Genomic DNA, 41,183 nt, shown 5'->3' on the forward strand with positions numbered 1-41,183 from the left:
TGCTCCGGCGTGACCGCCACCACAGCAACCGCACCGCTGTGATTAATCACTTCACGTTTGCTGCTCCGCCCGTCCGGAAGCGTTACGTCGTGCACTGATAAATCGACGATTTTCCCTTCAAATATTGTTTTCTTATTCGTTGTTTTTTCTGTAAAATCCATCGTCAACGTCCTTTCTGCATCGAATATGATTCATTCGTTTTAGTTTACCAGTCTTTTACTGTCTGTGAGAATAGTCTTTTGCTTATTTTCACTCTTCCTAATTATCACCAGATTTGCTACACTATCCAAGTAATCTGATGGAGGAGTTGGACCCATGAATATTTTTGAAGCTATTTTTCTAGGAATCGTCCAGGGAATTGCAGAATTCCTGCCGATTTCAAGTACCGCACATATCATCATTGCAGAATTTCTCCTCGGCCATTCGATCCCCGGCCTCTCATTTGAAATTTTCCTGCATTTGGGATCAATCGTAGCCGTCATGTTTTATTTCCGTAAAGACATTATTCATCTGATTCAGGTATTTTTCCGTTACATTGCCAAACGGCGCCGGGAGGACCGCCCTGAATTTTTCCTTTGTTTGTACATAGTACTTGCCACCGTTATTACCGGCATTCTTGGCATTTTTCTTGAGAATTCGCTTGGCAGTGCCCTGAAAACGCCGGTGATGATCGCTGTATCGCTCACCCTTACCGGCATTTTTCTCATCATTATCGAGCGGGCCTATACCATTGGCAGCCGTACAGTTAATGAAATGACGACGCTTGATGCGGTTATTGTCGGCCTCGCACAGACGGTGGCGGTCATTCCAGGAATTTCAAGATCCGGAAGCACGCTGATTGCCGCTTTGTTTTCCGGCCTTGATCGGGAGACATCGGTCCGTTTTTCATTTCTGCTGTCGATTCCTGTCATTTTAGGATCAACCGTGCTCGCACTCGGCGATATAGCAGACGGCAGCCTCGCTTCCATAGGTGCAGTATCACTTATTGCTGCATTCATCGCCTCGCTGATTACTTCGTGGCTCGGCATCGTCTGGCTGATTAACTTTCTGAATAAAGGAAAGCTCACCTACTTTGCGATCTACTGCTTTCTGCTCGCGCTTGTGACTATTTTATTTCTCGACCCGGGAAGCACAGTAGTCGAATAATAGTTTATCACATAAAAATCCAGCCGGAGTCCGGCTGGATTTTGTACTTTATTATTTCTTTACAGTTACAGTCGCTACTACGGTTTCTCCCGCTTTCAGGCGGTTTTCACTGTTCATTTGAATGTTTTCAACCTGATCGCCTTCAGTGAATACGACGGGCGTGATTTTACTGGCAGCTTTTTCACTGATCACATCCATATCAAATTCCATCAGCAGGTCGCCTTCTTCTACGCTGTCCCCTTCGGATACTTTGCATGTAAAGCCTTCTCCGTCCAGAGATACCGTTTCAAGCCCGATATGGATTAAAACATCCAGTCCCTCCTCTGAACGAATGCCAATGGCATGCTTCGTTGGAAAGATCTGTTCCACCTTCCCTTTAACCGGCGAAAGAATAATTCCTTCCGATGGGTCAACAGCGAAGCCTTCCCCCATCATTTTTTCTGAAAATGTCGGATCCGGCACTTCTGTAATATCAACGAATGTCCCGCTGACCGGCGATTTTATGGTGACTTCTACAGGTTTTTGTTCTTTTCCAAATAGTTTTTTTAACATTTTATTCACTTCCTTTTTATATAGTCACAACTGCGTTCAAGCTGTGCATATGCCTTAGTAAGTGTAACGAACTTCAAGCCTGTGCACAAACTTTCGGGAACGTCTTTACCGTTACATTCCAGAGAGTGCCTAATGTAACACTCTTTTCTGCACGTTTATACAACACGTTTTAAATGAGCACGAATAAGGAATAGAACTCTATTCTAATTGTATATACCTTCTTTTTATAATAATTTAAACCTGAATTCTATACATACAGTCCAACACAGGAGGTGCGCAGATGATTACAGAAAATAAACAGCCACTTTTTGAGAAGTTGTTTTATTTGTATGACCGGCGCTTGATCCAAAAGCATTTCTCAGCCGTACATATGCACAACAACAGTATCTACACCGACGATGCTGCGCTTTTTTATGTGAATCACAGCAACTGGTGGGACGGTCTTTTAATCTATTTTTTAAATAAACACTGGTTCCGCCACCCGGGCTACGTCATGATGGACGAAGAAGGGCTGCGCGAATTCCCATTTTTCCGCAGACTCGGGGCCTACTCGGTGGACCGCAGCAGCAGCCGCGATGTTATTAATGCCCTTCGCTACACAGAGGAGAAACTCGTGAACGGTCATCACGTCTGGCTGTTCCCGCAGGGGGCAGAAACCCATGCCGATCAGTTTCCGATCACTCTTCAGCCCGGCATTTCCTATCTGCTTCCTCGGGTGGATGTGCCGTTTGTGCCGGTTACGATGCACTACACATTTTTGCACCACCAAAAGCCTGAAATCTTCATAAACATTGGCCCGCCGCTCCCCCGGACACCGGAAAACCTCGCTTCGAGAGCGTCCGCTCAGGACGCACTGGAGCGTCACCTGCAGCACCAGTGGGACGAGATGCGTGAAGACATCGCTTACGAGCACCTGGAGAACTACACTACCGTTTTGAGAGGTTCACAGACGATGAGCAGCTGGTGGACCTCCCTCCGGCAGAAAAAATAGAAAGGACTCCCGCCATGTTCCTATGGATTCTCATATGTATCCTCAGCGCCTGGACGGTATTTACGATCATTAACGTGTGGACCCTTCCTTCTCTCGCCTCGTTTTCGGTGCCAAAGCGCCCGGGCTTGATCAGCGTGCTTGTACCGCTTCGGAATGAAGAACGGAATGTGCCGGCGCTTGTGCGGAGTCTTCGCCAGGCGGACGATCTAAAAACAGAATTTATCTTTCTCGATGACCATTCGACTGACCGCACAAAAATGCTCCTGCAGGAGGCTGTACGCTATTGGCCTAACGCCCGCTACATTGAGGGGGCCGCGCTGCCGGACGGCTGGAACGGTAAAGTTCATGCTTGCCACCAGTTGTCCAAAGAAGCTGCCGGCCAGTATTTGTGTTTTGTTGATGCTGACGTAAGGCTGCACGAGGACGCCCTCCGCTGGGCAGAGGGGGCTCTTCAGAAGCATGATGCCGGCCTGGTTACCGGGTTTCCTCATTTCAAAACAGAAGGCTTCTGGGGCCGGCTGCTGGTATATATGCAGCATTTTGTCGTGTATGCCCATCTTCCCATCGCAGTCGCCAACCGCACCACCCGGAGGGCCTTTACTGCAGCACACGGGGCTTTTTTATTTTTCAGCCGGCAAGCCTACGACCAGGCCGGGGGTCATGCTGCTGTTAAACAGGCGCTCGTGGATGATATGGCGCTTGCCCAAAACGTAAAATCAAAACACTTAAAAACACTGCTCGTTTCTCCGGGCCCTGCGGTCACCTGTTATATGTATACGTCGAGCCGGGAAGCGTGGCTTGGCTTCAGCAAAAATATTTTCCCGGGGATCGGCCGCTCGGCGGTCATAGCTTCGGCCGTCATCGCTGTTCATACTCTTTTTTTTATCGTACCATCCTTTCTTCTGCTGGCTGCCATTGCCATACCCGGGTGGCAGCTCGTCGTCCCATACGTGCTGACGGCTGTGCTTCGCGCCGGGATTACGATAAAGGCTTCCCATCCGTGGTGGACAATATTTGTTCAGCCTCTCTCTTCGGGGGTCATGATTGCTGTGCTGCTGTATTCGATTTATCTGGACAAAACGAAAAAAGGCTATTCATGGAAAGGGCGGACCTATCAATGACAACTACTGCTGTTATCGGCGCCGGACTCGGAGGCTTAAGCGCTGCCATTATACTCGCTAAAACCGGGGAAAACGTTACTGTATATGAAAAAAACGAACGGGCTGGAGGAAAACTCCGCCCGTTTCAGCTGGGAACCCACGCATTTGATTACGGCCCTAATACTATTACGATGCCGGATATATTTCACCGCGTACTTGCTTTTGCCGGCAAGGATCCCGAGCAGCTTCTTCCGTTCAAAAAGCTGCCGGAGCATACCAGTAATTACTTCCCTGACGGTAACACACTGCACGTCTCCTCAGATGCCGAAGAAACAAGACAGGCCATTGCCCGTCTTTCAGAATCCGATGCCAGCCGCTACGATGACTACCTCCGGGAAGTCAAACGGCTTTACACCCTCGCTACTGAGAATTTTCTGCAGCGCACCTTCGAGTCGCCTCTGGATTACCTTTCACCGGGCCTTGCCCTTGCCCTTCGCAAAGTGCGTCCGGCCACTACCATGCATGCTTTCCACCGGCGGTTTTTCAAGCACCCGGATGTGCAGCAGGCGTTTGACCGCTATGCGACCTATATCGGCTCTTCGCCGTATGATGCTCCGGCAACATTCGCGCTGATTGCCCACCTCGAGCTTGCTGACGGCGTGTACTATACTCCGGGTGGAAACGTAAAGATTGCCGACGTGTTTTATGAAACAGCCAAAGAGCTTGGTGTCACCTTTTCGTTCAATGATCCCGTACACCATGTTTCCAGCCGCAACGGACGTGCTCAAACCGTGCATGCAGCCTCAGGCTCTCTGGAAGTGGACAGTGTATTATTAAATGGGGATCTTCTCAGCCAGTATCCGTTACTTTTCCCGGACTTCAGTGAAAAGAGCCGGACCGTGCCGGCTCATCCCGAGCCGTCTATTTCAGCGTTTGTGATTATGGCCGGACTCAACACCCGTCTTCCTCAGTTAAAGCATCATCAGGTCTACTTTTCTGCCGACTACCCAAAGGAGTTCAGGCAGCTAAAGCAGGGAAGCTTTCCGGAGGACCCTACCGTTTATATCAGCAACTCCTCCTACAGCGACCGCGGCCAGTCCCCCGACGGCGACAACCTGTTTATTCTTATTAACGCACCAGCGCTTCCGGGCGGTGCCATGACAGAAGAGAAAAAACAATCGTACAGAAATGTTGTATACGACAAGCTGGAGGAGTTTGGCCTTTTTCTGCGTCCGCATATTGTGGAGGAGCGAGTACTCGGTCCGTCTTATCTGGAAGAAACGTTCGGTGCTTACCAAGGCTCCATTTACGGCCTCGCATCTAACCGACGGCAGGATGCGTTTCTCCGGCCGTTCAACCGCTCCCAGGATTTGAAGAATGTTTATTTTGCCGGAGGCTCCACCCACCCCGGCGGCGGTTCGCCAATGGTGACCACCAGCGGCGTTCTTGCTGCCTCCTCCCTGCTTAAGGATAACGGCCTTCTGCTTGATTTCTGGGGAAATAAATGACTTTCTGCTTCCCTAATTACAACCGTCGCATACAATCAGTCCCGCCGATGATAAAGGCGGGGCTGTTTCTAATAGAAAGATGATGGTGATTTCTCTTTCTCCTCCACCGGAATCCATATTTCGCTTTTGAAATCAGGCTTATCAAACTGATTCCCCTCCATCCAAAGCATTTCCGGGCCGACTGCCTGCTGATACCCGGAAGAAGGAAACCATTCTGAATATATTTGTCCCCACGTAGTTTGAAGATCTTTCGGAAACGGTCCTTCGGAGGTAAAAACAGCCCAGGCCGAAGCGGGTACTTCCAGCACGTCCCATGTTTCCAGACTTGGTTTATCAGTGACTACACCAATATAATGATCCAGCCCTCCCTGTTCTTCCATGCGTGCTTCAGAAAAATTTGCTGATGCCTGAATTATCCCTGTCGGTTCCCCATTTGAGAGCGCGAGCAATTTATTTATTTTCTCTTCGTTCAATGATTTCCACATGGCATTAATTTCAGGGTTTTCTCCCTCAAAGATGATAGGGACTCTTTTACTTATGCCGGCGATTCGAAAAGCTTCTTTGTTTTCTATATGATAGTTCATTTCGTTTCCTCCCTGGACCGATAGTTGAAAGGTCAGCCTTGGATATGCTTTTAAAGAAATTCCGTGCCGTTTCACTTCTGAAGGAGTTACGCCGTGCAGCTTTTGAAACGCCCTCGTAAATGAATCGGGTGAATCGTAACCATATTTTAATGCTGTATTGATAACACGTACCTCGCGATGCTGAAGATCAAACGCTGCCATCGTTAAACGCCGGCGCCGGATATATTCTGATAACGGGACACCCGCCAAAGAAGAAAACATCCGCTTAAAATGGTACTCCGAGCAGCAGACGATGCGGGCAGCTTCCTGAAAATCGATTGCCTCCGTTAAGTGATTCTCAATATAATGCAGGGCATTATTCATTTCCTGTAAACTATCCATAATGATGACCTCTCTTATATTTAGAGAATATCAATTCCATGACATATATTCCCTGCTTTTCGTGCCTGATAAAGTCGGGTAATAACTATTAACTTTCTAACTAAGAAGCGCAACGGACTATATATATCATAAAAAAAGGAATAGAAGACCCTGTCCGGGATACTTCTATTCCTTTCCATTATTTGTTTTTAAAATCGCCTTTTTTGTCCTGGGCGACGCCTTTAAGCTTGTCTTTCTTTCCTTCGCGCTGCATCTTTGAATTGTTTGTGGCGCTTCCCATCTTGTCTTTTGCTTCCCCTTTAACCTTGTTCGCGTTTCCTTTTAATTTAGCGCCGAAACCTTTTTTACCGCTCATCTGTGATCCCTCCTAGATGTCTGTCTACATCAGCAGTTCCCTTCAGGAGGCAGCGTCAAACAGAATAGTTTCCTCATTCTGACGACGATTTCATTTGTGCAGGTATTAAATGAAATTCATGCAAAGGTTTATTATGAAATATCCGAGTTTTTTGTTGCAAGTCAGATGGGAGACTTTTCACTCACGTTCAATGTCCAGTAAGTATCATTTTCTCCCGAAACCATTGTTTTATTTTTGTATTATGAGCAGCTTCTCACCAGACGGTCCAGCCACCATCGACGACGATCGTCTGCCCGGTAACCATATCGGAGGAAGCCGAGCTGAGAAATGCCACCGCTCCGAATAAGTCCTCAGGGCGGGCCAGTCTCCCAAGCGGAATTCTTGCAAGTACTTCCTCTTTAAATTCTGCATCTTCAAACATTTTTTCTGTCATTGGCGTTTCAATAAAGGTTGGGGCTACAGCATTAACATTGATACCGTCAGAAGCCCACTCAATAGCCAGTGATTTGGTCAGCTGCGTAATTCCTCCCTTGCTTGAGCTGTAGGCTGTGCGGTTGTAATACCCCACAAAAGCCATCTGGGAGGACATATTAATAATCTTTCCATGCCCCGCTTCACGCATCCACTTTCCTGCTGCCTGACAGGCAAAAAAGACGCTTTTTAAATTAATATCATGAATGCGATCCCACTGCTCCTCCGTTACCTCTTCTGCCGGCGCCGGGATATTCGTACCGGCGTTGTTCAGAAGTACGTCGATTCGGCCAAACCGTTTGTAAATACTCCCGAACAGTTCGTCCAGTTTTCCTATTTCGGTTAAATCAAACGGAAATGACTCAGCCGTCCGGCCTTTTTCCTGAATAATCCGGGCTGTTTCCTGTAAAGCCTGCTCATCACGGGCTACCAGAGCCACGCCGGCGCCGGCCTCAGCCAGCATGACCGCTATTTCTTTACCTATGCCTTTATTAGCACCAGTAACAACGATCGTTTTCCCTTCTAAAGAGAATAGATTAGAGCTGATGGCTTTTCCTCCTTTTTTGTGTACGTATTCGAAGATATCAAAAATCTTATAAATACAAAGAAAATAACAAGCAAAATTTTATTTGTAAACGCTCTCTTCATTTTTATTATTTACGTGATCATCCGCTCAATTAAAATTGGCTCAATAACCTCTCACGCATAGGCTTCCTGCTTTTCACCGGACGCCAGTAAATAAATTAATTACCCCACGACCAGCGATGACTACGTTCATGCTGCTGAGAAATAGCCATTAAATTTATCAATGGAGTCTACGGTTGATATTGTCAAAACTAATAACTGCAAAACCAACCGGCATATCCATCCATATACTTCAATTTTCATGCGCATTCAGTCAGTGGTGCTGTATCTCTGGACGCGTAATGAAGCTTGGGCTTTATGGCCTTTGAAGCCTTCAAGCTCGCATAGCCGTTCGGCGTATCTGCCTATTTCCACACTGGCTTCCTTCGTCACACGCTGATAGGTACAGTTTTTCAAAAACTTGCCTACCCATAAGCCGCCCGTATATTTTGCCGCCTGCTTAGTCGGAAGTGTATGGTTGGTTCCAATTACTTTGTCCCCGTAGGCTACATTCGTTTCAGGCCCGAGAAAGAGCGCCCCGTAGTTTGTCATGTTTTCTAGAAAGTAATCCGGATTGCTCGTGAGAACCTCTACGTGTTCATAGGCAAGCTTATCTGCTTCCTGAACCGCTTCCTCCACATCTTCCACTACGATAATTGAACCATTGTCCTGCCACGCCTGCTCTGCTACTTCCGCTGTTGGGAGTGTTTTTAACTGGCGGGCAATCTCCTCCTCCAGCGACTCGGCAAGCGATTGGGAGGTGGTAATAAGAGCTCCTGGAGACGTCGGTCCGTGCTCTGCCTGGCCGAGGATATCAGTGGCCACCATTTCTACATCAGCCGTTTCGTCAGCAATGACAAGCGTTTCGGTCGGACCTGCAAATAAATCAATGCCCACCCTGCCGTACAGCTGCCGCTTTGCTTCCGCTACAAAAGCGTTGCCCGGGCCGACAATCATCTCCACCGGCTGAATGGTTTCCGTGCCGACAGCCATTGCGGTCATTGCCTGAACTCCTCCCAGCAGATAGATTTCGTCCGCCCCGGCCATATGCATAGCTGCCACCGTGGCTGCCGGTATTTCACCATTACTCGGAGGCGTGCAGGCGATCACTCTTTCGACCCCTGCTACCTTCGCTGTCACAATACTCATATGGGAAGAGGCCACCATCGGATAGCGTCCGCCCGGAATATAGCAGCCTACGCTGTTCACCGGGATGTTTTTATGCCCTAAAATAACGCCGGGCCGCGTTTCCACTTCAATATCCTGAATCGACTCCCGCTGGTGCCGGGCGAAATTTTGAATTTGTGCCTGCGCAAAGGTAATATCGTCAATGACCTGCTGGGGCAGCTCATCGATTACCTGCTGAATAGCCTCGGGCGATAGACGGAACGCTTCCGGCGACCATTTGTCGAATTTTTCGGAGAGCTCCCGGACCGCTTCATCCCCCCGATGCTCTACATCCTGAATGATCCCCTGGACTGCCTGCTGTACCTTCGTGTCCGCCTCCTGTTTTTCCTGATCGCTTTTTCCTCTTTTTAAATAAGTGGGCATCAAGCATCCTCCTTTATGTTGAATACGTATTCAACATAAACTAAACCAACTATTTTGTAAACGCTTTATTAGATGACCCAGCTGCTCTTTCATAGAAAATACGGCGCCCGTTTATCATTAACAGGCACCGTACCATTAAAAATTAACCCCATACTTTTATTTCATTTTTACCGGGCTGCAGCTGACCGATCGGCCCCGGGACGTCTGCGGCGTCTTTTTGTTCTCCGAAAAAGTCGGTGTCTATCCGCAGCTTGCTTCCATCCGGATTTTCAAAATCTGCATCCACGATACGTGCTCGCTCCAGGTTGCCCGTATGCTTTATCTCACCGCTCATTTGTTCAAATCCCTCTGGCAGCTCACAGGAGAGATATACCCCGTCCCCTTTTTCGATGATCGTAAGCTGGGGATCAAAAGATTCTTTGGTAAATGCTTCATTTTCTCCTTCAAACGGGACCGCCCCGTTAAAGTAGGCGTTATGATTAATATAGACCGGCTGCTCGATACTGTGGAATGCTTCATGGTCGCCGCCCACCTGGTCAACAGCTTCGATATACTCCTCGAGCGATGCCGTATACCCGTTAAAATGGGAGGTTCCTACATTATCCAGATCCGGTTTTCCTACAAACATGTTATTGTAAAAGCGGTCGTCTCCGCCGTAGGTGGCCGCAAACCCTGCCACCTCCGTGCTGTGGGGCACGTGATACGGCGTTGCCCGGTCCAGCATTTTTTTGTGTACCATTTTGCCCGCGATCAGATTGTTAACATAAGCTCCGCCCTGCGCATGATTATCCAGGGCATAGTCTGCTGTTAAAATATTATGGTCCACCACATACGGTCCGCTGCTCACTTCCACGAAAAGATCGCGGCTGTTTTCGTAAAATAGATTTTTACTTACCCTGGTTCCCTGGGTCTGCCAGTCGAGCCATACCCCAAGCGAGCAGTGATGGATGCGGTTGCTGTGAATCTGGACATCAATTGCTGCGTGCAGTTTAATTCCGGCAATTTCGTGACCGAAAAATTCCCGCTTTAATGCGATATTATAAATGTGATTGTGATAAATTTCGCTGAACACACAGCCCAGATGGCCGACAATTCCGTTCTGGCCGCAATCATAAATGGTATTGTGCCGGATAATATGAGAGCCGATACGCTCTCTGCTCCACCCAATCTGACGGGCAAGAAACACAGATTCCAGCTGGTACTGATAGCCTGGCTTGTCCTTTCTTATCGTCCGGTAGTTATCACCGGTGGACGCTTCCTTTCCAATACTGATCGCACTGCATTTGGAATCGTGAATCACGTTATTTTCAATAATCCATCCTTTGCTCCAGTTCGGCCCGATCAACCCCGGCTGATCCGCTGTCGGAGGTGTCCACGGCGTTGCTGCCTGAGCCATTTCAAACCCCTGCACCGTAATATAGTTGATTCCCGTCACCTCCGGATAAAAGCAGGCCTTCCGCACGTTTATTTCCACCAGCTCTTTATTCGGATCAGCACCCTGAAAATTGGCGAAAATCGTCGTATGGCTGTTGTCTGCTTCCGCATACCAGCGATACGTGGTCTGCTCCGGACGGTGGACAGGGACCACCGTTTTTGTCCAGTGATCCAGAACCTCGGTCTGCTTTTCCGGATTCATTACTTCGGCGAAGGTTTCAGCTTCGTAAAAGGACATTCCGTTTAAATATACATCTCCCAGATGCCTGCCTGGATTGTGTACGATCCAGTCTCCGAATATTTTTTCCGTAAACGGATTGTAGTCTCCGAATAACGTGTTTGGGATAACTACCTTCCAGACCGTTCCTTCCACCTGCTCCCAGTAGTCAATTTGTTCCGAACCTTTAATTACTGCTTTTTCTCCAGGAGCAGCGGTATATGTAATTCTTCGATCCTCACTCCGGCCTCCATTTTTCGGCTTCACCCATTCTCTGTATTCACCTTCATGCACTATTACAGTATCGCCTGCCTCGGCGGTTGAAGCCGCTCTATTAATTGTTAAAAACGGATTTTCCCGTGTACCGTTACTGCTGTCAGAACCGTTTTTTGCTACATGATATTCAAATGCCATGAAGCTTTCCCCCTTTTATCAATCTATTTTTATTATAGGCAGGAAGCTTCCTATGCTTCTATTCAAAAAATAGTATAATATAAGACAATATTAGTGTTTTATGAAAGGAGAGCCGACTGTGGTCTTTTTTGAGCCTCACGGAGTCGAAGAGCAGGAATCATTTCAGAGTGTTACTTTAACCAATTTCAGCTTCCCGCTTCACTTTCACCGTGCCTATGAACTGATCATCGTTCAAGAAGGACAGGTACGGGTCGCCATTGACCAGAAGGAGTATCTTCTGCAGCAAAACGAGGCGGTATTTATTTTCAATAATCAAATGCATGAATTTACAACGGTCGACCATTCCACCATCACCGTCATAATTTTTTCGCCTGAATTAATCGGTCGTTTTTTTATGGATTATAAAGGTTTGATTCCCGTCAATAATATGTTTTCTCTGTCGAGGGAGGTGCAGCTGCCGTCCCAAAACTCTGTCTACAAACAGAAAAGCTTTTTGTATGGCATATGCAGTACGTTAGAGGAACATACCGATTTCAAGCCCGTACAGTATTCCGCGAAAACGAAAATACTTCATCAAATGCTCCTGTATGTGGATAATAATTACGCCGCCGAGTGTACGTTAAAAGCGGTGGCTGAACATTTGCAGTATGACTATCCCTATCTGTCCAAACTGTTTGTTCACATGGCAGGTATGACCTTTACCGAATACCTAAACTATTACCGGATCTCGCGTGCCTGTTATTTACTGAAAAGCAGCCAGAAGCCGATCGGGGAAATTGCTGCCGACTGCGGCTACAGCAGCCTCCGTTCCTTCAACCGGAATTTCCAGGCCTTCGTACGTGATTCCCCGCGCAGATTTAGGGAATTTTCGTCCCAACGGGCTTAATTACCGATGGAGGATTTCGTGATTCGGAGAAACGAATTCGCCTTTCTTTGAAATTCATACGAAACGGAGACCTCTTCCACCCTATGACCCTTGGTTGTTAAATATTCAATCACTGCGTCCAGGTGCTCGCAGCGCTCGCCCGTCAGGTCCACCAGCGGAAAAATGCGTACTTCCTCTTTTGCTACTCTCAGCAATTCTGTAAGAGTGTCAATGTGAAAGTCATAGCTCAGACGGTCAGCGTACATAAACAGAAAATGGGCGGACAAAACGGTGTCAAAGGTACTATCTTCAAAAGGAAGCACCGGCAGTTCCGCTGGCACATACCGGCCGCCGGAATGATACATATCTTCCGAACAGTCGTGCAGTGCCTGATTGCGTCTGCTTTTTAAATCTTTAACACTGCGAATGTAATTCCATTTGTAATTATCTTCAGCCTTCGTTATGTGTGCCGCCGCGTGCTCAATATCCTCCAGCCCTTTTTGCTTCAGATCTCCGGCCCGGTGATCGTACGCAATATCACAGGCTGTTACCTCTGCCCCCAGGCTGTTTCCGACAGCCGTAAACGAACAGGCCCCGGCCGGGCAATCAAGGATGCGTTTTCCTTGGATCATTGCTTTGGAAAGTGCAAACATATCCAGGTATTCGTCAAATGTGCGTCCGATAAAAACAATACGATCCAAATCAAGCTTCGTCTTCTTTTCTCTGCTCAACTCTGCTCACCTCAAATAAAAAAGATTACCCTCACGGTAGCATACGTTCTGCTACCGGGGTAATCTCCATTGGAAAAATCATCTATTTTTCCACCTCTGTTCGCCAGGCTTTTAAGCCAATGAGCCTCCGTCGACGACCATCTCATCGCCGGTCACAAACCGGGATTCATCGGAAGCATAGTACAGAGCGGCATAGGCAATGTCCACCGCTTCCCCGTGGTGGGGCGGAAGAGGCACAACGTCCTGGTTATCCTGCGAAATCGTTTTCTGCCGTTCTCCCATGATTGGCGTCCTGATCGGTCCGGGATGAATGCTGTTCGCCCGGATGCTTTCTTCAGCAAAGTGCGCGGCAACGTGCGTCGTCATCGAACGGATCGCTCCTTTTGCTGCACTGTAGGCTGTGCCGTTGCCGCCGGCCGCTCCGGACCCGGTCAGTGCAGCCATCGATGCTATATTAATGATCGACCCCTGCCCGACCTTCTGCATTTCCGGAATCACCTCGCGCATACCGAGAAAGTAGCCTGTCGAATCCACATTCATGACTTTATTCCATTCTTCAAGAGAGGTTTCCAGAATCTTGCTCGGATAATGGATGCCTGCGTTATTTACCAGAATATCCACCTGGCCGTAGGTGTTTACCGCTTTTTGAACCGCTTTTTCCCAGTTTTCCTCCGAGGTGGTATCCAGTTCAAAGGCAGTGATGTCTGCCCCTTCGTCCTGTATTTTCTTTACTTCCTCCTGCAGCAGGTCGAGCTGGACGTCGGCTGCTATCACCTTCGCTCCCTCTTCTGCAAACAGTCTGGCAGTGCCGAGGCCAATCCCACCGGCTGCCCCGGTAACAATCGCAACTTTGTTTTGTAAACGTGCCAATCTATTTCCTCCTTCAATGATTCAGACTCATCTGTTTTCTCTCGTACAAATACCCATTATGCCCAGCGGGTAATCAAGGCTCGTTTGAATGGTATAATTTAAGCAAATCCGTAAAGTCTAAAGGAGGAATTCATATGGACGCGAAAAATAATTCATCTCAGCCCCTTGCATCAAAACAGAAGAAAGACATACTGGCCGTACTCGAAAACCGTTTCGGGCTGCACATGCACCGCCATGAAGAATTAACCTGGACTTCGGTTTTGGAAAAGCTGGAGGCTGACGACGAAAAACTGTGGTCATTGAACGAAATGGAAGCAAGCGACGGAGAACCGGATGTGGTTGGCTATGACCGTGAAGAAAACAAATATTTATTTTGTGACTGCTCGCCAGAAAGCCCTAAGGGTCGCCGGAGCGTCTGCTATGACCGCGAAGCACTGGAAGCAAGAAAGAAATATAAGCCTGAAACAAGCGCTGTCGAAATGGCTCAGGCTATGGGCGTCGAGCTTTTAACCGAAGAGCAGTACCACGCCCTGCAGAAGCTGGAAAAAGTCGATACGAAGACGTCAAGCTGGATTCAGACACCTGAGGAAATAAGAAACCTGGGCGGCGCTTTGTTTGGCGACCACCGGTACGGCCGCACGTTCATCTACCATAACGGCGCCGAATCGTACTACGCTGCGAGAGGCTTTCGGGGCATACTCAAAGTATAAAATATTACTGCTCTTCTTCGGCACTTCCTTTGATCCGGGTGTTTACAATTTGATTGCTGCGTACAAACGTTTCTGGTTATGCTTCGTTGTTGAACTCCTGTTGAATCTGCATCATCATCATAAACCTTGCAACCTCTCCGCCATTCGCCGCTGCCGCTATCAGCTGGCTGCCAAAGTTATCCTTGGATTCGCCAGCCACATACAGCCCTTTAACGGAGGTTTCTCCGAATTGACCGACCACAAACCGGCCGTTTTCATCCCGTTCAACGTCCAGACCGCTTAAAAATTCATAATTGGTGTTCCAGTGCACGTACGTAAAAGCACCCTCTACCTCCACTGTTTCCTCGTTGGCCATTCTGATCGTCTGCAGCTGTCCGTTCTCTCCAGACATTTCCTCAATTTTTTCCAGATGATAAGGGATATTTTTATCCTCGAGTACTTTTATATTTTCCTCCGTCAGGCTGTCATGGCCATCGGTGAATACTTCCAATTTGTCTGTCCAGTTGGAGAGAAGCGTAACCATATGCATGACCGATTCATACGGATTGATAACGGCAAGCTTTTTGTTTCTCATTTCCCAGCCGTCGCACCACGGACAGTAAAAGACGCTTTGCCCGTAATAGCTTTCAATATTTTTAATGGTCGGCAGCTGTTCGATTAAGCCCGAGGCAATTAACACCTGTTTGGATTGAAACTGCCCTGTCAGCGTTTGGACAATAAAGCCTTCATTATGCTGTTGTATTGTAGTCACTCTATCCTTTAACAGCGTATTTCCCTCGTATTTCAGCGCATCTTCCCTGGCCCGCTTCCGGAACGTCTGCGGGGTCACTCTGTCCTGTGTTAAATAGGAGTGCGTTTCATGCGTTACGATGTTTCTCGGCTTATCCTCATCAATAATCAGCGCCTGTTTTAACCCTCTTCCAAAATACAGGGCCGCACTCAATCCTGCCGGTCCTCCACCAATAATAATCACATCATAAATCATTTTAAAACTCCTTCCCGTATATTAAAGATTCTTATTATCTATAATTATAATAAAGTAAAAGGATTTGCTACACCGTCAAATCCTTCAGCTTTTTGTTTTTTAATGTGTTGATTAAATTGTCCTGCGCTTCCATCATGGCCGCCTGGATTCTGCATTCATTTCCGTGATCAAAGCTGTCCTCAAACAGCGTCTGCACGCCGTCAATCGCAACTACAATATCGTACACGGTCACATTTTCCCAGTTCTGCTGCAGCCGGTAGCCGCCCTTGGCACCGCTCGTGGAAGTAATGTAATTTGCCTTTACGATACGCGTTAACACTTTGGATAAGTACGTCGTAGAAACATTCAGCGCTACAGACAGATCCTGTACCGGAATTTTCACAGTATCCCCGTCACGATGAATCATATACACCAGCGCATGCAGGGCATAATCCGTGGCTTTTGAAAATTTCATACCGCTTTTCACTTCCAATTAAAGATATTATATATCTATTATATATTTATATAGTTTAATTCGCAAGCTTAAATGCTAATACAAATAAAAAGACTGATGACAGAGAAGGATCTCCGGCATCAGTTCTTAAACTTTCGGGGGCCTCTCCCCTTTGATTCTTATAACGGGTTAAGCTACTGTCACCTCCACTTCAATGTTACCACGTGTCGCTTTCGAGTATGGGCAGTTTTCGTGAGCGCCTTCGGCGAGTTCTTTTGCCTGCTCTTCCGAAACGCCTTCGACATGAACCGAAAGCTGCACGGCCAGGCCGAACCCGCCTTCGTCCTCTTTGCCGATGGAGACGTTGGCAGTGATTTCCGTATGGTCCGGCTTGATTTTTTTCTGCCGAGCGACCATATTCAGGGCACTTTCAAAGCATGCCGCATAGCCGGCAGCAAAAAGCTGCTCAGGGTTTGTGCCCGGCTCGCCGCTTCCACCGAGCTCTTTCGGGGTACGAACATCAAGGTTTAAATTACCGTCCTCTGAAGTGACACGGCCGTCGCGTCCTCCGACAGCGGTAGCGGTAGTTGTATAAATTGGCTGCATGCTAAATCTCTCCTTTTTGAATATGTTCTGTAATTTGGTGCAGTTGACGAAGCAGCTGCTTCGCGCCGTCCTCATCGATCCCCAGCCGGGTGCCGAGGCGCTCAGGCAGGCATGCTGCGTCGCGTTTTAATTCTCTTCCCTTCTTGGTGAGATGAACAAGCACGATTCGTTCATCCTCCGGAGAGCGCTCCCTTGTTACCAGGCCGGCGCCCTCCATCCGTTTGACCATTGGAGTCAGCGTCCCGGAATCGAGATACAGCTTCTCGCCAATGGCTTTCACGGACTGATGATCCTCCTCCCACAGGACAAGCATCATCAGGTACTGCGAAAAAGTGAGGCCAAGCGGCTCCAGCTCTTCGCGATACATTTTCGATATTTCCTTAGAGCAGGCATAAACAGCAAAACACAATTGGTGATCGAGCGATAATAGTGAATCATTCATGCGGATGGCCATCCTTTACATTTAATTGTGCACAATCAAATAGTACACAATATTATATTAAAGCACAAACAATGTGCTTGTTTAGATAATTCGGTCAATCAGGCTCTTAGCCCTCTGGTTTTTTGGGAAAAGAATAGCAGTTCAGCTACAAATGATCGGAATAGAAAAGCGAAATTAAAAGGAGGAAAACATGAAATATGACATCGTTGTCATCGGCGCCGGACACAACGGCCTCGCCGCCGCCATTCAGCTTGCCAAGCAGGGAAAGCAGGTACTCGTCCTCGAGAAGGAACCCCGCCCCGGAGGAGCAGCTAAATCAGGGGAAGTAGCTGCTCCCGGCTTTATTCATGATTTATTTTCCATGAACATCAGCTTGTTTTTGAAATCACGATTTTATAAGGAAAATCAGCACGAGCTTGCCGCGAACGGCTTTAAACCGGTGTACAGCTCCCACCCGTACGCCAGCGTTTTCCCTGATGGAAAGGCCCTCACTATTGATACGGATCCAGAGATGACGCACCAAAGCCTTTCCAGCTATTCCACCGCTGACGCGGACGCCTGGAAAGAATTTGATGCCTTATATGATCAGGTAGCGCCTTATTTGTACAAACTGATGCAACGGGAGCTCCCTTCTCTCCGTGCCGGGCTTATCGTATTCAGGGCCCTGCTTGACTTAAAAATAAAAACCGCCCTGAAGGTTTCCAGCCAGCTTGCCAAGTCCCCGCGGCAGTTTGTTGATTCCTGGTTTGAAAACGATAAAGTGAAATCACTGGTTGTTCCCTGGGGCTACCAAATGGACTATGCACCTGATATAAGCGGCGGAGCGGCTTTTCCTTTAATAGAAGCCATTGGACACTACCGGGAGGGAATACCATTTGCCCTCGGCGGAATTCAAACGATGATCCAGGCAATGGTAACGATGCTCGAAGCGAGAGGCGGCGAGCTGCAAACCAATACCTGGGTCAATGAAGTTCACGTCGAGGACGGCGAAGCCCAGGGAGTATTCCTGAACGATGGAACATATATAGAAGCCGGAGACGTTATTGCAACCGCTACCCCGACCCAGATAGCTGATCATCTGATCGATGCCAAGTATCTTCCGGCATCCTTTGAGTCTAAAGCACAAAATTATCAATATGGCCCAAAGACGATGATGATTCACCTGGCACTAAATGAGCCGCTCCGTTGGACGGCCGGCGAAGACATTGCGCAATCTGCTTACGTTCATGTGGCACCGTACGTGGAGGATGTGGCCCGCACCCATACCCAGGCGCTGAACGACGTTCTTCCGGACAGCCCCCTGCTGATTGTGGGCCAACCCAGTGCCGTCGATGTGAGCAGAGCACCAGAAGGAAAGGCAGCGGTATGGATTATGGTTCGCTCCCTCCCCGCTCATCCTAAGTATGACGCACTAAACGAGATTGAGCCGGGCCCCTGGTCCTCTATCAAAGAGCAATACGCTGACCGGGTTATTGATAAACTGGCGGAATATGCGCCTGATATGAAAAATACTATTGAAGGGCGGCACGTTTTTTCCCCGGAGGATCTGCCGAAGGAGGATCCGAATCTTGTCGAAGGCGACCATATGGCCGGCAGCCACCAGCTGTTTCAGCATTTTCTTTTCCGCCCTATTGTGGGCTACTCCCGTTATCAAACACCGATCAGACATTTCTATATGATCGGAGCATCCACGTGGCCCGGCGGAGGGTTAAACGCCGGCTCCGGTTATTTGTTAGCAGAAAAGCTAAAAAGCAGATCCTTTTTTAAATTTTCGCCTTTGTGATTGAGCTAATTGCCGTTTAATATTCTTTGCATCGTTAAAGCCAGAACGTTTTTTATCTATAAAGAGATTTGAAAGGAGAATACAAAAGGAGATTTTTCAATTTCCTTAATGATTCTTCTTTTCTCTTTTCTTTCCAATTAATGTATAAGTTCATTTAATAGCGTTGAAAAATATACAACTTTTGGTACACATAAAAATCATGTCTAAACCTATGGTTTTTTTCTATCAAAACATCTAGAAATCGATTTTGATAGGTATCATAATGAACCAGGAGGTTATGGGCTGTTTTTTCATCATCATTTCCTTTTTCATTCATTTTTAAAGAGGAGTAAACATATATGGAGTATCGGAATTATGGATACATACGCGTGAGCAGCAAAGATCAAAATGAAAGCAGGCAGCTTGCTTCCATGAGAGAAGCAGGAATCATCGAACGGGATATATTTATAGACCAGTCTAGTGGAAAAAACTTTGAGAGAGAACAGTATCAGTTATTAAAACGCATTTTGCGAAAAATAGATGTGCTGTACATTCATTCACTGGATCGGTTTGGTCGTAATAAAGAAGAAATTTTGCAGGAATGGAATGAAATAACGAAAACCATCTAGTGTGATATTGTGGTATTAGATATGCCTTTACTAAATACCAAAGAGCAAGATGACAGCATGAAAAACTTTATTGTAGACTTGGTGTTACAGATCCTATCATGGATGGCCGAAGAAGAGCGTACACGCATCCGACAACGGCAACGAGAAGGCATAGACACGGCCTTAGAACAAGGCGTGAAGTTTGGCTGTCCTGAAACACCTGTGACTGAAGCGTTTGAAGAAGCCTATCAGGAATGGAAGGCCGGAGAGATTAAGGCCGTGGATGCTATGAGAAGATTATAACTATCTAGTAGCACGTTTTATCGGTCAGTTAAACGTTATGAAAAGTTATAATAACCTTTTATAAAGGAGATTAATATTGTCTAAAAAGAGTAATCATTATGTCCCACAATTTTATTTAAAAAACTTTTCTTATAATAGAAAATCGGTTGGTATGTATCACGTTGAGAGAAAGAAATATATACCACATGCTTCAATTAAAAATGTAGCCTGTAAAGATTATTTATATGGAAAAGATGGGAATTTAGAAGATTGGTTTCAAGTTGTTGAAAGCCAAGCTTCAAGGGTAATTAGCAATTTAATTCAAACAGAAAAATTCCCTCCAAAATCTAGTGATGATTACAAATTATTATTAATCTTTATTTTATTAAGTGAAGCACGAACTTTACAAAGTGCAGATAAATTAGAAGAGATGTTAAGCTTTTTAGCTAATAAAGCAGCAGAATATGTTCCAAGTCTCTCTAAAGAAGAACAAGAGGATAGATTTGCAGTAAAATCTGAAATACCTAATGCACCCGGCATTGATGTGGCTGTAAAGTATTTTCCTGTCATAATGGATTTAAAAGCTATATTAATTAAGACAGCAAATGATAGAACGTTCATGACATCAGATAATCCAGTTATGAAATACAACCAAATGTTTTTTCAAGAAACTACACAGATCGTGGTTTTGGATTAGCACATAAAGGCATTCAAATATTCTTTCCTATTAATAAAAATCTTTGTATTTGTCTTTACGATGACGTTATGTACGAAGCTAAAAATATTGAAGACAATATTATTAAAATTAATAAAGCTAGACAGATGGATGAACTTAATAAGATGGTACTATTGAACTCTTATCAAAATGTTTTTTTCCTAATAATAATAGTGAAAAATATTTAAAAAGAATTGATACTAGATTAGAACCACGTTCTTTAGCACCTGAAGTTTATCCTCTATATGAAGAAGGTAGTGAAGAAGTTAAAGAAATAGTAAGTTATTCTCCTCCCAAAATTGAAACTAAGATAAACTTTAATTTATTTAAAATAAGAGAAGAGTTTAAGGATATGCCCTTACCTATTCATATGGTAGGGCCTATTAGACCAAAGGCTCAAAAAGAATTGGATAGGCTAAAATAATATTTATTAAAATACGATATGTGAAATTATATTTTAATATAGGAAAGGTGGCGTACATGTGGAAAGTGAAACAAAAATACCTAAAGTATTTATTAGTTACAGTTGGACCACAACAGAGCATGAAGAGTGGGTCTTTGATTTAGTACAAAAACTAACGGAGCATGGCATTGATTGTAAATTTGATAAATGGGATTTAGCTTCAGGAGACAATAAATATGATTTTATGGAAAGCATGGTAACTAGTGATGAAATTGATAAGGTATTAATTATTTGTGATAAAGGCTATCAAGAAAAAGCAGATAATAAAACAAAAAGTGGAGTAAGAACAGAAACACAAATACTCTCCCCTAAAATTTATGAGCAAGTAGACGAACGAAAATTCATTCCTGTAATAGCTGAAAGATCCGATTCAGGTGATGCCTACCTCCCTGCTTTCATATCTGGAAAAATGTATGTTGATTTATCAAACGAGGATAGAGAAAAAGAAGAATTTGAAAAATTAGTAAGAGACATTTATGAAAAACCTAAATATCAAAGACAAGCTTTAGGTTCTCGTCCTGCCTTTCTTGATGAAGAACAAGTTAGTACCGCTACATTAGACAATGTGCTTAAAGATATTAACCAATCCATTAAAACTCAAAATGTACGAAGAGTAAAAAGTCTAGCAACAAAATATAAAGATAATTTCGTAGATATAATGGCAGAGCATATTATAAAATACGAACAAATTTCAGATCAGGATGAATTACCAAATTTAATAGTTAAAAAGATTAGTGATTTTGATACATTTAAAGAAAATTTTCTTCAGTTTATTCAAAAGCTCGATGAAGCTGATTGCATGGATGCAGAATTATTTATTGATTTTTTCGAGGAATTAAGCGAATACACAGGGCATATTTCAAGCCTGTATAATTCAAGGACTTTTTTAGAAGACCAATTTGACCATTTTAAGTTTTTAATACATGAGATGTTCTTGAATCTTCACTCCTTAGCAGTCGAGCGAAAAGATTACGCTTTTATAACTGAATTAGTACACACGGAATACGAATTAAAATCTTTAAATCATGTTGGAAGAAAAGTAGACTTCACATACTTTAGATTTTATTTACCTACTTTAGCTAAACTCTCTCAAAATAGTCAATATTCAGCATCAAAGCATGCGGAATTACTAAAAAATAGGTATTCACGCAGAGATTTCACTAAAATAAAAAATGCTGATATAATTCTTTTTTATGTAGATAAAATCGCTTTACCAGACAGTGCTAAGTCTTGGTATCCTGTTACTTTTGTTTACGTTAGTGAGTTTCATCCTGACAAAAATAAATTCTTTTCGGATTTACAATCGAAAAAACACTTTGAGCAAATGAAATCAATCTTCAAAGTGGAGGATAAACAAGATTTCATTCAAAAAATACAAAAATTAGAGCTTCCCACAGTAGGTTTTAAAAGAGTTCCAGGTATTGAAACTTGGATAGATAATCTTAATAATATCGAAAGTAAGCCTTAAAATGATTGCAAATGCAAAAATCTAACGGCCAATGGCTGTTAGATCAGATTGTAGACGAAGGCCTTCGTCTACAATCTGGATATAACATGTAAATGTTATATGGTTAAGAAAGACAGATACTGGAACGAGTTTAAATTTTTCGTTGTCTCAAAACATTAAGACTACTTATTATATTGAGACATCAATTAATAACTTCCGGTAAGATAGATTGCGTTAACAATAACTAGACTAAGGAGCATGGTTTTTCTTATAAATGGAGATATCTTTTAGTTTGAGTATTGCACCAATCTACTATTTAATGCACTCAAAGACCGAGCATGAAGGTTTCAATATCTCGCTCGGCCTCTTGTTACTTATAATGAAATCTTGTCGTTGTTGTCTGTAGACGCTTCACCAAGAAAAAACGTAATATGAAGTACTTGAGCAATGGCTAAAAGCGTAGATACCTGGGAGACCGTGATCCCTGCTTCAATACGTCCGATCGTAGATTTTGGTTTTCCAATCGCATCTGCCAATTCCTGTTGCGAAAAGCCCTGACGTTGACGCTCGGTTTTGATTTCGGCCGCCAGAGCTGCTTCCTGCTTTAGTCGATCAATGTGAGCTTTCCCTACAGCTTCTTGGTAATGGGCGAATGCATTACTCATTTCTATCTCCTCCTTGGTTTCACGATGCTATTTGGCTTCCTGCCCACCATACGCCTCGTAGCACTGTTCGGCTAGAACAATATCCGGACGACGGATAGCCCCATTATAGGTCTTATCAGAATGATGCAGCAGCAATACCTTCTGCTCGTCATGAATGACAAATAACAAACGGTGGTTCCCCGTTTTAGCCCCGTCAATTCCCCAGCGGTATAGTTCTTCTAGCTCGGTATGTCGATACACCTGTTTATACAATGTAAAGTATTTAAAAGTTATTACTATGAATTAAGAATAACTTCTATATATTTTTCCATTCTTCGTTTATTTTTTCTCGGTTTCTTATGATTTTTTCAGTTTTTTTATCACGTGTAACTATTTGAGACATTTGAATGCTTTGTTTTGTAAATGCGATTAATTGAGGATAGTTAAAAGCAGCAGGATTTCCTTGAGTTGTTACTATTTTTAATGCATTACCACCTGTAGCAACAGCATGGGCGGTAAATAAAAGCTTTTGTAAACGTGCCTTATTCTGTATATCGTTTAAATCTTTTGAATAAGAAAGGGTAAAAGGATCATCTTTTTCTAAAGTAAGTTTATAGTAAATCCTTGTGCATATCTCTACAATGCCTGGTACGATTCCCATTGAGATAAAATGTCGCAAGTCATAGCCTTTTAAATACATATAGCGCGAGATATCTGCCAGTGTTCTATCTTTTTCGCCGAATTCACCAAATTGAAGTAGTTGAGTCAATCCCCACCCAGGAGCAGGAATGCCCATTGGTGTACAAATATCAGACAAAATATGGCTCATCCATAAAAGTGGAGCAAATAACATATCTTTTAAAGATGAATCTTGAAATTTATCAATAGGAATGAGATGAATGGCACCTTTTTCATCTATAAAAGTGATTCGTCCATTTACTATATCTAAAAGTCCGAATAATAAGCCAAAAAAAGGATCGTGACCTAAAGACATTAAGCGATGAGTTTTAGGATAAAAACCAGAAACTTCTCTTTCATAGTTATTAAATCCATTTTTAGTACTCGCATCGAAACTTACTTTGCTCTTCTTTTCAATTTTTGATAAAAAATCATTTAATTGGCCATCTTCATTCACACCTATAGACCGTAACCGCTCAGTAAGACCACCTCCTTTCTGTGTATACTTACCTAAATAGGTTACGTCTTTGGGGATTTTAACAAATAAAATGTCTGCTAATGACGCTATAGCGCCTATTATAGTGGCTACAATGTAATCCAACTTAGTCAGTTTAGGAAGTAAATCGAAATTGCTGTGTACTTCTTTTTCAACCCTTTTCTGAATCTCTTCTGATTGTTCAAAAAAATACTGATTAGAATATAATTTCAAGGGTTCCTTAGGAAAATCATTGGACTTTGAAATAAAATAAGGATCCATTTCAGAAAGTCTTTGTTCTAAGTCTTTTAATTGGGCAGCTTGTTCTTCTAAGTCCTGGTCAACTTTATTCATGTTATTTGATACCTTGCTTGTAGAAGTCTGAATATCAGTTAGATCTTTACTAAAATCAATAACCCTCTTTTTAGTCATTTATTACCTCACCTCCTTATTTTAAACTGCTTTGTTATGACTGGCATATGCAGTCTGAGAGTGTTTTAAAGATTGTTCAAGATATTTAATTGATTTAGTTAACTGTTTGATGCGTTCTTTATTATCATTTTCTTTTAACTCTAATTCTATTAAATCTTCTTTTAATCGTTCTATAACTTGTTTTTGCCCTTTAATCATTTCTTGTGCAAATCGCATATCTTTCTGGCTTGATAGTATTATTTCTTTCATTATAACTTCTAATTTAGCTCCTTCACGAAGAGCAAATTCAGATGACTTTGTAAGCACCGTTGCTAATGTTCCCCCACTTAACGCTCCAAAAATACCTCCTCCCCCGACTACAACAGCAATTCCACCCGCCATGCCAAGCCCCCCAGCAGCGACAGCTCCTCCACCAATAGCCGCTAATCCTGCATTTGTGGCAGCAGCCCCAAATAAACCAGCAGGTGCAGCGAGGGCGCCTATGAATGGAGTAGCAAATCCAGCTGTTATTACCATTAAAATGGCCCCTAAACCAGCCCCAGTAAAAAACTTCTTCTGAACACCAGACAATGAGTTTACAGCTTTTTTAAAAGATTTTTGATATCTAGCTACAAATTCTTCCTCAACATCTAGTAAATTTGAAAAATATCTTATGTGCTTTTCTTGTTTTTTGAAGTTCATTGATTTCTTTTCTAAAAAGCTGAATTTTGTTTCGTCATTGCTTTTTTTATTATCTGAAGTTTTTTCTACCAAAGAGAAATAAGGAGCGAACAAAGACAATTCAAGCATGATCAAATATAATGGGGTTCTCATTTGACCTGCTTCTTTTGATATTTCTAAGCATTTTTTTGTTAATAATTCCTTGTCTTTAAAGAGAGTCGTTTCTCTATTAGATTTAGAAAGAAGATCATGTATGCCTTGCTCCCACAATGTAAGCCACTTTTTTTTCTTAGTAGCGGTATTGCTATTTTTCTCATCTTCAATATCATTAACGATCAAATACCTTTGTATACTAAACATTAAAAGCGTTTGTTCTGAGTTTAACCCGAATTTTTCCATTAAATTCATAAAATCTCTCCTTTAAGTTATATAATTACTTTATTTAACATCTTTATAAACATTTTATCTTAGAAAATGATGGAAGTATAGATAACAAATGAGTCTTTATAATCGTTAAAGTGCTTTTTAATCCTTTACTTCCTGGAATACTTACTTCGTTACTCTATATTATCTTCTCTACGATTTTAGAGAGAATTAGAGTAGTAGGCCATGGTAGGTTTATTTTTAGAAAGATAATGGAAAACACCCCGTTTTCAATGTTAAAAACGGGGTGTTTTAGTTCGTGTCAAGAAGTTAAGGGTTTTAGACTGATTTACTGTTTCTTCGTTGTTTATAAGAGATAGAGCAATCAAAATAAATTGTAAATAAATTTCCATATTTTCACCTACATAGAATCATGGATCGATCTTCAATTGCAGACTTTTGTATGAGAATCGACCATTTGAAGAAAGCTATATTTATAAGGAGGTATCATGAATGCAAGAGTACTGGATACGCCAAGGGGAAACACTATTACACTGCCTCGATAGCCACATAAAGGACGAGGGCGGCGCCGTTCCCTTATTGATTAGTCCGGGGTTGTCCGAACCAGCCGAAAATTATATGGAGACGATCCACGCCCTATGGCCCCAGCGTTGTATCGTTTTAGCTCATCGGGGGAGAGGAAAAAGCAGTGCCCCCATGTCAGGCTATTCCCTGGAAGACCATGTGGAAGATATCAAGGCCGTTGTGCGGTTTTTTAATCTCCAAAATTTCTATTTGATGGGGTATTCACGCGGCGTATCCTATGCGTTAGGCTACGCCCTGGAGGAGACTTCTAAGTTGAAAGGACTTATTTTAGCTGAATATCCCGCTGTTCATAAACAAATGGGGCCAGGATGGGCTGATCAGTATTTACAAACATTTTGGGGAAACGAACGAGGGAGCAACCTCATGGCCGAACGTGTCGTGCGAGGCATCGAGCAAGAGGCCCAGCAGCACTCATTCGGGCCTATGCTTCATCAGATTCCCTGCCCAACGCTTATCTTACGAGGAACAGGAGAAGATTCTCTTCTATCCAAAGAAGAAGCTACAAGGTATCAAAACGAAATCAGGAATACGCAAGTAGTTGTATTTGAGCATACAGGTCATACATTAAAAGAATCGGAATTTGCTAAATTTATTCGGACTATTCGTGGGTATTTACAGGTGGAAAAGAAGACATAAAAATGGCTTTTCATTTTTAGAATATTTAAAGACAATTGGTACATTGATTTTCTATTTGCAATTAAATTGGGAAGACTAGTAGTGATGATCTAAAATTAGAATATGGTTATAGAATTTTTAATAAAAAAGGAGGCAGTAAATGATAGATTCCAAAAAGTCTCTCGATTATCAAAAACAAATTGCATTGTCTGTTCAAGATATTACAAAAGCCCAGCGAGAGTTACTGAGAAATCTTTTAAGCAAAAAAAATGAAGGTTCCATGGAAATATCGGCATCCTATATTTACAGAAGAAATGCGGAGGCGGAAAGGAATGCGAATAAAAAAAGCACAAGAGAGAAGTTAAATGCATTACGAAACCAAACAAGAAAATTCACACCAGAAGAATTGCTCGAATTTAAGACAAGTATAAATAAAGAAAACACTAGCCTCAAAAATAGAGCTGGTATTTATATCATTCATAACGGCACTAAGGACATGTATTATGTGGGACAAGCTAAAAGAATGTTTAATCGAGCCAGGCAGCATTTTAGCTATAATCCAACTGATAAAAGTGCACGAAAAAACACAAATGAGCTTCTGAACCTTCCGGAAATCTATATTGATTATTATTCTAAAAATCAATTCTGTATTAGCTTCATTCCCTTGGAAGATACACCATTTTCCTCGCTTAATGAATTAGAAGATAACGCTATTAGAGCTTATAACTCAAAAGTTCCTACTGGTTACAATAGAATTTCGGGTAACTTAATGGATAAATCTATTTTTCAGAACGATAATCAACAACAAGCAGCAGAACTACTATTAGAAAACATAAAAAAAACGGAGGTTTTTTGGGACCTTACGAATGATAAAAAGAGAAAAAAGTATACTTACCTTCTATTTATGGAATTAGTACTACCTTTTGATGCAGGCTTTTTCGTTAATTTCATCAAATTGATGCGAACTTATCGAAAAGAAAATCATGCATACTATTTCAAAAATGAATGACATGCTTATCTTATTAGTTTTCGTTTTAATTTTAAGAGTTAAGGCGCGTACTAGCATATAGCTTTGGCTTGTTTTTGAATGACTACTGCTACTAATTGTCATTATGTTAGTGAAAGGGCACTAGACAAGGAATAGAGATTTTCAAAGTTATTTTATGGATAAATGAAATAAGTTCAATATACTAAACTTGTTTTCTACTTTATGTCTCAAAACACGAAGTTATCTTTATTATTGAAGCAATATATCATTAACTTCCGATAATAATGGTTATGGTAATTAACCCAATAAGTAATTTAAGAAGCTTAGAGTAAAGTTTTTCAGACTACTTATTATTTTCGAAAATTTAATCCTCCTGAACGTTTTCTGCAAGCTGTAAAATTGTTTTCTAACATACCATAGATCCCCCATAGCTGCTAGTCTATTAGCAAACATAGGTAAATAAGCCTATAAAAATGAAAAAATATATGTGGAAATAGCCAATGTAAAAACTTCCATTAGGTTAAAAATTATGTTTATTTAATTGATTCTTTTTAAACATTCTAGAGCCTCTTTAGAGTGGTTTTTATTCCTGCTTTTTTGATCAGGTAACAATTGCTCCGTAACTGCACTTTTTTCATTAGTATCTCAAAATTTTGACGCTATTTTCTTTATCTTTTGCCTTAAAGTACTGCAATCAAAGCAAAAAAGTTTATTAATTATTCTCTCTCTGTAAATATGTGCGGAGTACACGAACAAACTTATAGAATTCTGTTTCTTTTAAGGTATGCCCTGCCTGTTTATCTTGTCGACATTTTCTTCCCGTTTTGCAGTATAAATCCGAATGGGATGTGGATCATTCCCTTCGCCCAATCGTATCTTATCTTTTCAAGCACCAAAAACAGCTGTTGAAAATGCAGGCGCTGCTCGTCTCCGACAATGTAATACGATTGATCGAACCCGTACTGCTGATGCCGATAGATTGCCGCGGCCAGATCCCGCGTAGCGTAAAGCGTAGCCCCGTCGGATTTTCGAATCAGGCACGGCGGCAGCTGATGGTCACTCAAATCGACTACCTCTGCTCCTTCGGATGTTTCCAGCAGCTCCTTCTCTTGAATCAGCTGCGCCACACCCTCCATCCGATCGTTATAAAAGGCTTCGCCCTGATACGTATCAAACTCTATACCCAATAGATTATAAATCTTTGAAAATTCCTACAAGGATTCGTACCGGAACCAACGCCAGAGTCGGGCTGCTTCTTCGTCCCCCTGCTCAAGCTTTCGGAACCATTGACGTGCCTCTTCTTCCAGATACGGCTCCGTCTCCGCTTTTTCATGAAACAGCACATACAAATCCAGCAGCTCTTTAATCGTATTCTGCTGTACCTGATCCTCCGCTCCCCAGCGCATATAAGCCACAATTAATTTCCCGAACTGTGTTCCCCAGTCACCCACATGGTTAATTTTAACCGGGGTGTATCCACACTTTTGGACAATGTTTGCCATAGCATTACCGATCACCGTCGAGCGTAAATGCCCCATGGAAAAGGGCTTCGCAATATTGGGTGACGAAAAATCCAACGTAATGGTCTTCCCTCTGCCCCATGCATGCGTACCGTAATTCGTTCCTTCTTGTTGAATGCGCTGAAGAAGCTGATGGCTAACGGCTGCTTTGTCTAAAAACCCATTCACATATGGTCCATCTGCCACCACTTGTTCAAATAAAGGACTGTTGATGCTGTCGGCTAGCTGAGCAGCGATCTCTCTCGGGCTGGTTCGGAAATGCCGAGCCAGCACAAAACAGGGAAATGCCAGATCACCCTGTCTATCATATTTTGGATGTTCAATTAACGCCTTGACCTCCTCCATATTCAATACATCCTGAATATGCGGGATAATGGCTTTGGCATAATGCTTTTCATCTTCCATCATTTGCTTTTCCTCCTAATTATGGCATAAAAAATCCCGCCTCTGTTTAGAGACGAGATATAACCCGCGGTACCACTCCGATTGTTCCAAAGAACCTTCTTGCCCATTGATAACGAAATGACCCGACGGTTCCTACTTGGTTTCAGACCGTTCCTCCGAAGTGCGTTTCATCATGCACCATCTCCCAGGCTTCCACCGTGCCTGAGTCGCTGCAAACAGGCCGCATCATTACTCTCTTCTTCCCCGGATATGATTTATTAATGATGAAGTATATACGTGAAAGATGGAAAAATCAACCTTATAATTACAAAAATGGTTTTCAAGGCTGTAGTTTTTCCATAAATTGTTATTTTTAATAGCAATCATAGTATACAAAATTATTACCCAATAAAACATATTCACGAAAGGACGAAAGCTCATGTAGGCAGCTCATCTTTCCCATATAAAAACTAAATACAGTGGGTGATACGATGAGCAGCACACGTTCGTTCTTTTTGTTGTTGAGTAATCAGTCTATCGCCAGTGCCGGCGATATTTTTTATCTTGTAAGTATCATCAGTGTCGTTTATGAACGCACCTCTTCCGTGTTTCTCGTTTCTCTTATCCCTTTTATCAATACAATTTCCCAGTTTCTTGGCGGCCTGTTCGCTCCTTTGATACTGGAAAAAGGGAAACTGAGATCGATTTTAGCTTCGGCGTCTATCGGCAAAGGGCTGCTGTTGCTGACCCTCCCCGTGCTTCTCCTGACAGCTATCGGGTCTTCATTTTTAATTTGGGCGTTGACCATTGTAGGCCTGATTGCCATATTGGACAGCTGGATTACGCCAGCCCGGAACGCTTCTCTTCCGAGAATCGTCCCCCGGCACTCCCTGGTTCGGGCAAACAGCCTGATGTCCGTTTCGGACCAAACGATTCAATTGGCCGGGTGGCCTGCGGGTGCTCTATTCATCGTACTGTTTCCACCAGGTGCGGTACTTATAGGCACCTCCCTTACTTTTATGATCGTTCCTTTACTGCTTCTTGGTGTTCGTATTGAGGGCAGCGACGCTTCTTTTCAAACCTCGTCGGTCCCATCGATGGCAGAAACCCTTCAATCGGGATGGAAGTATGTATGGAAGCATCGTCCGCTGCGTACCATGTTTATTGTCGATGGCATCACTTCTTTAACTGGAGCCATCTGGATCGCCGCGTTATTGTATGTATATGTTGCCAATGTGCTTCAGGAAAGTTTGTCGTGGTGGGGATACATCAATGCTTCTTTTTTCGCCGGTCTGATGATTGGCGGCATGCTCTGTTTCCGGTTTGAAAAAGCTCTACAGGCTAAAGCCCGGTATTTTTTAATCGGCAGTTCCTTTTGTGTTGCAGGGTTTACCTTTTGGTTCGCGTTTCCAGCTTCCAGCGCTTCCGCCCTGCTCATTTCCCTTTTGATTGGTATTCCGACGCAGGTTCAGGAAGTTACGCAGATTTCTCTGATTCAATCCCATACAGAAGAAAAGCAGCCGGCAAAGGTATTTTCTGCCAGAGACGTTATTTTGACCAGCTTTTTTGGCCTGTCTTCATTAATGGTTGGAGGACTGGCGGAAACAGCGGGAGTGCGCAGCGTTTTCATCGTTGCTTCCCTTCTTTTGGCTATCAGCGGTCTGATGTATATACAGAACCGAAGAATATTATCGGTGTCTGCCGAAGAACAAAAGCTTTCAGCGTAAAGGACACTGAGACAATAATCATTTATAAATAAACAGCGGCGCTATCTTTTTAGAGGGCGCTGCTGTTTATTTATGCTTTTTTTACCGGCTTCTTTACTTAAGCTGATTTATGGAATTATACCAAGCCTATAAGAAAGCCATTCCGACGCCGAACCAAGTAAATTTAGTTGTTATTAAAAATTAACTTTGTTCTTAATAGCTAATAGCAAAGTAGTTTAATAGCGTGCCAAGATGTCTAGGTTCGTTTTAGGACGTGTTAAAAATAATTCATGACTTTTTGATACGCAATGGTGCTTTTTGGGTCAACATATACAATGAATAAAATATTCCCATATTTATTTGAGCAAAAATAGAATGGTGAGTCCATCGAAATTTTGTACAATTAATTGTACAATGAAGGAAAGGGGCTGATAACGATGACCGTCATGAATTACTCCAATGCGCGCAAAAACTTTAAAGGGCTGATCGATAAAGTTAACGATGACAAGGAAGCCATCACTATCACCACCAAAGATCACAACGCGGTGCTCATTTCCGAAGACGAATATAATCAATATCTTGAAACCATTTATCTTTTGAACAATCCGAGCAACGCCAAACATCTATCTGAATCCATCAATCAACTAAACCAGGAAGAAACCACGACTGTCGATATCGATGAGTAAGTTGAATGTCTTATTTACTCATAATGCGTTTCAGGACTACCAGTACTGGCAGACTAAAGATAAAAAAACGCTCAAACGCATTAATCAGTTGATTAAAAGCATTGAACGAGACGGTTCGTTGGACGGCATTGGGAAACCAGAGAAATTAAAAGGAAATTTAGCCGGATTTTACAGTCGCCGCATTGATATCGAGCATCGATTAGTGTATACCGTCGATGAACAGCAAAACAGTATTATTGCCTGCCGATATCATTATTAGATGAAGCTTGTTGAGAAATCTCCTTATAGCACATGCAAAAAAGCTTGCTGGTCCCTTCCAGGAAGCCTTTTTGTATGGCGAATAATTCTACCAAAAAGCGTACTTTTTGATAGGGATTTTAATAAAACATCCGACCTTCATGACAAGTCGACTGTTTTACTGGAAATGAAATATTAGTAGAAATATAGTATAGTGAATAAAATTTTTAAAATTTGCTCATTTATTTTTCAGCTAATATTTTGTTTCCCCATTCATCATCGCCAACCAAACTTGTTTTTCTGTATAACTAACTATTTCCTGGATCACAGGCACTGACAACCCTTGACGACCACTTACATCAAAAACGGCTTGACGTAGAGATTCCTCTTCGGTTGGAGACTCTTGTTGGTTCCAAGACCTCCGCCATTCTTTCCATATTTGATACTCCATCGCATGTAACCCATACCAAGCCTGATAAACTTCTTCCGCTATATACGGAAGTCGGGCAGCAACCGTGGTTACGCATACATATTCCCTAATTAGCATATGTCCCTCCTTGCTAGCATTTAAAATTAATTACACGTCGGAAGTAAAAGTTTGGAAAAAGGAAAGTTTTTATTCGATTTTTTCATTCTATGCACTTAAAAAAAAAAAGAAATGAAGTTAACCATTAGTTTAATATATTAATTGGCCAACTCCATCTCTATTTGAGATAAATATTTAAAGAATTACACGAGACCTTTCATCATCCCGTGCCAGTACATCGCAGGCAAACCGTATTTTTTCATCAGGAACATCGAATATCGTTCCTTGCTCTGATCGATCGGGAAAGTTTCTGATGGTATATTTCCATATTTGAATTCTGCCATGATCAACGATGAATAGCCCGTTACGACCGGGCACGATGTATAACCGTCATATTGTTTCCATGGCTGCTTGTTGTTCATTAGGGCGAGTACATTCCCCACTACCGTCGGCGCCTGTTTCCTAACCGCAGCTCCAGTCTTGGACGTAGGTGCACTGCATACATCGCCCAAGCTGAAGACATTCGCATAGGTATTATGACGAAGCGTATACGCATTCACGTCTACCCACCCATTGTCATCTGCCAATGGACTCTTGGCAACAAAATCCGGAGAACTCATGTAGGGCACCGCATGCAGCATGTCATAAGAGACCGTTTCTTTTTCTTTGGTATTAATATCCTGAAAGGTGGCTTTTCGATTTTCTCCATCGATATGAACCAAGTTTTTTTGGAAATGGGTATGAATGTCTCGATCTTCGATGATTTTATTCAATACCTTTGTATACTTTTCAACCGAGAATATGCTCGGGTTCGCTGAATAAAATGACACGTTGGTCAGGTCGCGGACCCCCTGCTTCCGAAAAGCTTCTTCTGCCAGATACATGATTTTTTGAGGGGCACCACCGCATTTAACGGCCGATTGTGGATAGGAGAAGACGGCGTCCCCACCTCGAAAATCACGAATACATTCCCACGTGTACTGGACATGCTCATAGGAATAGTTGCTGCAGACCCCATTTTTCCCCAGGTTTTCTTCCAATCCCTCAATTTTATCCCAGTCAAGCTGTATTCCCGGGCATACTACCAGGTACTTATAATGCATGATAGAGCCGTCCTCCAGCTGAATCGTGTTTTCTTCTGGTTGAAAGCTTTCCGTCCGTTGCTGATACCAGGTGACTCCTTTAGGAATAAGCGATGCTTCGCTCCGTTCCGACTTGCTTTTATCAAAAATTCCTGCCCCAACCAATGTCCATAACGGCTGATAATAGTGCTTGTCCGCTGGATCAACAATCGCTACATCAATTCCTTTCGCCTGTCGTTTTAACTGGGCAGCGACCGTTATACCCGCTGTTCCTCCCCCAACAATGACGACTTGATGAAATTGTTCCATAGATACGTCCTCCTTTAAAAATACATGTAAGGATAAGGTACATATATCCCTTACATGTATTATACCCCATGATGTATATAGAACAACCCTAAATTGGCATCGCTTTTTAATTATGAATTCAACATTTAAATAAATTCTATTATTCCTTATATGACAATGTTTCTAACCCATCGTCATAGCAGTATTTGTAAATCCTCAGTATCCTTATCAATATGCTTATATACCCGTACCCGTAATGTTAACATTCAATGACAATTCTGTTGAAAGCATAAATTGAAATTTTAAATGTGATATATATTGGGTGTAGATTTTCTTTGAACCATTATTAATAATTTGCAAAAAAGGAGAAGATCCAAGCATGGAACAACAAGAACAACAAACACAAGCCCAGGGCCTTCCGCGTATTGGGGAGCAGGCACCTGTTTTCGATGCGGTAACGACGCACGGAAATATCTCGCTGAACGACTATTCCGGGCAATGGCTCGTCCTCTTTTCCCATCCGGCAGACTTTACGCCAGTGTGCACTTCGGAATTTGTTGCTTTTCAAGGTGTATACGGCCGATTGAAAGAAATGAACACCGAATTGCTGGGGCTCAGCATTGACAGCGTAAGTTCGCACATCGCATGGGTCCGCAACATCGAAGAAAATTTCCAGACCAGGATTGAATTTCCGATCATTGCAGATCTGGATCAGAAGGTCGCTACCCAGTATGGTATGGTCATGCCGGAATCCACGGGCACGGAAACGTCCCGGGCAGTCTTTGTCATTGATGACAACCAAAAAATTCGGGCTGTGATTTACTATCCTCTCTCCACCGGACGGAACATGGAAGAAATTGTCCGTCTCGTCGAAGCGCTGCGCACCACGGATGAGCATGGCGTTTCCACTCCGGCAAACTGGAACTCCGGAGACAAAGCCATCGTGAGCCCGCCAAAGACTAAAGAAGAAGCGCAGGAGCGGATGAACAGCGATGAATACGACTGCGTGGATTGGTACTACTGCCAAAAAGCAATCAAATAAGGAAGAGGCTCCCGGCGATGTCAGCCGGGGGTCTTTGCCTCATTTCAAGGAGGTCCTCAACATGGGAGACAACCAGGAAAAAAAGCTGGCCATTGTAGCCTTTATCGCTGCTTCGTTATTTTTACTTTCATTAATTGGACGGCTATTTTCATAGCTGATCTTCAGGGGGGATACAATGATTGATTACGATCCGGCCACTTACAGCCGTATTTTGACAGGATTAACACTAGGATTTCATATTATTTTCGCCACCATTGGTGTTGGAGTGCCATTAATGATTGCCCTCGCCGAATGGACCGGCCTTCGGAAACGGGATCCCCACTATACCCTGCTCGCCCGGCGATGGGCCCGGGGATTTGTGATCACCGTCGCAGTCGGAGTGGTAACCGGGACATCGATTGGTTTACAGCTGAGTCTTCTTTGGCCTAATTTTATGGAGCTTGCCGGCCAGACAATTTCTCTGCCGTTATTCTTGGAAACCTTCGCCTTTTTCTTTGAGGCTATATTTTTAGGCATTTATTTATATACATGGGATCGATTCAAATCGGGTTGGCGGCATTTTTTACTCGTCGTACCTGTGGTGATCGGTGCCTCGTTATCGGCTTTTTTTATTACTACCGTGAATTCTTTTATGAATCAGCCGCAGGGCTTCGAACTGGTGAACGGGGTGATCACCGATATCAATCCACTGGTAGCGATGTTCAACCCTGCCACCCCAACGAAAACGGCTCATGTGATCATCACCTGTTATCTGGCATCTGCTTTTGTGCTAGGGGCCATTGCGGCCACCAAAATGATTCGGGGCAATCGCCACGCTTATCATAAAAAAGCCCTCCATCTGACTATGGTTTCCGCTTTCGTGTTCGCAGCAGCTACGGCTGCTATAGGCGATTTGTCCGGCAAATATCTGGCGGAATATCAGCCGGAGAAGTTAGCCGCTGCCGAATGGCACTTTGAAACGGAAGAGCAGGCGCCGCTGATTGTCGGTGGGTTTTTAGGAGACAACCAGGAGGTCAACGGGGCGCTGGAAATCCCCTACGCTCTTAGTATTTTGGCCCATAGCAATCCCAACGAAGAAGTCATTGGCTTAAATGAATTCCCGCAGGCTGACACCCCACCGTTATATATTCATTACTTATTTGACGGCATGGTAGGCATCGGCATCTATTTGCTGGCAATTTCTTTTATGTATTTACTCATTCGGCGGGTAAAGCCGGCCTGGCAATATAATAAATGGCTGATGCGCGGCATCGTTGCCGGCGGCCCGTTAGGCATTTTAGCCATTGAATTCGGGTGGGTATTCGCCGAGGTCGGACGTCAGCCCTGGATTTTGTACCAGATCATGCGTACACCGGAAGGAGCGACCACAGCCGACCATGTGGATATCATGCTTTACCTGTTCATTGCCCTGTATATTGCCCTCGGTGTGACCGCCACGGTGGTACTCCGCCGAATGTTTAAAGAAAATCCAGCCGCTCATGAACTCGAACAGCGGTACGGGGACAGGGGGGATGACACATGAACCTGGAAATCCTTGGCATGGGCGTACTTTGGCTGTTTTTGTATGGCTACATGATCGTCAGTTCGATTGATTTTGGTGCCGGTTTTTTTCACTTTTTTAATAAGATTTCCCGGAAGGACCATCAGGTCAATTCGCTCATCCAGCGCTATTTGTCTCCCGTATGGGAAGTCACCAATGTCTTTTTCGTGTTTTTCTTTGTCGGCATCGTTGGTTTTTTTCCGTCGACCGCCTACTATTTTGGCACCGCCTTACTGGTCCCGGTCAGTATATCAATCGTACTGATTGCGATTCGCGGGTCGTATTACGCCTTTAATACGTATGGCGCCAAAGATAGCCGCATCTATTCATTTTTGTACGGGGCGACGGGTCTGTTAATCCCGGCTTCGCTGACCATTGCCCTCACCATTTCCGAAGGCGGCTACGTAGATGTTTCCAACGGGCAGGTGCGCCTGTTATACAGCGAATTGTTTACCAGTCTGTATGCCTGGAGTGTCGTGATTTTAGCGATTATCAGCGTGCTGTTTATCTCTTCGGCGTTTCTGCAGTACTATGCCCACAAAGCGGGCGATGATACCTCGTACCGGTTATTTCGCCGGTATACGCTGCTGTGGTCCCTGCCGACGATCCTTGCCAGCGGCCTCGTCTTTATCGGGATTCGTCAGCACAACCCGGAGCACTTTTCCAGTATGCTAGATATATGGTGGATGTTTGTCCTGTCATTCTTATTTTTTGGTTTGGTCGTGTACCTCAGCTATCAGGAAAAGCGATTAGGAACAGCTTTTGTGTTTGTCATGCTGCAATTTTTCAGTGCGTGGTTCGGCTACGGCGCCTCGCATCTGCCTTGGCTTTTGTATGATGAGTTGACCATTTATGATGGTTTCGTTAACCAGACGATGGCCTGGTCGCTGATCGCTGCGTTTATTGCCGGCTTCTTATTACTCATTCCCTCGCTGTATTTGCTCATGCGGTTATTTTTATTTGATGCCGCCTACATTCGCGGAGAAAGGAAGTAACGTATGGAATTTTTTCTAGTTATGATTGCTCCCCATTTGATTTTGGCTGGCGCTGTTTTCGGCGTGTTTGCCTGGTTTGGCCGTCGGCCTACATCGGAAGAGAAGAAATAGAAAGAAAGCGAAAGCATGATCGTCTCGTTTTCCCGTTAGATTGCTGTCAGCAGTGCGTTTGTCGTAGGTGTCAGCGCTGGCATTGTTGGGGCGGCAGATGCCTTTATTCTCGTGCCCATCATATTGGTGGTTTTAAAAATTCCGACCCGGGTCACCATGGCAACATCGCTCGCCGTCACCCTTGTTTCTCCCATCAGAATCAGTGCCAGAAAGCTGATCACCGGCCAAGTTCCCTTCTTGCCAGCTACCGTCCATACTGCGGCGTCGCTGCTTGCCGCTCCCCTGGGCCAATACAGTCAGGCATGTTCAGGCTAAATGGTTAAAGCGCGCACTTGCGGTGCTCCTTCTGAGAGTCGCCGTAGAAATGTGGATCCAGATGCTAATCTAGAAAATACATCTATGTTATTTTTTTGTCAGGATTGGCTCCAGATCTTCTGCCTGTTGCCAATAGATGTCCAACATATCTTTTTGTTGATGATTGGTCGCTTCCACCAAGCGGTAGGCCTGTTTCATTTGCTCCTTCTGTGCTTCGCGAGACGTCGCTCCGGCTGTAAGATGCTCCAGAATAAACGCAGCCCAGGCATTTTGCGAATGGCGTGTGGCGGTGGAACGTTTCCACCAGAATATCACGCCTCCCAGGCCAAAAATCAGGAACCATTTCTTCAGGCGATAGCGACGGTTAATACGCTGTGTAAGTGCTTGGCATCAGGATTTAACTTCTTTCTGTCTAACATGAACATGAATGAGTCATTACGCTGTTAGCATACCTCGGCGTGTATCGATGCTACAACTATAACTTTTACCAAAAAGGTTGACACCCCTGACAAATTATTCTATAGTGTCTATATACCCTTATGGGTATATGAATTGACTATAAAGGGTGAGGTCCTCGTGGAATATACAGATCAAATGAAACACCGGATCAAACGGGTGGAAGGCCAGATCCGAGGCATCCTCCGCATGATAGAGGAAGAACAGGACTGTAAAGAACTTGTATCTCAAATGAACGCCGCCCGTACCGCCTTAGACCGTGCCACCGGCCTGGTTGTTGGTTCGAATCTCGAACAGTGCGTCCGGAAACAGACAAAAAACGCCGAAAATGATGAACAGTTAATTCAAGAAGCTGTCAATTTATTAGTAAAAAGCCGATAAAAAATTTTTATAACAAAAATACCTCTGCCTGTATATGTATATAAATTAAGGAGAGATTAGATGCCGGAAACTAAAAAACCACCATTGTATTATTCAGCGGTGACTACGACAAAGCGATGGCAGCTTATATTATCGCTAACGGCGCGGCCGCGTATGACCATGAGGTCACCATTTTTCATACCTTCTGGAGGTTAAATGCTCTCCGCAAGCCGGAAAAGCAGTCGATCGCTAAAAAAACTCGAAGCAATGTTTGAAAAAATGATGCCCCGCGGGGCCGACCGCATGGGCCTGTCCAATATGAACTTTCTTGGCATTGGACCAAAATTGATCAAGAAAGTCATGAAAAAACACAATGCCATGTCGCTGCCGGAGCTGATCGATATGGCCCGCGAACAAGACGTACGGCTGATTGGCTGTACGATGACCATAGATTTTCTTGGCCTGGATGAAAAAGAGCTTCGGGATGATATTGAATACGCCGGCGTGGCTGCCTATCTGGGTGAAGCTTCCGATGGGAACTTGAACCTGTTTATTTAAACCCTTCGTATAAGGAGGTGGGAAATTGTGCAGGCCCACCAGGTAGTGACGAAACGAAACTGTAGCAGCCTAATGCTTCTCATTCATGTCAAAACAGCCGTGCAGAAAATGAACCATGGCGACGTATTGGCTATCCCCTCACTCACACAGTCGCACATGATGCATGTGCGCCAATGGGTACAGCGGACAGGTCATCACTACCTTGGTGCGCGCCAATTTCAAGGACAATGGTGGTACTACGTAAAAAAAGCGCTACCATCCCAGGACCTATGGCCAACCTAAACAAGTGATGACAATTATACACATTAAAAGGAGCGATTACAGATGGAACCAAAAACAACCATTGATGCGAAGGGGCTTGCCTGCCCGCAGCCGATTCTGAAAACCAAAAAAGCGATCAAGGAAATGGACAGTGGCGAGGTGCTTGAGCTGCACGCGACCGACAAAGGCGCGCAGAGCGACTTAACGGCCTGGACCAAAGCCGGCGGCCACGAACTGCTCGACCACAGCGAAGACAATGGCGTCTATAAATTCTGGATTCAAAAAGGCTAACAATATCGTCACCCGGGGAAGTCTTGGATCTGCTTCCCTGCAAGGGAGGTTTTTCCATTGTCACTGCTGTTGATCGTCGTGATTTTCCTTCTTGGGTTTGTCGGTTCCTTTGTTTCCGGCATGGTCGGCATCGGCGGCTCGATCATCAAATACCCCATGCTGTTATACATCCCCCCGCTGCTCGGCGTGGCAGCTTTTTCCGCTCATGAAGTATCCGGGATCAGCGCCGTGCAGGTCTTTTTCGCCACCATTGGCGGCGTCTGGGCGTACCGGAAGGGCGGGTATCTGAACGGCCAGCTGATTCTGTATATGGGCAGCAGTATTCTGATCGGCAGCTTTATCGGCGCCTATGCCTCGAATTTCTTCAGCGAAGCTGGCGTCAACATGGTGTACGCCCTGCTTGCGACCATCGCCGTGGTCATGATGTTTGTACCGAAAAAAGGCCTGGACGACCAGGACCTTACACGGATTACGTTCCATAAGCCTCTCGCTGCTGGATTGTCCTTCGTGGTCGGGATCGGGTCAGGCATCGTCGGGGCCGCCGGCGCATTTATTCTCGTGCCCATCATGCTTGTCGTGTTAAAGATTCCGACTCGCATGACAATTGCGACCTCGCTTGCCGTCACCCTGATCTCGTCCATCGGGGCGACCGTTGGTAAAGTGGCGACCGGCCAGGTGCTGTACGGCCCGGCCCTGGTCATGATTGCCGCCAGCCTGATCGCAGCGCCGCTCGGGGCCAAAGCCGGCCAGAAGGTCAACACCAAGCTGCTGCAAAGTATATTGGCGGTCATCATTTTAGCTACCGCCATTCAAATATGGATTCAGATCTTCCGTGGCTAAATGTTTTGTGAAAATACCTATAATTGTATGGGAGAAGAACAATATTAAAAACAGAAAAACTTATAATTACAATAAAATTGTAGCACTAGCTTGAGAAATGAGGTGAAAAAATGACAGAAGAACAACGCATCAAAGAAGTCCAGCCAAAAGACGTTCAGCAGGAACTCGAACAAGGCAGCGGCGTCCAGGTGATTGATGTGCGCGAAGACGAGGAGCTCGATGAAGGACGCATTCCCGGGTCGGTTCATATCCCTCTCGGCACGATTCCTGACCGGAT

44 protein-coding genes, 3 pseudogenes and 1 other annotated feature (1 of these 48 running past the window's edge) are annotated in these 41,183 nt (G+C 44.1%); of the genes and pseudogenes, 26 read left to right on the plus strand and 21 right to left on the minus strand.

What is annotated here, in order from left to right:
* Positions 1-161: the 5' portion of an NUDIX hydrolase gene (locus Q9M42_RS03815; protein WP_322525194.1), read on the minus strand. It extends 379 nt beyond the left edge of the window; 161 of the gene's 540 nt are visible here — the first part of the coding sequence; its start codon is at positions 159-161; the stop codon falls past the left edge of the window.
* Positions 162-315: 154 nt separating this feature from the next.
* Here Q9M42_RS03815 and uppP point away from each other — a divergent pair, with 154 nt between their 5' ends.
* Positions 316-1,146 carry an undecaprenyl-diphosphatase UppP gene (gene uppP, locus Q9M42_RS03820; protein WP_322525195.1) on the plus strand — a complete coding sequence of 277 codons (831 nt, stop codon included), beginning with the start codon at positions 316-318 and terminating at the stop codon, positions 1,144-1,146.
* Positions 1,147-1,197: 51 nt separating this feature from the next.
* On the opposite strand, the gene Q9M42_RS03825 is transcribed toward uppP, so the two are convergent.
* Positions 1,198-1,698 (minus strand): PTS sugar transporter subunit IIA, encoded by a 501-nt coding sequence (locus Q9M42_RS03825; protein WP_322525196.1) that lies wholly within the window; start codon positions 1,696-1,698, stop codon positions 1,198-1,200.
* 280 nt (positions 1,699-1,978) lie between these two features.
* Between Q9M42_RS03825 and Q9M42_RS03830 the strand changes: the two genes are divergently transcribed.
* The 3 genes from Q9M42_RS03830 to Q9M42_RS03840 are packed head-to-tail and all read left to right on the plus strand — an operon-like array spanning position 1,979 to position 5,297.
* Entirely contained in the window at positions 1,979-2,689 is a 711-nt protein-coding gene (locus Q9M42_RS03830; RefSeq protein ID WP_322525197.1) for a lysophospholipid acyltransferase family protein, read from the plus strand.
* Between the two features lie 14 nt (positions 2,690-2,703).
* A complete protein-coding gene (locus Q9M42_RS03835) occupies positions 2,704-3,810 on the plus strand; it encodes a glycosyltransferase (protein WP_322525198.1) in 1,107 nt (368 codons plus the stop codon).
* Entirely contained in the window at positions 3,807-5,297 is a 1,491-nt protein-coding gene (locus tag Q9M42_RS03840; protein WP_322525199.1) for a phytoene desaturase family protein, read from the plus strand. Before Q9M42_RS03835 ends, Q9M42_RS03840 begins: the two co-directional genes overlap by 4 nt.
* A 68-nt stretch (positions 5,298-5,365) precedes the next feature.
* On the opposite strand, the gene Q9M42_RS03845 is transcribed toward Q9M42_RS03840, so the two are convergent.
* From Q9M42_RS03845 to Q9M42_RS03865, 5 genes are all read right to left on the minus strand, one after another.
* The gene (locus tag Q9M42_RS03845; protein WP_322525200.1) at positions 5,366-6,262 is read right to left on the minus strand and encodes an AraC family transcriptional regulator; all 897 of its coding nucleotides are present in this window, start codon (positions 6,260-6,262) and stop codon (positions 5,366-5,368) included.
* A gap of 178 nt (positions 6,263-6,440) precedes the next feature.
* Positions 6,441-6,617 carry a CsbD family protein gene (locus tag Q9M42_RS03850; RefSeq protein ID WP_322525201.1) on the minus strand — a complete coding sequence of 59 codons (177 nt, stop codon included), beginning with the start codon at positions 6,615-6,617 and terminating at the stop codon, positions 6,441-6,443.
* A 253-nt stretch (positions 6,618-6,870) separates the two neighbouring features.
* Positions 6,871-7,689, minus strand: a complete 819-nt coding sequence (locus tag Q9M42_RS03855; protein WP_322525255.1) for an SDR family NAD(P)-dependent oxidoreductase — start codon at positions 7,687-7,689, stop codon at positions 6,871-6,873.
* Positions 7,690-7,982: 293 nt separating this feature from the next.
* Positions 7,983-9,263, minus strand: coding sequence for a histidinol dehydrogenase (gene hisD, locus Q9M42_RS03860; RefSeq protein WP_322525202.1), 1,281 nt, complete (start codon positions 9,261-9,263; stop codon positions 7,983-7,985).
* A 142-nt stretch (positions 9,264-9,405) separates the two neighbouring features.
* Positions 9,406-11,328 carry a right-handed parallel beta-helix repeat-containing protein gene (locus Q9M42_RS03865; RefSeq protein ID WP_322525203.1) on the minus strand — a complete coding sequence of 641 codons (1,923 nt, stop codon included), beginning with the start codon at positions 11,326-11,328 and terminating at the stop codon, positions 9,406-9,408.
* A 118-nt stretch (positions 11,329-11,446) separates the two neighbouring features.
* Here Q9M42_RS03865 and Q9M42_RS03870 point away from each other — a divergent pair, with 118 nt between their 5' ends.
* Positions 11,447-12,214 (plus strand): AraC family transcriptional regulator, encoded by a 768-nt coding sequence (locus Q9M42_RS03870; RefSeq protein WP_322525204.1) that lies wholly within the window; start codon positions 11,447-11,449, stop codon positions 12,212-12,214.
* On the opposite strand, the gene Q9M42_RS03875 is transcribed toward Q9M42_RS03870, so the two are convergent.
* On the minus strand, positions 12,211-12,924 hold the full coding sequence (locus Q9M42_RS03875) for an SAM-dependent methyltransferase (RefSeq protein WP_322525205.1): 714 nt from the start codon (positions 12,922-12,924) through the stop codon (positions 12,211-12,213). The two genes, Q9M42_RS03870 and Q9M42_RS03875, sit on opposite strands and share 4 nt — an antisense overlap.
* Positions 12,925-13,035: 111 nt before the next feature.
* The gene (locus Q9M42_RS03880) at positions 13,036-13,794 is read right to left on the minus strand and encodes an SDR family NAD(P)-dependent oxidoreductase (RefSeq protein WP_322525206.1); all 759 of its coding nucleotides are present in this window, start codon (positions 13,792-13,794) and stop codon (positions 13,036-13,038) included.
* Between the two features lie 134 nt (positions 13,795-13,928).
* Between Q9M42_RS03880 and Q9M42_RS03885 the strand changes: the two genes are divergently transcribed.
* On the plus strand, positions 13,929-14,504 hold the full coding sequence (locus Q9M42_RS03885) for a DUF4256 domain-containing protein (protein WP_322525207.1): 576 nt from the start codon (positions 13,929-13,931) through the stop codon (positions 14,502-14,504).
* 76 nt (positions 14,505-14,580) lie between these two features.
* On the opposite strand, the gene Q9M42_RS03890 is transcribed toward Q9M42_RS03885, so the two are convergent.
* The 4 genes from Q9M42_RS03890 to Q9M42_RS03905 all read right to left on the minus strand — a co-directional run bounded on the left by Q9M42_RS03890 (position 14,581) and on the right by Q9M42_RS03905 (position 16,970).
* Positions 14,581-15,489: an NAD(P)/FAD-dependent oxidoreductase gene (locus Q9M42_RS03890; RefSeq protein WP_322525208.1), complete on the minus strand. Its 909-nt coding sequence runs from the start codon at positions 15,487-15,489 to the stop codon at positions 14,581-14,583.
* Between the two features lie 67 nt (positions 15,490-15,556).
* Positions 15,557-15,943 (minus strand): RrF2 family transcriptional regulator, encoded by a 387-nt coding sequence (locus tag Q9M42_RS03895; RefSeq protein WP_322525209.1) that lies wholly within the window; start codon positions 15,941-15,943, stop codon positions 15,557-15,559.
* Between the two features lie 168 nt (positions 15,944-16,111).
* Positions 16,112-16,528, minus strand: a complete 417-nt coding sequence (locus Q9M42_RS03900) for an organic hydroperoxide resistance protein (RefSeq protein ID WP_322525210.1) — start codon at positions 16,526-16,528, stop codon at positions 16,112-16,114.
* Position 16,529: 1 nt separating this feature from the next.
* Positions 16,530-16,970, minus strand: a complete 441-nt coding sequence (locus Q9M42_RS03905) for a MarR family winged helix-turn-helix transcriptional regulator (RefSeq protein WP_322525211.1) — start codon at positions 16,968-16,970, stop codon at positions 16,530-16,532.
* A 190-nt stretch (positions 16,971-17,160) separates the two neighbouring features.
* Here Q9M42_RS03905 and Q9M42_RS03910 point away from each other — a divergent pair, with 190 nt between their 5' ends.
* The 5 genes and pseudogenes from Q9M42_RS03910 (at position 17,161) to Q9M42_RS03925 (ending at position 22,268) form a co-directional block, all read left to right on the plus strand.
* Positions 17,161-18,753 (plus strand): phytoene desaturase family protein, encoded by a 1,593-nt coding sequence (locus tag Q9M42_RS03910; protein WP_322525212.1) that lies wholly within the window; start codon positions 17,161-17,163, stop codon positions 18,751-18,753.
* 338 nt (positions 18,754-19,091) lie between these two features.
* A pseudogene (locus tag Q9M42_RS03915) lies at positions 19,092-19,643 on the plus strand (recombinase family protein).
* Between the two features lie 76 nt (positions 19,644-19,719).
* Positions 19,720-20,319, plus strand: a complete 600-nt coding sequence (locus Q9M42_RS03920; RefSeq protein ID WP_322525213.1) for a DUF4238 domain-containing protein — start codon at positions 19,720-19,722, stop codon at positions 20,317-20,319.
* Positions 20,320-20,330: 11 nt separating this feature from the next.
* A complete protein-coding gene (locus Q9M42_RS15515) occupies positions 20,331-20,525 on the plus strand; it encodes a DUF4238 domain-containing protein (protein ID WP_369698790.1) in 195 nt (64 codons plus the stop codon).
* 294 nt (positions 20,526-20,819) lie between these two features.
* Complete coding sequence (locus tag Q9M42_RS03925) at positions 20,820-22,268, plus strand: toll/interleukin-1 receptor domain-containing protein (protein WP_322525214.1); 1,449 nt, start codon at positions 20,820-20,822, stop codon at positions 22,266-22,268.
* A 353-nt stretch (positions 22,269-22,621) separates the two neighbouring features.
* Here Q9M42_RS03925 and Q9M42_RS03930 read toward each other — a convergent pair whose 3' ends face one another.
* From Q9M42_RS03930 to Q9M42_RS03945, 4 genes are read right to left on the minus strand one after another with little or no spacing between them, the layout of a single operon-like run.
* Positions 22,622-22,912, minus strand: coding sequence for a helix-turn-helix domain-containing protein (locus Q9M42_RS03930; protein WP_322525215.1), 291 nt, complete (start codon positions 22,910-22,912; stop codon positions 22,622-22,624).
* Between the two features lie 27 nt (positions 22,913-22,939).
* Positions 22,940-23,152, minus strand: coding sequence for a hypothetical protein (locus Q9M42_RS03935; RefSeq protein WP_322525216.1), 213 nt, complete (start codon positions 23,150-23,152; stop codon positions 22,940-22,942).
* A gap of 55 nt (positions 23,153-23,207) precedes the next feature.
* Entirely contained in the window at positions 23,208-24,476 is a 1,269-nt protein-coding gene (locus Q9M42_RS03940; RefSeq protein ID WP_322525217.1) for a hypothetical protein, read from the minus strand.
* Positions 24,477-24,497: 21 nt separating this feature from the next.
* Positions 24,498-25,544, minus strand: coding sequence for a hypothetical protein (locus tag Q9M42_RS03945; protein WP_322525218.1), 1,047 nt, complete (start codon positions 25,542-25,544; stop codon positions 24,498-24,500).
* Between the two features lie 468 nt (positions 25,545-26,012).
* Between Q9M42_RS03945 and Q9M42_RS03950 the strand changes: the two genes are divergently transcribed.
* Positions 26,013-26,741 (plus strand): alpha/beta fold hydrolase, encoded by a 729-nt coding sequence (locus Q9M42_RS03950; protein WP_322525219.1) that lies wholly within the window; start codon positions 26,013-26,015, stop codon positions 26,739-26,741.
* A gap of 139 nt (positions 26,742-26,880) precedes the next feature.
* Positions 26,881-27,729, plus strand: a complete 849-nt coding sequence (locus Q9M42_RS03955) for a GIY-YIG nuclease family protein (protein ID WP_322525220.1) — start codon at positions 26,881-26,883, stop codon at positions 27,727-27,729.
* 776 nt (positions 27,730-28,505) lie between these two features.
* Here the strand turns inward: Q9M42_RS03955 and argS are convergent.
* Positions 28,506-29,636: pseudogene (gene argS / locus Q9M42_RS03960) on the minus strand (arginine--tRNA ligase).
* A gap of 42 nt (positions 29,637-29,678) precedes the next feature.
* Positions 29,679-29,886, minus strand: a binding site (T-box leader).
* 247 nt (positions 29,887-30,133) lie between these two features.
* On the opposite strand from argS, the gene Q9M42_RS03965 reads away from it, so the two are divergent.
* From Q9M42_RS03965 to Q9M42_RS03975, 3 genes are all read left to right on the plus strand, one after another.
* Positions 30,134-31,339: an MFS transporter gene (locus tag Q9M42_RS03965; protein WP_322525221.1), complete on the plus strand. Its 1,206-nt coding sequence runs from the start codon at positions 30,134-30,136 to the stop codon at positions 31,337-31,339.
* Between the two features lie 416 nt (positions 31,340-31,755).
* Positions 31,756-32,004: a type II toxin-antitoxin system Phd/YefM family antitoxin gene (locus Q9M42_RS03970; protein ID WP_322525222.1), complete on the plus strand. Its 249-nt coding sequence runs from the start codon at positions 31,756-31,758 to the stop codon at positions 32,002-32,004.
* Complete coding sequence (locus Q9M42_RS03975; RefSeq protein ID WP_322525223.1) at positions 31,997-32,263, plus strand: Txe/YoeB family addiction module toxin; 267 nt, start codon at positions 31,997-31,999, stop codon at positions 32,261-32,263. Before Q9M42_RS03970 ends, Q9M42_RS03975 begins: the two co-directional genes overlap by 8 nt.
* A 231-nt stretch (positions 32,264-32,494) precedes the next feature.
* Here Q9M42_RS03975 and Q9M42_RS03980 read toward each other — a convergent pair whose 3' ends face one another.
* Positions 32,495-32,788: a hypothetical protein gene (locus tag Q9M42_RS03980; protein ID WP_322525224.1), complete on the minus strand. Its 294-nt coding sequence runs from the start codon at positions 32,786-32,788 to the stop codon at positions 32,495-32,497.
* Between the two features lie 182 nt (positions 32,789-32,970).
* A complete protein-coding gene (locus Q9M42_RS03985) occupies positions 32,971-34,158 on the minus strand; it encodes an NAD(P)/FAD-dependent oxidoreductase (protein WP_322525225.1) in 1,188 nt (395 codons plus the stop codon).
* Between the two features lie 358 nt (positions 34,159-34,516).
* Between Q9M42_RS03985 and Q9M42_RS03990 the strand changes: the two genes are divergently transcribed.
* From Q9M42_RS03990 to Q9M42_RS15520, 5 genes are all read left to right on the plus strand, one after another.
* Positions 34,517-35,179 carry a peroxiredoxin gene (locus Q9M42_RS03990; RefSeq protein WP_322525226.1) on the plus strand — a complete coding sequence of 221 codons (663 nt, stop codon included), beginning with the start codon at positions 34,517-34,519 and terminating at the stop codon, positions 35,177-35,179.
* A gap of 175 nt (positions 35,180-35,354) precedes the next feature.
* Positions 35,355-36,701, plus strand: coding sequence for a cytochrome ubiquinol oxidase subunit I (locus Q9M42_RS03995; RefSeq protein WP_322525227.1), 1,347 nt, complete (start codon positions 35,355-35,357; stop codon positions 36,699-36,701).
* A complete protein-coding gene (locus Q9M42_RS04000; protein ID WP_322525228.1) occupies positions 36,698-37,714 on the plus strand; it encodes a cytochrome d ubiquinol oxidase subunit II in 1,017 nt (338 codons plus the stop codon). The genes Q9M42_RS03995 and Q9M42_RS04000 overlap by 4 nt, the downstream gene beginning before the upstream one ends.
* A gap of 3 nt (positions 37,715-37,717) precedes the next feature.
* Entirely contained in the window at positions 37,718-37,825 is a 108-nt protein-coding gene (gene cydS / locus Q9M42_RS15565; protein ID WP_440972304.1) for a cytochrome bd oxidase small subunit CydS, read from the plus strand.
* A gap of 111 nt (positions 37,826-37,936) precedes the next feature.
* Positions 37,937-38,140, plus strand: coding sequence for a hypothetical protein (locus Q9M42_RS15520; RefSeq protein ID WP_369698789.1), 204 nt, complete (start codon positions 37,937-37,939; stop codon positions 38,138-38,140).
* A gap of 87 nt (positions 38,141-38,227) precedes the next feature.
* On the opposite strand, the gene Q9M42_RS04010 is transcribed toward Q9M42_RS15520, so the two are convergent.
* Complete coding sequence (locus Q9M42_RS04010; protein WP_322525230.1) at positions 38,228-38,455, minus strand: hypothetical protein; 228 nt, start codon at positions 38,453-38,455, stop codon at positions 38,228-38,230.
* A 261-nt stretch (positions 38,456-38,716) separates the two neighbouring features.
* On the opposite strand from Q9M42_RS04010, the gene Q9M42_RS04015 reads away from it, so the two are divergent.
* The 5 genes and pseudogenes from Q9M42_RS04015 to Q9M42_RS15525 form a co-directional block, all read left to right on the plus strand.
* Positions 38,717-38,977 (plus strand): metal-sensitive transcriptional regulator, encoded by a 261-nt coding sequence (locus tag Q9M42_RS04015; RefSeq protein WP_322525231.1) that lies wholly within the window; start codon positions 38,717-38,719, stop codon positions 38,975-38,977.
* Positions 38,978-39,093: 116 nt separating this feature from the next.
* Positions 39,094-39,514, plus strand: a pseudogene (locus Q9M42_RS04020) (DsrE/DsrF/DrsH-like family protein).
* Between the two features lie 324 nt (positions 39,515-39,838).
* Positions 39,839-40,066: a sulfurtransferase TusA family protein gene (locus Q9M42_RS04025; RefSeq protein WP_322525232.1), complete on the plus strand. Its 228-nt coding sequence runs from the start codon at positions 39,839-39,841 to the stop codon at positions 40,064-40,066.
* A gap of 81 nt (positions 40,067-40,147) precedes the next feature.
* Positions 40,148-40,906 (plus strand): sulfite exporter TauE/SafE family protein, encoded by a 759-nt coding sequence (locus Q9M42_RS04030; protein WP_322525256.1) that lies wholly within the window; start codon positions 40,148-40,150, stop codon positions 40,904-40,906.
* Between the two features lie 110 nt (positions 40,907-41,016).
* On the plus strand, positions 41,017-41,183 hold a 167-nt coding region (locus tag Q9M42_RS15525), incomplete at its 3' end, for a rhodanese-like domain-containing protein (protein WP_369698791.1).

Source organism: Marinococcus luteus (genome assembly GCF_034497705.1).
Lineage (GTDB): Bacteria > Bacillota > Bacilli > Bacillales > Marinococcaceae > Marinococcus > Marinococcus luteus_A.

Excerpts from the sequence above, each read along its gene's own strand:
- cydS (WP_440972304.1), top strand. The coding sequence starts at position 37,718 with ATGGAATTTTTTCTAGTTATGATTGCTCCCCATTTGATTTTGGCTGGC.
- Q9M42_RS04025 (WP_322525232.1), top strand. The coding sequence starts at position 39,839 with ATGGAACCAAAAACAACCATTGATGCGAAGGGGCTTGCCTGCCCGCAG.
- uppP (WP_322525195.1), top strand. The coding sequence starts at position 316 with ATGAATATTTTTGAAGCTATTTTTCTAGGAATCGTCCAGGGAATTGCA.
- hisD (WP_322525202.1), bottom strand. The coding sequence starts at position 9,263 with ATGCCCACTTATTTAAAAAGAGGAAAAAGCGATCAGGAAAAACAGGAG.
- Q9M42_RS03865 (WP_322525203.1), bottom strand. The coding sequence starts at position 11,328 with ATGGCATTTGAATATCATGTAGCAAAAAACGGTTCTGACAGCAGTAAC.
- Q9M42_RS03995 (WP_322525227.1), top strand. The coding sequence starts at position 35,355 with ATGATTGATTACGATCCGGCCACTTACAGCCGTATTTTGACAGGATTA.
- Q9M42_RS03975 (WP_322525223.1), top strand. The coding sequence starts at position 31,997 with ATGAGTAAGTTGAATGTCTTATTTACTCATAATGCGTTTCAGGACTAC.
- Q9M42_RS03970 (WP_322525222.1), top strand. The coding sequence starts at position 31,756 with ATGACCGTCATGAATTACTCCAATGCGCGCAAAAACTTTAAAGGGCTG.
- Q9M42_RS03980 (WP_322525224.1), bottom strand. The coding sequence starts at position 32,788 with ATGCTAATTAGGGAATATGTATGCGTAACCACGGTTGCTGCCCGACTT.
- Q9M42_RS03900 (WP_322525210.1), bottom strand. The coding sequence starts at position 16,528 with ATGCAGCCAATTTATACAACTACCGCTACCGCTGTCGGAGGACGCGAC.
- Q9M42_RS03825 (WP_322525196.1), bottom strand. The coding sequence starts at position 1,698 with ATGTTAAAAAAACTATTTGGAAAAGAACAAAAACCTGTAGAAGTCACC.
- Q9M42_RS03930 (WP_322525215.1), bottom strand. The coding sequence starts at position 22,912 with ATGAGTAATGCATTCGCCCATTACCAAGAAGCTGTAGGGAAAGCTCAC.
- Q9M42_RS03850 (WP_322525201.1), bottom strand. The coding sequence starts at position 6,617 with ATGAGCGGTAAAAAAGGTTTCGGCGCTAAATTAAAAGGAAACGCGAAC.
- Q9M42_RS03945 (WP_322525218.1), bottom strand. The coding sequence starts at position 25,544 with ATGAATTTAATGGAAAAATTCGGGTTAAACTCAGAACAAACGCTTTTA.
- Q9M42_RS03940 (WP_322525217.1), bottom strand. The coding sequence starts at position 24,476 with ATGACTAAAAAGAGGGTTATTGATTTTAGTAAAGATCTAACTGATATT.
- Q9M42_RS03955 (WP_322525220.1), top strand. The coding sequence starts at position 26,881 with ATGATAGATTCCAAAAAGTCTCTCGATTATCAAAAACAAATTGCATTG.
- Q9M42_RS03840 (WP_322525199.1), top strand. The coding sequence starts at position 3,807 with ATGACAACTACTGCTGTTATCGGCGCCGGACTCGGAGGCTTAAGCGCT.
- Q9M42_RS03985 (WP_322525225.1), bottom strand. The coding sequence starts at position 34,158 with ATGGAACAATTTCATCAAGTCGTCATTGTTGGGGGAGGAACAGCGGGT.
- Q9M42_RS03830 (WP_322525197.1), top strand. The coding sequence starts at position 1,979 with ATGATTACAGAAAATAAACAGCCACTTTTTGAGAAGTTGTTTTATTTG.
- Q9M42_RS03845 (WP_322525200.1), bottom strand. The coding sequence starts at position 6,262 with ATGGATAGTTTACAGGAAATGAATAATGCCCTGCATTATATTGAGAAT.
- Q9M42_RS03890 (WP_322525208.1), bottom strand. The coding sequence starts at position 15,489 with ATGATTTATGATGTGATTATTATTGGTGGAGGACCGGCAGGATTGAGT.
- Q9M42_RS03950 (WP_322525219.1), top strand. The coding sequence starts at position 26,013 with ATGCAAGAGTACTGGATACGCCAAGGGGAAACACTATTACACTGCCTC.
- Q9M42_RS03895 (WP_322525209.1), bottom strand. The coding sequence starts at position 15,943 with ATGAAATTTTCAAAAGCCACGGATTATGCCCTGCATGCGCTGGTGTAT.
- Q9M42_RS03885 (WP_322525207.1), top strand. The coding sequence starts at position 13,929 with ATGGACGCGAAAAATAATTCATCTCAGCCCCTTGCATCAAAACAGAAG.
- Q9M42_RS03990 (WP_322525226.1), top strand. The coding sequence starts at position 34,517 with ATGGAACAACAAGAACAACAAACACAAGCCCAGGGCCTTCCGCGTATT.
- Q9M42_RS03905 (WP_322525211.1), bottom strand. The coding sequence starts at position 16,970 with ATGAATGATTCACTATTATCGCTCGATCACCAATTGTGTTTTGCTGTT.
- Q9M42_RS03910 (WP_322525212.1), top strand. The coding sequence starts at position 17,161 with ATGAAATATGACATCGTTGTCATCGGCGCCGGACACAACGGCCTCGCC.
- Q9M42_RS03835 (WP_322525198.1), top strand. The coding sequence starts at position 2,704 with ATGTTCCTATGGATTCTCATATGTATCCTCAGCGCCTGGACGGTATTT.
- Q9M42_RS04000 (WP_322525228.1), top strand. The coding sequence starts at position 36,698 with ATGAACCTGGAAATCCTTGGCATGGGCGTACTTTGGCTGTTTTTGTAT.